This is a genomic window from Reyranella sp. CPCC 100927 (assembly GCF_007859315.1).
GTDB lineage: Bacteria > Pseudomonadota > Alphaproteobacteria > Reyranellales > Reyranellaceae > Vineibacter.
Map to the genome: position 1 here is coordinate 56,138 of NZ_VOHA01000024.1, position 52,984 is coordinate 109,121.

Consider the following 52,984-nt stretch of genomic DNA (forward strand, 5'->3'; position numbering starts at 1 on the left):
CGGCCGGCTTCGAGAAATCTATCGGTATCATCACGGCGCAATACCTGAAGGACCCGTCGGATCCGGCATGGAGCAACGATCCCGAGATGAACGCGTGGCGTGCCTTCATGGACAAGTATTACTCGAACGGCAGCAAGGCTGATTCCTTCAATGTCTATGCCGCCGCCGTGTCGGCGTCGCTGGTCCATGTCCTGGAGCAGAGCGGCGATGATCTGACGCGCGCCAACATCATGCGCCAGGCCGCCAGCCTGAAGGACGTGCGGGTGCCGTTGCTGCTGCCGGGCATCCGCCTGAACACCACACCCGCCGACTTCTCACCCATCAAGCAGGTTCAGCTGGCGAAGTTCAACGGCAGGAACTGGGAGCTGTTCGGCGAACTCATCAGCAGCCCGAAGTGATCCTGGGAGTACGGGCCTCCAGTCCGCTTGTGTCAGGCGAAAGCAGACGCTTTCGCCTTGATGCGGGCGGGATGCCCGCGCTCCGGAGAGCCTTCACCGATCATCGATCGCGCCGATCGGCCGAACTGCGTCTTGATGAAGCGGCTGGCGGCGCTGGGCTCGGAGTAGCCCAGCAGATGACATAGCCTGTCCAGCGACGGCGGTGGTCGCTGGGCAAGGTGGTCCTTGACGACCTGCACCCGTACGAACGCCAGGATCTGGCCGAAGTCGGTGCCCTGTTCCGCCAGCCGTCGCTGCAGGGTGCGGGACGACATGGCGAGCAGGCAGGCGATCCGCTCCAGCGATGCACCACCGCCGGCCAACTGGGCGGCGATCAGGTTCTCGACCTGTTGACGCAGGTCGGTGGGCCACTGCGCCTCCTGCCCCGAAAGGTGCTTCTCGAGAAACACGATGATCTGCGTGTCGCCGCTGGGCAGCCGGCGATTGAAATCGGTCCGGCTCATCAGGATGGCGTCGCGATCGGCCTCGTAATGGATGGGGCAACGGAAGAGACGCTTATGCACTGCGATCGACGGCGGCGGCGCGTGCGCGAACTCGACGCGTACCGGCGCCCAGCCGGCGCCCAGCATGGCACGTGCGTTCTTGATACTCTTGCCGACGATGGTCTCGGTGTACTGCCGCGCGTAGGGGCGTAGCGCCGGGTGCATGCCGCAGATGATGGCGACGTCGTCGCCCTCATACCGGCGCTCGAACGAGCGCGCGTTGTTGTGGGTGTGCACGTAGCGCTGCGCCAGCCGGAAGCGCTCGGCAAACGTGACGCAATGGGCGCCCAGCAGGCTCAGCGGACTGACGCTGCGTGGATCGAGCCATTCGGCGAAGCGCACTCCGATATCGGGCTGCCGCAGCGCCGCCGCGGCAGCCTCCATCAGATCGAGGATCAGCCGGGCGGAGACGGCCATCGGCGCCGCCGATGCGCGCAACGCCGGATCGAGGCCGCCCACCTTCAAGGCGCGTTCGTCGAAACCGACATGATCGAGATAGGCGAGGAATTGCCGTACGGTCGCGGCCTGCGCGATCAGCTCCATCCGCCAATCGTACCGTCGTGGCGCATTCTGTCAAATGATTGGCGGCGATCGTCAAAGGATCCCGGCATGCGCTGACTAAAGTGCCGCCGCCTGCGCGCAGTCCGCGCACCAGGGGGCAGCAGCCGATGAAGACGATCTTCTTCCATATGCAGGGTTATCGCGACCTGCCAGACGACTTTGCGACGCGCTACGAGAGCATCTGGATCACGCCACCCAACAGCGCGCTGTGCGATCCGGCCGCTGTGGCACGGTACATGCGCTGGAACGTGGAGGAACTCGAGCTTGCCGACGAGCTCGGCTTCGATGGCCTGGGCGTCAACGAGCATCACCAGAACGGCTACGGCTTCTGCAATTCGCCGAACCTCATCGCGTCGATCCTGGCGCGGCGGTCGTCGGATGCGGCGATCGTGGTGCTGGGCAACACGCTGCCGCTGTACAACCCGCCGATCCGCGTTGCCGAGGAGTTCGCCATGATCGACTGCCTCAGCGGCGGCCGGCTGGTGGCGGGCTTCCCGGTCGGCTCGCCTCCGGACTCGATCGGCAACTACGGCGTGCCGCCGACACAGATACGGCCGCGCTATTACGAGGCGCATGACCTCATCATGCAGGCGTGGACGCGGCCCGGGCCGTTTCCATTCAACGGCGAATTCACAAAGCTGCGCTATGTCAATCCATGGCCGCAGCCGCTGCAGAAACCGCATCCGCCGGTGTGGTTGGCCGGCGGCGGTTCGGTGGAGACGTGGAAGTTCGCTGCCGACAACAACTATACCTACAGCTATCTCAGTTTTAACGGGCACCAGTCCGCCAAGGGGATGATGGACGGCTATTGGGACCAGATCGACAAGGCCGGCCTGGACGATAATCCTTATCGCGCCGGCTTCGCCCAGCTGGTGGTCGTAGGGGCTACCGATGCCGAGGCGGAGCGGCTGTACCTGAAGCACATCCGGAACTTCTACGCCAAGGCGCTGCATGTGCCGATGCACCAGGCCGCGGTACCGGGTTTCATGACCAAGACGAGTGTCGAATTTGCCCTGCGGCAGGGCGCGGCGCGCGGCGCCTACAAGAACCTGATCGGTGATCCGCGCACGGCGTCGTGGAAGGACTTCACCGAGACCACCCGCATGGTGATCGGCGGTAGCCCGTCGACAGTGGCGCAGCAGCTCGAGGCGGCCATCCGTAACCTGCGCATCGGTCACCTGATGGTCGTGATGCAGATCCAGTCGATGGACCGCGAGCTGACCGAATACAGCATGCGCCTGTTTGCCAACCATGTGCTGCCCAGGATTCGCGGGATCTGGGACAAGGAGGGCTACCAGGACCACTGGTGGCCACAGGGCGCGACGCGACATCGCGCACCGGCCAGGACTGCCGCTGGGGTGGAGATGGCCCGATGACCGCCTCCATCTGCTCCATCGACGTCGCCGACGGTTTTCAGCCCAACCCGGTGCTGGTCAAGGGTGAGGGGGCGCCATTGGTCTATCTCCATGGCCTGCTGGGCCAGGAATGGAACGGCCTGGTCGATGGCCTGTCGGCGACGCGCCGCGTCTATGCGCCGGCGCATGCCGGCGCCGATGAGCCCGACGAACTGCGTCACCTCAACGGCATGCATGACCTCGTCCTTTACTATGACGATGTGCTCGACGCACTCGGGCTAGACGAGATCGATCTGGTCGGTCACTCGTTCGGCGGCATGGTGGCGGCCGAGATCGCCGCTGTCCGTCCCGACCGCGTGCGACGCCTGGTCCTCATCGACGCGCTGGGGCTGTGGCGTGACGATGCGCCGGTGGCGGACTTTCTTCTCGTGCCGCCCGACCGGCAGACGGCGCTGCTGCTGGGCGATCCGGCGACCAGCGCGGTACGCGCCCGGCTGGCGCTGCCCGACGACCCCGAGCAGCGGATTGTGCAAACCCTGCGACGCACCACGTCCATGGCCAGTATCGCGCACTTCCTGTGGCCGATTCCCGAGCGTGGCTTGGCGCGGCGGCTGCGCCGAATCAAGGCGCCGACCCTGATCGTGTGGGGTGGCGAGGACAGGCTGGTGCCGCCCACCTACGCCCAGGATTTCGCCGATGCGATCAGGACAGCCACCGTCGAGGTAATTGCCGGCGCCGGTCATACGCCGCACTTTCCCGACTGCCAGACCGTCCTGGACAAGGTGACCGCTTTCCTTGCGTAGCCTCAGTTCGCCTGCAGCCGCACGCCTTCGGCGTTACGGATGTGGTCGTAGTTCTGACTCTGGTACCATTCCATGAACTTCAAATAGGTCGTCGGCTCGAATTTCGGTGGATTGTCGGGGCCGGCGCAGGACGGCAGGCACGTCATCTCATGCTCGAGCGCACAGTCGAAGAAGAACGGGATCGCATAGCGATCGCTGCCTGACCTGTTGACGACCCGATGCGGCGTGGCGCGGAAACGGCCGTTGCTCCAGCGGTTCAGCATCTGGCCGCTGTTGACCAGGAAGGCACCTTCGATCACCGGCGCATCGATCCAGCGCCCGGATGCGGTACGGAGCGACAAGCCGGGGATCTTGTTTTGCGCCAGCAAGGTCATGAACGAGGTATCGGCATGCGGCGCCAGGCCGTACTCGTTCTGCGCCAGGCTGGGCGTGTAGGGATAGTGTGACATGCGCAGCGTGTACTGCGGATCGGCGAACGCAACCGTGAAGTAGTCTGCAGGCAGGTCGAGCGCGGCGGCGTAGATCGGCAGAATGCCCCGCGCCAGATCCTCCATGGCATCGCAATAGGCGACGATGGTCTGGCGGAAACCCGGCAAGTCCGCCGGCCACAGGTTGGCGCCGCGGAAGCGCTTGTTGGCGCGCACGTCGGGATGGTCCGGCGGCAGGTCGCGCTTGACGAAATAGGCCTCGTTGAGGTTGGGGCGGTTGTTGGTACTGACGTCGGAGTGGCGCGTGGTCGCGGCCTTCATCGGCAAGTAGCCGATATTGTGCTCGTTGATCTTGAGCTTGAGCTTTTCCACGAGCGGTTGGGCGTGGAAGCGCGCGGCTTCGGCGAACACCCGGTCGACGAGAGCCTGCGGCACGCGATGGCCGGCCAGGAACCAGAAGCCGATATCCTCATAGGCGTGCCGCAGCTGCGCGGCGCACGCGGCAACAGCGGCCGCATCACCGCTCAATGCGCCTGCGACGTCAATGATCGGTATCTCCTCGCTGACATCGGAACGGCCGGCGGCAGTGGAAGCATGGGCTGGATCGGGCATGGTGGTTTCCGTGCAACAATCGCCGACACTCTAATACTTTCCGCTGCGGCAGTCCGGCCGGAATCGCAAAGCTTCCCGTCATCTGCAGCAAGGCCCTCGCCATGGCTGTCGTTTCGCTGCCGGGCCGCTATAGTGCCGCGCGAAGGAGATCCGCGGCATGCAGGACGAGAAGCTCTACGGACGACGCGACGGCGCGGTGGGCCACGTCGTCTTCAACAACCCGGCCAAGCTGAACGCCGTCTCGCTCGACATGTGGGACCGGCTGCTCGACATCCTGAAGGATTTCGAGGCCGACAGCACCGTGCGCTGCGTCGTCGTCAGCGGTGCCGGCGGCAAGGCGTTCGTCTCCGGCGCCGACATCTCCAAGTTCGAGAGCGAGCGTGCCAACGCCGAGGCGCAGGAGCGCTACAACGCCATCTCCGGCCGCGGCTACGAGGCGCTGTACGACTTTTCCAAGCCGACCATCGCCAAGATCACCGGCTATTGCATCGGCGGCGGCATGAACCTGGCGGCCTGCTGCGACCTGCGCTTCTGCAACGAGGGTGCCCGTTTCGGCGTGCCAGCGGCACGGCTCGGGCTGGGTTACGGCCTGCTGCGGATCGAGCGCCTGGCTACCATCGTTGGCTTGCCGCGGGCCACGGAGATGTTATTCACAGCGCGCCAGTTCTCGTCTGCTGAGGCGCTGGACATCGGATTGGTGCATCGCGTCGCCGGCGATGCCGAACTGGATGCCGTCGTTGCCGAGGCGACGGGGCAGATCGCCCAGAATGCCCCGCTCACGATCGCGCTCGCCAAGGCGGCGGCGCGCGAGATCGCCAAGCCCGATCAGCACCGCGACCATGCCCGGCTGGAGCGCATGACCCAGGCCTGCTTCGACAGCCAGGATTATGCTGAAGGTCGCCGCGCCTTCATGGAAAAGCGCAAACCGGTATTCCAGGGGAAGTGATCATGTCCGCTCTGCCGCTCGCCCATATCTCCGTGCTCGACCTGACGGCGCACCGCGCCGGCCCGACCGCCGTGCGCCAGCTCGCCGACTGGGGTGCGCAGGTGATCAAGATCGAGCAGCCTGGACCGGAAGTGCCCGACGCCACCGGCAGCCGGCGTGATGGGTTCGACTTCCAGAACCTGCACCGCAACAAGCGCAGCATGACGGTCAACCTCAAGAGCGACGAGGGCCGCGCCATCTTCATGAAGCTCGCCGCCAAGGCCGACGTCGTGGTGGAGAATTACCGTTCCGACGTGAAGTTCCGGCTGGGCGTCGACTACGAGTCGGTGCGCGCAGTCAACCCGCGCATCATCTATGCCAGCATCGCCGGGTTCGGCCAGACCGGTCCCGACGCGACGCGGCCCGGCGTCGACCAGATCGCACAGGGCATGGGCGGGCTGATGTCGATCACCGGTGCGCCGGGGCAGGGGCCGATGCGGGTCGGCATTCCGATCGCCGACCTGACGTCGGGCCTGCTGCTGGCGCAGGCCATCCTGCTCGCCATGCTGCAGCGAGAGCAGACGGGGGTGGGGCAGTGGGTGCACACCTCGCTGATCGAGGCGCAGATCTTCATGCTCGACTTCCAGGCCGCGCGCTGGCTGATCGACGGCGAGGTGGCGAAACAGGCCGGCAACGATCATCCCACGGGCATTCCCACCGGCGTCTTTCCGACGTCCGACGGCCACATCAACATCGCCGCCTCGGGCGATGGCCTGTGGAAGCGTTTCTGCGAGGCGATCGCCGCGCCCGAGCTGCTGGCGCATCCAGACCACGCCACCGGCCAGCTGCGCTCGCGCAACCGCAAAGCGCTCAACGAGCGCATCAGCGCCATCACCCGCACCAAGCCCAGCGGCCATTGGATTGCGGCGCTGAACAAGGCCGGCGTGCCCTGCGGGCCGATCAACACCATCGACCAGACCTTCGCCGAGCCGCAGGTGCAGCACCTCGGCATCGCCCGACCGGTGCGTCATCCCAAGCTCGGCGACATCAAGGTCGTCGGCCAGCCGATCAATATGGGCGCAGCCCCACAGCCGGCCGAACTACGGCCGACCCCGGAGCTGGGCGAGCACACCGACGACGTGCTGCGCAGCCTGGGCTACGATCAGGCGGCGATCGACGGGTTGCGCACGCGCGGAGTGGTCTGAGACTGCATCCGCTGCCATCCACTTACAGCCGCGGATCCGTTTGCGCTTTGCGATTACTTGATATGCCCACGTAATCTCGCGCATTCGGTATCATGCATCACTGGGAAGACAAATGAATCTATCCCTATGGGCGCGATCTTTTCATGCTTCCCCGTTGGATATGTCACGGCGCCGTCGTGCGGGGATCATAGACTGACCTGACTCAACCCTAGATAGAGGGCGTGGTCATGGCTGTTTCCAGCGACATTGCGAAGAAAGTCATTACGGGCACCAACGGCGACGATTATATCGATGGGACCGCCGGGGACGACATCATACGCGGCCTGGACGGTGCCGATTTCGTGTTCGGCGGCGACGGCAATGACGATATCTCCGGCGCCAATGGCGATGACTATCTCGAGGGCGGCAAGGGCAACGACAGGCTTTTCGGCGGTGCCGGAGACGATTTTCTCGACGGCGGTACCGGCAACGACGCGCTCTACGGTGGTAGCGGCAGCGACTATGGCGCCGGCGGTGCGGGCGATGACCGTATCTTCGGCGATCGCGGCAATGATTCCCTGAGCGGCGGCGACGGCAAGGACACGGTGCACGGCGGCACCGGTGACGACCTTCTCGACGGCGATGCGGGTGACGACCTCGTCTATGGCGACGACGGGCATGACTCGCTGAGCGGCGGCGACGGCAAGGACACGCTGTACGGCGGTATCGGCAACGACTTCATCGACGGTGACAAGGGTGATGACCAGCTCCATGGCGAGGCTGGCAATGATGCCCTCGACGGCGGTGCCGGGAATGACCTGCTGAGCGGTGGTGCTGGCAACGACGACCTCGGTGGTGGCATCGGCAATGACCGTCTGTCGGGCGGTGACGGCAGCGACTGGCTGTCCGGCGGTGCCGGCGCGGATGTGCTCGATGGTGGCGCGGGCGCCGGTGACTGGCTCGACTATGGCGGCTCGGCTGCCGGCGTGCGCGTCAACCTGGCGACCAGCAAGGTCTCGGGCGGCGATGCGCAGGGCGATACGATTCGCGGTTTCGAGAATGTCGCCGGCTCCGAGCAGGCCGATGTCCTGATCGGCGATGCGGGTCGCAATGTCCTGCACGGCGGTGACGGCAACGACACGCTCACCGGCGGTGCCGGTGCCGATATCTTTGATTTCGTTCCCATCCTGCAACAGGACGGATTGGACCACGTCACCGATTTCAATTCGGCCAGCGGCGACCGCCTCGCCCTGCACCTGCCGTCGCCGGGTGGCATCTATCAGGTCCAGGCGCAGCAGGTTGGCGACGACGTCCTGGTGACGATTGCGTTCGGCAACGGGAGCGACCCGCTGAACGTCGCCATGCTCGATGATATCCGGGTCTCCGACCTCGGGGATGCCTGGTACATCTAAGCTGTGAAATCCGGCCTTCCTGTCATTTCCGCCGTGGAGCGGCGCCTGTGTTTCGCGCTAAACTTGACCGAACGATCAGGTTTCGCAGCGGACACAGGCCAGGAGGGAAGCATGCCCACGCTCATTCGTGGCGGTACCGTGGTGACCGCCGACCACAGCGTTCGCGCCGACGTGTTGTGCGCCGACGGCAAGATCCAGGCGATCGGCGACAAGATCGACGCGCCGGCCGGCACGCAGGTGGTGGACGCCGGCGGCCAGCTGGTGATGCCCGGCGGCATCGACCCGCACACTCACATGGAACTGCCCTTCATGGGCACGACGGCGTCGGAGGATTTCTACTCCGGCACCGCCGCCGGCTTCGCCGGCGGCACCACCATGATCATCGACTTCGTCATTCCCGACCCGCAGGAGCCGCTGCTGGCCGCCTACAAGAAATGGCGCGGCTGGGCGGAGAAAGCGGCTGGCGACTATTCCTTCCACGTCGCCGTCACATGGTGGGATGACAGCGTGCACCGCGACATGGGTACCCTGACGAAGGCGCACGGCGTCAACAGCTTCAAGCACTTCATGGCCTACAAGGGCGCCATCATGGCCGAGGACGAGGTGCTGGTGAACAGCTTCTCGCGCGCCCGGGAGTTGGGCGCCCTGTGCACGGTGCACGCCGAGAACGGTGAACTGGTGTTCCACCTGCAGCAGCAGCTGCTGAAGGCCGGCATCAACGGTCCGGAAGGCCATCCGCTGTCGCGCCCGCCCGAGGTCGAGGGCGAGGCCGCCAACCGCGCGATCCGCATCGCCGAGGTGCTGGGCGTGCCGCTCTACATCGTGCACAACTCGTGCCGGCAGTCGGTGGAGGCCATCACGCGGGCGCGGCTGGAGGGCCAGCGCGTGTTCGGCGAGGTGTTGGCCGGCCACCTGCTGGTCGACGACAGCGTCTACCGCAACCCGGACTGGGCCACGGCGGCGGCCTACGTCATGAGCCCGCCGTTCCGGTCCAAGGAGCACCAGGAGGTTCTGTGGCGCGGCCTGCAGTCAGGCGTGCTGCAGACCACGGCCACCGATCATTGCTGCTTCTGCGCGCCGCAGAAGGCGGCCGGCCGCACCGACTTCACCAAGATTCCCAACGGCACTGGCGGTGTTGAGGACCGCATGTCGGTGCTGTGGCACCATGGCGTCGGCAAGGGCCGGCTGACACCCAATGAATTCGTGCGCGTCACCTCGACCAACGCGGCACAGATCTTCAACATCTACCCACGCAAGGGCTCGGTGAGCGTCGGTGCCGACGCCGACCTGGTGGTGTGGGACCCGACCGCCAGTCGCACCATCTCGGCCAAGACGCACCACCAGCAGATCGACTTCAACATCTTCGAGGGCATGACGGTGCAGGGCCTCGCCACGCACACGATCTCGCAAGGCAACGTGGTGTGGGCCGACGGCAAGCTGAATGCGGTGAAGGGGGCCGGTCACTACATCAACCGCCCGACTTTCGCGCCGTACTTCGAAGCCGCCAAGCTGCAGGCCGACGCCAAGCGCCCGCACCCGGTGCCGCGCGCAGCGGCGGAGTGATTTCCTCCCCAGCGAAGCTGGAGAGGTGCCCCGATACGACGTTTCGACGCGAAGCGTCGGTGGGCGGAGGGGATCCGACGTGGTCTCAGTAACCTGGACACGTGGGGTCTCCCCCTCCGGCTCAGGTACTTCGACGCAAAGCGTCGAAGTACCGAAACGGCCACCTCCCCCAACTGCGTTGGGGGAGGGAAAATTACTTCTTCATCGAGGCGTCGATGACGCTGTGCGTCCAAGCGCCGGCAGGCTTCTTGGTGATCACCGGGTCGGACTTGCCGCCCAGCAGAATACCCACGGTGCGCTCGAAGTCGGCGGGGTCGAGATAGCCGATGCCCTTGGGCTGGTCGGCGACCAGCTTGGCGACCTCGGCCATCATGCGGGTCTGGTGCGCCGCCTTCTGGGCGCCGGTGGCGTCGTTGGCCAGCACGATCTTCACCGCCTCGGGCTGGTTCTTGACGGCATAGTCCCAGCCCTTGGCTGTGGCGCGCACGAAGCGGGCCAGCTTGGCCACCATCGCCGGGTCCTTGAGCTTGGCCTCGGTGGTGTAGAAGCCGTCCTCCAGGGTGGCGACGCCCTGGTCCTCGTATTTAAAGACTAGCAGCTGCTCGGGCTTGATGCCGGCGTCGATCACCTGCCAGTACTCGTTGTAGGTCATGGTCGAGATGCAGTCGGCCTGCTTCTGCAGCAACGGATCGACGTTGAAGCCCTGCTTCAGCACCTTGATGTCGGCGTTGGCGCCCGAGGTTTTCAGCCCCAGCTTGTCCATCCAGGAGAGGAAGGGATACTCGTTGCCGGAGAACCAGACACCCAAGGTGCGACCCTTGAAGTCGGCCGGCGTCTTGATGCCGCTGTCCTTGCGGCAGGTCAGCATCATGCCGGAGCGCTTGTAGATCTGCGCGATGTTCACCAGCGGCACGCCCTTCTCGCGCGAGGCCAGCGCTGCAGGCATCCAGTCGATGATCACGTCGGCACCGCCGCCGGCGGCGACCTGCGGCGGCGCGATATCAGGGCCGCCGGGCTTGATGGTCACATCAAGCTTCTCGTCCTTGTAAAAGCCCTTGTCCTTGGCGACGTAGTAGCCGGCGAACTGCGCCTGCGTCACCCACTTGAGCTGCAGGGTCAGCTTGTCCTGCGCCTGCACTCCCGTTGCCGCCAGCGTCAGCGCGGCAGCGCCGGCCAGCACTCCGATCACTCTCATGTCTTGCTCCTCTCCCTGGTTGATCGCACGCGTTTGCACTCATTGCCGATAGGATGGATGCCAGAAGGTCAGCGCGCGCTCGGCCAGCGCGAGGGCGCCGTAGAAGAGCGAGCCGGCCAGTGCCGCAACCGCAATCGTGGCCCAGACCATCTCGATGTTCATGCGGCCCACTTCGGTCGAAATGCGGAAGCCCATGCCAACGATGGGCGTGCCGAAGAACTCGGCGACGATAGCGCCGATCAGCGACAGCGTCGAATTGATCTTGAGCGCGTTGAAGATGAACGGCAGCGCCTGCGGCAGGCGCAGGCGCAGCAGGGTCTGCCAGTATCCGGCGGCATAGGAGCGCATCAGATCGCGCTCCATGTCACCGGCAGCGTGCAGGCCGGCCAGCGTGTTCACCAGCATGGGGAAGAACGTCATGGCGACGATGACGGCAGCCTTGGACTGCCAGTCGAAGCCGAACCACATGACCATGATCGGGGCGATGCCGACCACGGGAATGGCGCCGACCAGCGCCCCCAGCGGTAGCAGGCCACGCTGCAGGAAGGGCGAGCGGTCGATCAGGATGGCGGCGAGGAAGCCGCTGCCGCAGCCCAGCGCGAAGCCGATCAGCACCGACTTCAGGAACGTCTGGCGGAAATCCAGTGCCAGCACATCGGCGCTGGCGACGATGACATGGCCGATCTGGCTGGGGCCGGGGAGCAGCACACGGGGGATGGCGAAACCGCCAACCACCACTTCCCACAGATAGAGCAGCCAGAGACCGAACAGGGCGGGCACGAGCACGTTGTGCACGAACCGGTTCGCTGCCGTCCCGGCCAGCAGGTCGAGCGCCCGCCACACGAGGCAACCCAGCCCGACGACGGCAAGCCACAGCCCCGGCGCATCCGTGCCTAGCGTGAAGCCGCCCGCCAGGAGCAAGAGCGGCGCCGTGGCACCGGCGGCGACGGCTGCGGCCAAGGTCAGTCCGGCGGCCAGGCCGCGTGGCCGCAGTGCCGCCGACCAGCCGGCCGCGGCACAGGCGGCGACCAGCCCCACGATCGTGACGCCCTGGCCCGACCAGTACACCGGTCCGGCATCGTCGTTGCCGGCGGGCAGGACCAGAGCCAGCAGCAGCAGGATCAGGGCTGCGATGCACAGCCAGTCGCGCCGCCGGATCATGGGCGCGCGCCCATGCGGCGCAGGACGGCGCGCTCGATCATGCCGACCAGGGCCACCAGCACCATGCCCAGGATAGCCGCCATCGCGAGCGCAGCCCAGATCTGTACGGTCTGGCCGTAATAGGATCCGCTCAGCAGGCGGGCGCCGATGCCGGCCTGGGCCCCCGTCGGCAGCTCGCCGACGATGGCGCCGACCAGGCTGATGCCGATCGCCACCTTCAGCGAGGTGAACAGGAACGGCACCGATGCCGGGCTGCGCAGCTTCCAGAACACCTGCGCCGGCGAGGCCGAGTACGTGCGCATCAAGTCGAGCTGCAGCGGGTCGGGCGAGCGCAGGCCCTTCACCATGCCGATGGCGACCGGGAAGAAGCAGAGATACATCGAGATCACGGCCTTGGGCAGCACGCCGGTGAAGCCCAGATTGCCCAGCACCACGATGATCATCGGCGCGATCGCCAGGATCGGGATTGTCTGCGAAGCGATGATCCAGGGCAGCAGCGAGCGGTCGAGCGTACGCACATGCACGATGCCCACCGCCAGCAGGACGCCCAGCGCGATGCCGAAGAGGAAGCCGACCAGGGTCGCCGACGCGGTGACCATGGCGTGGTAGACCAAGCTTCGGTTCGATGTGATGTCGTAGCCGAATACCGATTCGTAGAACTCGATCGCGACCTGATGCGGCGCCGGCAGCACGGGTCGCTCCATCGACCACGTGGCCTCGAGGAGATCGCTGACTGTCCAGTCCGGTTTGTCGCTGAAGGCGAGGTCGATCACTTGCGGCGCGTTCAGCCAGACCGCGGCGGCATACCAGATCACCAGCAGCGCCAGCAGCACGGCGGTGAGCGGCAGGGCATGGCCCTCGCGCCAGGACCGCAGGAAGGTCATGGCTTGAGCCCTAATCATCGTAGCTGTGCCCTGCCCGCAGCGCGACGCGCACGCGGTGGGCGATCTCCAGAAAGGCCGGCGTCTCGCGCACGTCGAGCGTGCGGTCGGGCGGCAGGTCGCTGTCGATCACCTCCACGATGCGTCCGGGCCGCGGGGACATCACCACGATGCGGTTGGACAGGAACACGGCCTCGGGGATCGAGTGGGTGACGAAGATCACCGTGACCTGGGTGCGCTCCCACAGCCGCAGCAGATGCTCGTTCAGGTGATCGCGCGTGATCTCGTCGAGCGCCCCGAAGGGTTCGTCCATCAGCAGCAGCGCCGGCTCGAAGCCCAGTGCGCGGGCAATCGAGACCCGTTGCTGCATGCCACCCGACAACTGCCAGGGAAACTTGCCTTCAAATCCCTTCAGACCCACCAGTGCCAGGTATTTCTCGACCCGGGCTGCCTGCTCGCTCCTGGACATGCCCATGATCTCGAGCGGCAAGGTGAGGTTGCGCCGCACGGTGCGCCAGGGATAGAGCGCCGGCGCCTGAAAGACGTAGCCGTAGGCGCGCTGCAGCCGCGCCTGCTCGGGGCTCATGCCGTTGACGGTGATGATACCGTCGGTCGGATCGACGAGGTTGGCGATCACCCGCATCAGGGTAGTCTTGCCGCAGCCCGACGGTCCGATGAACGAGACGAACTCGCCTGTTCGGATCTTCAGGTCGATGTCCGACAGTGCGATGACCGGGGCGTCCGCCGTTTGGTAGGTCAGTGACAGCTTGCGGATGTCGATGGCAACCGCGGTGTCCTTGGTCTTGGGCCGTTGGGCCGGTTCAGGTGCTGGCATGCGTCCAGTCTGCACTGCTTGGCGTCTCGTATGAAGCCGGTAGCGCCCCCCTTTCCTGGGAGCGCGGGCGTCCCGTCCGCATATGCCTGGAGCGTAGGCGGAAGGCGACATTTTCATCCCTCAGCGCTGACGCGCCGATGCGGGCGGGACGCCCGCGCTCCCAGGGCGCGCCTCCGTCGATCATTCCGCCGCCTGGCGCATCGGGTTGTTGGGATGCTGCGTCCAGTTGAGCGGCGGCTTGCCGGTCGGCACCTCGACCATGGTGATACAACCGGTCACCGGGCAGGCATGCATGCAGAGATTGCAGCCGACGCACTCGGCGTCGATGACCTCGTAGCGGCGCGTGCCTGAAGTGCGCAGCGCCGCGATCGCTTGGTGCGAGGTGTCCTCGCAGGCGGCGTGGCACAGGCCGCACTTGATGCACAGATCCTGGTCGATGCGGGCCAGGATCTTGTGGTTGAGGTTGAGGTACTGCCAGTCCGTAACGTTGGGCACGGCGCGGCCGACCACCGCCGCGAGATCGGCATGGCGCTTCTCGTCCAGCCAGTTGTTGAGGCCGTCGACCATGTCGTCGATGATCTTGAAGCCGTAATGCATGGCGGCGGTGCAGACCTGAACCGAGCCGGCACCCAGCGCCATGAACTCGGCGGCATCGCGCCAAGTGGAAATACCGCCGATGCCCGAGATCGGCAGGCCGGCACACTCGGGATCGCGCGCGATCTCCGCCACCATGTGCAGCGCGATGGGCTTCACGGCCGGTCCGCAATAGCCGCCATGCGTCCCCTTGCCGTCGACCGTCGGCGTCGGCGCCATCTTGTCGAGGTCGACGGCGATGATCGAGTTCACCGTATTGATCAGCGACACGGCATCAGCGCCGCCTCTCTTGGCGGCACGCGCCGGACCCAGGACATTGGTGACATTGGGCGTCAGTTTCACCAGCACCGGCATGCGGGTGTGCTGCTTGCACCAACGCGTCACCATCTCGATGTATTCCGGCACCTGTCCGACCGCGGCGCCCATGCCGCGCTCGGACATGCCGTGCGGGCAGCCGAAATTCAGCTCGACGCCGTCGCAGGCGGTGTCCTCGACCACGGCGAGGATCTGCTTCCAGCTGTCCTCGACGCACGGCACCATCAGCGACACGATCACGGCACGGTCGGGCCAGTCACGCTTGACCTGCTTGATCTCACGCAGGTTGACCTCGAGCGGCCGGTCGGTGATCAGCTCGATATTGTTAAAGCCCACCATGCGCTGGCCGTTGACTTCCAGCGTGCCGTAGCGCGAGGCGGTGTTCACGACGGGCGGCCCGGCTTCGCCCAGGGTCTTCCATACGACACCGCCCCAGCCGGCCTTGAAGGCGCGCACGACGTTGTATTCCTTGTCGGTGGGCGGCGCCGAGGCGAGCCAGAACGGGTTGGGCGACTTGATCCCGGCGAAGGTGCAGCGCAGGTCGGCCATGGCGGTCCTCCCTCAGGCGTTTCGCAGAAAGTGGTCGATCGCATGCGCGGCGCGCTTGCCATCCTGCACGGCGCTCACCGTCAGGTCCTGGCCGCCGCTGATGCAGTCGCCGCCGGCCCACACGTCGGGCAGCGACGTGCGGTGCGCGTCATCGACGACGATGCGACCCTGCCGCAGGTCCAGCAGCTCCCGGCCGCCATCACGGACGGGCGCCGCCACGAAGGTCTGACCGATGGCCTTGAACAGCATGTCCGCCGGCAGCGCAAAGCGCGTGCCAGCGCCGACCAGCTTGCCATCGGCGTCGAGCGTGGTGGACTCGCATTCGACGCCGGACAGGCGCCCACCGTCGCTCAACAAACGCACCGGGCGTGCCCAGTGCTTGATCTTGACGCCGTTGGTCTGGGCAAATTCCTGCTCATGCGGCGTGGCGCTCATGGCGTCGGCCCCGCGCCGGTAGGCGATGGTGACATCCTCGGCGCCCAGGCGCTTGGCCTGCACGGCAATATCGATCGCGGTGTTGCCGCCGCCGATCACCACCACGCGGCGGCCGATCGGCAGCCGGGACTTGTCCGCTGCCTGGCGCAGCCGCTCGATGTAGGCGACGGCGTCCTCGACGCCAGGCAGCGTTTCGCCGTCGAGCGCCAGCGCGTTCACGCCGCCCAGCCCGGTGCCGATGAAGACCGCGTCATAGTCGCGGCGCAGCTGCACCAGGGACACGTCGCGGCCCAGGGCCTGGCCCGGCCGCAGGTCGATACCGCCCAGCGACAGGATGAAGTCGACTTCGCGCTGCGCGAAATCGTGCGGCACCTTGTAGGCGGCGACGCCATACTCGTTGAGGCCGCCGGCCTTGGGGCGCGCGTCGAAGACGACCGTGTCATGGCCCAGCAGCGCCAGGCGATGGGCGCAGGCCAAGCCGGCCGGGCCGGCGCCCACGATGGCGATGCGTTTGCCCGTGGATGCGGCGCGCGTGAACGGCTGGATATCGTGCTCGAACAGCCAGTCGGTGGCGTAGCGCTGCAAAGCACCGATATCGACCGGCTTGCCTTCCTGGGCGGTGCGCACGCAGGCCTGCTCACACAGAATCTCGGTTGGGCAGACGCGGGCGCAAGCGCCGCCCATGATGTTCTCTTCCAGGATGGTGACCGCCGAGCCTTTGACATTGTCGGTCGCGATCTTGCGAATGAAGCCCGGGATATCGATGCCGGTGGGGCAGGCCTCCAGGCAGGGTGCGTCGTAGCAGAAGTGGCAGCGGCTGGCCTCGACCAGCGCGCGCTTGCGATCGAGCGGCGGTTCGACGTCGTCGAAATGGCGTTGGTACTGCTCGGCCGACAGCCGATTGGCCGCGATATCACCGATGTCAGGCATCGTCGCCCTGGCCTTCCGGATGGCGTTGTCCGCAGGGCCGGTCGATGCCAGCGTGCCATCCATTCGAAAATCACAGTAGCGAGAATCTGACCAAACGGTCAAGATTTCACGAGGTAGAGTCCGGGAAAACGGGTGATGGCCAAGCAGGTGGCAGGGCAGGGCGGCCGTATCCGTGCCCGCAACCAGGCGCGCATCCTGGTCGCGGCCGAGGCGGTATTTGCGGAGGCTGGCTTTCAGGGCGCCACCACCGCCGCGATCGCCGCGCGGGCCAAACTGCCCAAGGCCAACCTGCATTACTACTTCGGCACCAAGCGGGCACTCTACCGCGCCGTGCTGGCCAACATCCTTGATCTGTGGCTGGGCACGCTTGATGCCATCGATCGCGAGCGGCATCCGGCCGAGGCATTGGACGACTACATCCGGGGCAAGATGTACTGGTCGCGCGCCAGGCCCAATGCTTCCAAAGTATTCGCCAATGAGATCCTGCACGGCGCGCCGCAACTGGGCAGCTATCTCGCCGACGATCTGCGGCGACGCGTGGCGCAAAAGGCAGCCGTCTTCAAGCACTGGGCCAGCCGCGGCCTCATGGCGCCGGTCGATCCTGTTCATCTGCTGTTCAATCTCTGGGCCATGACCCAGCACTACGCCGACTTCGACGTGCAGGTGCGCGCCGTGCTCGGACGCAAGCGGATGTCCAACGCCGATTTCGCCGCCGCCACCGACGCGATCGTCAGGATGACGTTGATCGGCTGCGGTGTGGTCGCCTCTGTACCTTTCCCCGGTGGGGAGAGGAGGTCTAAGGCTTAAGCAAATCGCCGTAGGTGTCCGGGCGCCGATCGCGGAAGAACTGCCAGAGGTTGCGCACCTCGCGTACCATCTCCAGGTCCATGTCGGCGGTGACCAGCTCGTCTTTGTCACCGCTGGCCTGGGCGATGATCTTGCCGCGCGGATTGACGAAGTAGCTCGAGCCGTAGAATTTGCCGATGTTCCACGGTGCCTCGGTGCCGACGCGGTTGACCGCACCGATATAGCAGCCGTTAGCGACAGCCGCGGCTGGTTGCTCGAGTTCCCACAGATATTGACTGAGACCGGCGACAGTGGCCGAAGGGTTGACGATGTATTCGGCGCCATTCAGCGCCAGCGCGCGCCAGCCTTCGGGGAAGTGGCGGTCGTAGCAGATGTAGACGCCGAGCTTGCAGTAGGCGGTCTGGAATACGGGGTAGCCGAGATTGCCGGGCCGGAAGAAAAACTTCTCGTAGAAGCCGGCGACTTGCGGGATGTGGTTCTTGCGGTATTTGCCCAGGTATGTGCCGTCGGCATCGATCACAGCGGCAGTGTTGTAGTAGACGCCGGTGATCTCCTCCTCGTAGATCGGTGCCACGATGACCATCGCATGCTTGCGCGCCAGCGCCTGCATGAGCTTCACGGTGGGGCCATCGGGGATGCGCTCCACGGCGGCGTACCATTTGCTGTCCTGGCTGGGACAGAAATAGGGCTGGGTGAATACCTCCTGCATGCAGAGCACCTGCACGCCCTGCTTGGCGGCCGCCTCGATGAGCGGCACGTGCGCCGCGATCATGTGCTCGCGGATGGCGGCTGGCTCCAGGTCCGTGCCGCCCTTGAGTTGCATTTGGATCAGCCCGCCTTTGAGCGTGGTCATGGTGCAGCCTCACCGTCCGCTGTTCCTTGAAGGCTGCATGAATCTACCGGACGACGCGTGTCTCTGCGCCGGCGACGCCATGACTTGGACAAGCAAGTCCGCTTGAGAAGGTCAGTAGTTCTGACTGTTTTGTCCTAAAGGGCCGTTGTTACAGATGAACCGAACAGGAAAGTCGAAACGAGACCCGCAAGAAGGATCCCCAGAATCACGAGGCCTGCCAAAGTCGTGTAATCGAGAACGCGCTGACCGATTTCGCTGCGTTGCCGTTGCCCGTTGATATTCTGAGAGGAATTGACGGTGTGATAAGTGTCCCGCTGCGCCATGGGACTGTCTCCGAGGAAGTGGGAGGGCATGCGGCCGTGCTCATGTCGCGCCGAGCAGATCCATCCTGACCGCTATGGACATAAATGCTGTGGCCCGGGATTGGTTGCCAGACGAGGATGCGTCGCGCCACATGTTTGACACGGCCTTGTGGCGAGGGCGCATAACGCTTTCAATGCATTGCGGCCATGTTCGAGCGGCACAGCGAAACTGTCGGGCCGTTCACGGATGGAGCGACCGACTCATGGCGAGAGACAAGGAGCTTCGTGCACTCAAGCGCACTGCCGAGGATATCGATGACGCGCTTGAGCTATACCGGCCATTCATCGCGCCTGCCGAGTCGGATGCCTGGCGCCAGGTCCACGCCTTGCTGCAGGTGATCGGTCGGTTTGCCCAGGAGGCGAACGCACCGGAAGCGGTCTGGCAGGACGTCGAGGACACGCTGCATGAAGTCCACGAAGCGTTGCTGGCCGCCGTCGCGCGCGGCCGCAAAGGCGGGCGCGAGGCGACCGATCCGGCGCCGCCGCCCGGCTGATCTTCAATGTAGTGCACCTGCCGCGAGGTGAATGTCGGTCGTGACCTCGAGTGAGGTTTCGATGGCGATGCGCATCGCAGCGACGAGCGTGTCGAGGCCCAGGCTGGCGCTACCGGCATTGCGAGCAGCCTGTTCCGGCAGGTAGGGAATATGGATGAATCCAGCCCTTCGCACGGATAGATGCGTCGTCTCCGCCAGGTGTCGCAGCATGTAGAAGGTGTGATTGCAGACGTAGGTGCCGGCCGTGTTGGATACCTGTGCCGGCAATCCGGCTTTGAGCAAGCGCTGCAGAATCGCTTTCACGGGCAATGAGGTGAAATAGGCCGAAGGGCCACCGTCGACGACGGGACGATCGACGGGTTGGGCGCCGTCGTTGTCGGGAATGCGCGCATCGTCGACATTGATCGCGACGCGCTCCAGGGACACGTCGACCCGGCCGCCGGCTTGGCCGACACAGATGACAAGATCGGGCGCAAGAGCCGTGAGTTCGCGTGCGAGCGTCGGACGGATCGCACTGAAGACGCAAGGTAGCCGCCGCGCTGCAACGACGTGCCGGCGGCAGCGCCAACCATCGAGTGCACGCGCGACCTCCCAGGCCGGGTTGACGGCATCACCATCGAACGGCTCGAACCCCGTGACCAGAACCCGCTTCACGTTGTGCATCCTTTCCGCGCGCAGCGGATCGCATCGTAGACCCGCGCCGGTCATGGCTGTTACGATTTTATCGATTGAAGGTCGCCGCTCCAGGCCCATTACCAATGAGAGGAACGCGCAAAGATGATTCAGCGTAAACAGGCGATGATCGTGGCGCCGCAGCCGGAAGCCGTCGAGGCCGGCGCCGATATGCTCAGGGCGGGCGGCAATGCGGTCGACGCCGGGATCGCCTGCGCCCTGGTGCAGGGCGTCGTGGATCCGATGATGTGCGGTATCGCCGGTTTCGGCAGCTGCGGCATCTACATGCCGGCCAAGAAATTCCACGGCTACATCGATGCCCACGCGCCGGCCCCTCTGGCGGCGCGTCCGGACATGTGGGCCAACCTGATCGAGGCCGAAGCACGTGACGGCTATGGCTTCATTCTCAAAGGCCGGGTCAACGATATCGGCTATCGTTCGATCTGCGCGCCCGCCAATTTGCGCATGTATTACGCGGCGCAGCGCGCGCATGGCGCACTGCCCTGGGCGCAGATCGTCGAGCCGGCCATCCACTGGGCGCACAACGGTTGGACAGTGCGACCGCATGTGCATTTCTGGTGGGCCGACGACGGCGCCATGGGGCGCGCGCCCAATCACGAACGGCTGCGCTTCACGCCGGCGGCGCGCCGCCTCTACTGTCGGGACGATGGCTCACCCAAACGTGTCGGTGATACGGTGGTCAACCGCGACTATGCCGAGGTGCTGCGCCGTATCGCCCAGGGTGGCGCCGATGTCTTCTACGAAGGCGAGATCGCACAGGCGATCGCCGCGGATATGAAGCGCCACGATGGCCTCATCACGGCGGACGATCTCAGACAGTGGCAGCCGACGCACAACGCGCCGCTATGGGGCACCTACCGCGACTGGCGTGTCTCCAGCAACCAGCCGCCGGGTGGTGGCGTGATGCTGATCCAGATGCTGAACATCCTGGAGAACTTCAACCTTGCCGGGCTGGAGCACAATACGGTCGAGTACATTCGCGTGGTGTCCGAGGCGATGAAGCGGGCCACCATCGACAAGGATCGCCATGTCGGTGACCCGAAGTTCGTCGATGTGCCGCTCGCCAAGCTGATCTCCAAGGACTACGCGTGCGCGATGGCCGACGAGATCAAGCAGGGCGTGAAGGCGAGCGTGCCGCGCTTCAACAGCGGCACGCCGACCAAGGATACAACCCACATCTCGGCCATCGACAAGGACGGCAACTGCTTCACCATGACCCATTCGCTGGGCATGCCCTCGGGCGTGATCACCGAGGGCCTGGGATTCATGTACAACGGCTGCATGGGCGTGTTCGACCCGCGGCCGGGGCGTGCCGGCAGCATCGCGCCGGGCAAGGCGCGTTTCAGTTCCGTGGTGCCGTCGATCCTCTTCCGCGGTGAAAAGCCCGACCTGATCATCGGTGCGCCGGGTGCGACACAGATCGCCATGGGGGTCCTGCACGTCGTGCTCAACGCGCTCGACCACGGCATGACCATGGTCGAGGCGGTGTCGGCCGCGCGATTCTCGGCAACCAGCGATGCCATCGACGTCAGCAACCGCATCCCCTGGGCCACCGAACGGGCGCTGCAGGGCCAGGGATATGATGTGATGCGCAGCCCCTATACCTTCGGTTTCGCCGCTGTTCACGCCATCCGCGTGCATCCCGAGGGCCTCGACGGTGGCGCCGACCCGGGCCACGACGGCATGGTGCTGGCGGTCTGACGGATCAGCCGGCGCGCCGGCTGATCATCGCGCAAGATAGAGCGCATCCGTGAGCGCACTGTAGGTCCACGGAATCTGGCGGTTACCCGTCGCGTCCGACACATCGCGCCGAACGCGACGGAGCATCTGTCCAGCCTCAAGCCTGGGTGTCAGCAGATGCTTGAGAAGAGCGGTCGTGAGCGGCCTGTGCGGCCCCTCGCTGTCGATGATGGAGCCGCCAGGCTCGGTCGCGAACACGATCAGTGTGTTGCTACCGGCGGAGTCGACAATGTTTGTCGTCGCGCGCGGGCGTTGGCGCTGCCTGGCGAACGGGTCGTCGCGGGGAGCGTCGATGACCATGATCTTGACCTTTGCGCCACGCATCTGGCGCAAGACGCCGTCTACCGACAGGGTGGCGGCATCAAGGTCGGTATCGGCGCCAGGCGCGGCATCGATCGGGACCAGGTAAGCTGCGCCGGAACTTCCCAGGCCATGGCCTGCATAGAAGAAGAGGGCGATATCCGCCGAGGCTGCCTTGTCGGCGAAGTCCTGCAGCGCCGTGCGCATCGGGGCTGTGCCAAGGTCGAAGCCTGAAACAACCTCGAAGCCGAGCTGGCCCAGAGCAGCCGCGATGGCGTGCGCATCACCGACGGATTTGGCCTGTGCGGGTATTTGTTGGTAGGCGCCATTGCCGATCACCAGCGCAACGCGACGCTCGGCAGACGCTGTGCTCGTGATTGTCAGGCAGAGAATGGCAATAACCAAAACCGCGATCCGGCGCATGGCTCCCCCAGAAAACCGGGAACACGAACAACCGACCCAACGCGCTATGAAGTGCGAAACCGTACCTGGAATCGTCGATTGCTGGTACAGCTGCCGTGACGCTCCGTCGGGCAGCGCTCGCCATGAAGTCAACTCATCGCGAAGCGGGACCCTGTGGAGGCAAGGAATTGGTCGCCCGATAGCGGAGCGTACATCGCTGGTGTCGTGCCTACATTCGACCTGCAGCACACCGAAGTGTGCGTTTCGAATGGAGAGGACGATGTCCATGATCAACGACACAGGCCGCGACACCATCCGGTACGCGACCGGTCGGTGCTGGCTGGGCGGCATTCTCGTCGCGTCGAGCGCCAGCGGCGTTTGCGCCATTCTGCTGGGCGACGATACGGATGCGCTGGCGCGCGATCTGCGGCAACGTTTTCTCGACGCCGACGTGATCGAGGATGACGGCGATGCGGTCCGGCATCTCGCCGACGCCATCGATCTTGTCGAGGCGCCGACACGACCCGTCGTGCTGCCGCTTGACCCACGGGGCACGGCATTTCAGCAGCGTGTCTGGGAGGCATTGCGGGAGATCCCCGCCGGCAGCACGGCCAGCTATGGCGATGTCGCCCGGCGGCTGGGGGAGCCCAGGATGGCGCGCGAGGTGGCGGAAGCCTGTGCCGCCAATGCCCTCGCCGTGGCCATTCCATGCCACCGCGTCGTCAAAACCGGCGGCGCGATCTCGGGCTATCGCTGGGGCGTGCGGCGTAAGCGCGCCCTGCTGCAGCGCGAGGCAGCTTAGGTCACGGACACGCGCACGGTGACCTTGAGCTACTTTCCAACGGCGGGAGATGTCGTGCCTGTCAAGGGCGCGGCAGCCCTGCGGGCTGGCGCCGGGGGGCGCCACGGTGTGAACGCCAGCACGGCGCCAGCGAGCAGACCATAGGCGACCATGGCTGTCGCGATGACCCAGCACAGGGTTGCGTAGTCGCCGCCCCAGCGGATCGTGATTGCGGCGCCGGCGAGGACCAGCACCAACCGGGCGGTGGCGGCCAGCACGGGTTCAACGACGCGGCCCGAGCCTTGGGTGGCGAAGTACAGGCAGATGCCGAAGCCGAACAGCGCGAAACTCGGGCCGACCCGCTGCAGGTATGTGGCCGTTGCCGCGCGCAAAGCCGGATCGACCGTATAGAGACCGCTCCACCAGTGCGGCATCACGGCGAAGACGGTGCCGATGATGCCGCAGATCGCCGCCGCGACCAGCGCGCCGATGAACGTGATCTGTCGCGCCCTGGTGATCTGGCCGGCGCCGACATTCATGCCCACCATGGGCACCAGGGCTGCGCCGATGCCGAACACGATCGAGATCTGCAGCATCTCCAGCCGTGCCCCGATGCCGTAGCCGGCGACGATCGCGGCGCCGAAGCCGCCGACGACGCCCGACAGGACCATCACCGCGAAAGCGTTCTGCAGCGAGAAGAAAATCGCCACGCCGCCCACCCGCAGGATATCGCGGAACATCGGCCAGGACGGCCGCACGCCGTCCACGGCGGGCCGGACGCGTGAACGCGACGAGCAGAGGAAGGCGAGGGTGGCCAGCGCCCCGAGGCCATTGGCCAGAATGGTCGACCAGCCGATGCCGGCGATACCGAACGACGGCAGCATGCCGAGCCCCTGCGTCAGGGCGTAGGCGATCGCCATCTGCACCGCGGACGTCGTCAGCAGGATGGCGGTCGGCATCGCCATGTTGCCGGTGCCGCGCACGATGCTGAGCAGGGTGTTGGCCAGCCAGATCGTGGTGACGCCGGCGAACAGCGTATCCGAATAGTACAGCGCCAGGTCGAGCACGATTCCGCGAGCTCCCATCGCGCCATAGATCACCGGGCCGAACCCGCGCATCACCAGCGTGAACAGCAAACCGAAACCAAGTGCGATCAATATCGCGTGCAGAACAAGCGCGCGCGCCCGGGCCAGATCGCCGGCGCCCAGCGCCCGCGCCACCGATGACGACACGCCGCCGCCCATGGCGCCGGTCGACATGGTCTGCATCAGGACGAGAAAGGGAAAGACGTAGGCGTTGGCGGCCAGCGCGTCGGCCCCCAGCGTGCCGACAAACACCGTCTCAACCACGATCACCAGGCTCTGGACGATCACGGTGAGCGCGTTGGGTGCCGCCAACCGCAGGATCGTCGGCAGAATCGGGCCAGTCAGGATCGCCTGTTCGCGGGCGGTACGCGTGGGAAGCGGCGACAACTCTGATCCTCGCGATCGTGTGGTGTGTACCTACACGCATCCGGATGCCGAGGCACCCGAGAATGCCGGTCCATCTGATAATTTTTCCTCATGGATTGCGCGGTCACCCATCCCACCGGCCCGGCCCTTGACAGGGTGGGGAGCGCCCGGAAACTGTGCGCCCCATGAAAATCGACGGCAAACCGTACCGCACGATCTGGCTCGCCGATGATGGCCGCTCGGTCGATGTCATCGACCAGACGCAACTGCCGCACGCCTTCGTTGTTCGCCGCCTGACGTCGATGCCGCAGGTCGCCGATGCGATCCGTACCATGGTGGTGCGCGGCGCGCCGCTGATCGGCGCGGCCGGCGCCTATGGCGTGGCCCTGGCGATGGCGGAGGACCCCGGCGACGGCATGCTCGATCACGCCCACGCGACCCTGCTGCAGACGCGGCCAACGGCGGTCAATCTGCGCTGGGCGCTGGACGATGTACGCGGCCGGCTGCGGCCATTGCCGCCCGGCGCGCGTCGCGATGCCGCGTACGCCCGGGCCGCGGCGATCTGCGATGAGGATGTCGCGATCTGTCGGGCGATCGGCGACAACGGGCTGCGGTTGATTCGCGACATCGCGGCGCGTAAGCAAAGCGGCGAGCGGATCCAGGCGCTGACTCATTGCAATGCCGGATGGCTCGCCACGGTCGATTGGGGCACGGCTCTGGCGCCGATTTATCGCGCCCACGACGAAGGCATTCCCATCCACGTCTGGGTCGACGAGACGCGGCCGCGCAATCAGGGCGCCAGCCTGACGGCCTTCGAGCTGGGGCGGCACGGCGTGCCGCACACCGTGATCGCCGACAATGTCGGCGGACACCTGATGCAGCACGGCATGGTCGATTTCTGCATCGTCGGCACCGACCGTACGACCCGAGGCGGCGATGTGTGCAACAAGATCGGCACCTATCTGAAGGCGCTGGCGGCGCACGACAACAACGTACCGTTCTATGTCGCCTTGCCCTATCCCACGATCGATTGGACTCTGAGCGACGGTGTGCGGGAGATCCCGATCGAGCGCCGCGACGGTCGCGAGGTCTCGCATATTGCGGGCCGCACCGCATCCGGCACACTTGAAGAGGTGTTGCTGGTGCCCGATGGCAGCAACGTTGCGAACTATGCCTTCGACGTGACGCCGGCACGGCTGGTCACCGCCCTGATCACCGAACGCGGCATCTGTCCAGCCAGCGAAGCCGGGCTGTTGTCGCTCTATCCGGAGCAGCGGGAGGTTCGCCGGGCATGACACGACCGCCGGCGGGAAAAACGGCGGAAGCCGGATTGCGTCGTGCCTTGATCGATACCTGCCGGCGGATGAATGCGCTGGGGATCAACCAGGGCACGTCGGGCAACGCCAGTGTCCGACTGGCGGGCGACCGGTTCCTGATCACGCCCAGCGGCGTCGTCTATGACGCGATGACACCGGCCCAGATCCCCACGATGACCTTGAGCGGGCGATGGTATGGCGCACGGCGGCCTTCGTCCGAGTGGCGTTTCCATCGCGATATCCTGGCGGCGCGACCGGATGCCGGTGCCGTGATCCATACGCATGGTCCATTGGTCACGACCTTGGCCGTGCTGCGCCGGGATATCCCAGCCTTCCACTACATGGTGGCGGTGGCCGGCGGTGATTCAATCCGCTGTGCGCCTTATGCCACCTTCGGCACCCAAGCGTTGAGCGACCTGGCGCTCGCCGCGCTGGACGGGCGACGCGCCTGTCTGCTGGCCAATCATGGTCTGATTGCCATCGGCGCCACGCTCGAGAAAGCGTTGGCGCTGGCAGTCGAGGTCGAAGCGTTGGCCGGCATGTACCTGCGCGCCTGTGCCATCGGTACGCCGGCCTTGTTGAACGATGCGCAGATGGCCGAGGCCCTCGACCTGTTTCGCGCCTACGGTACGCCGGCTTTCCCCGACTCCGACCTGGTCCACGCCGGAGCACGTGCGCCGCGCACCTAGCTCGCAGTCTGCCCATGGGGCGCAATCAGCGTCGCCCGATACCGTCATCGAAATAGACCGTGCCGGGATTGGCCTTGAGGTCGGCATAGGTCGGTGAGTTCTGAATGGCGGTGTAGAGAGGTGCGGCATCCGCAGCGGAGACGGTGGCACCCGGCGTCTTCCAGATCTTCTCGGCGACGGTCCACGACGAACCGTCGGGATCGTTCAGGTTCATCGCCCAGTACGGCCGCTTCGGAGTCATGTTGTCGGCTGGCGTCTGTGAGTGGATGTCGTAGAGCGCGTCGGCGATATAGGCGGACGCCTCGTTGCGGATGCCCAGCGACCCGATGGCAGGCCTGATCCGTCCGGAGCGCGGTGGTTTGAAGCCGCGGGCATCGTAGAGGGCGTGGACGCACTCGTGGATGATCGTGGCGCGATCCCCACTATTGCGGCCAAATGTGGCGATCGGTTCAGGAAAGACCAGCGTGTTGATGTCGGGATCGTAGTACGCACCGACATTGGGCGGCATCCTGGCGGCTCCCACCCTGATATGTCCCATACGGCCCGAGTTCGGACTGAGCGCCTGGGCGATGGCGGCAAATGCGAAGCCGTGAAACTCCTGGTTGTCGTGCCGGAAATGGATCTTTTGGGTTTCCTTGCTGATCAGCAGAGACTGCACGAATTCCCGCAGGTCCTTGAGTTCCGCGAACGTTGCCACGCGCCTCTCCTCGCCCAGGTACCAAGGACACGAACGTCGCTCCGGGCGGCCGTGCGGTCCGCTCCATCAACACCACGGCGCTGACCTCATTCCCCGGACAGAGGAGGGAATAATGTCCGAAAACCGCGAGACGACGGCGCGGAAGCGGGCGATGATGCGGCCATGGACCTCGACCATGATGCCTGCTACCGCGCCATCCAGACGCGCGACGCCCGCTTTGACGGACGACTGTTCATCGCCGTCAAAACCACCGGGATCTACTGCCGGCCGATCTGTCCGGCACGCACGCCCAAGCGCGAGAATGTCGTCTTTTTCGCCACGGCCGCGGGTGCCCAGGACGCCGGCTTCCGGCCCTGCCTGCGCTGCCGGCCCGAGACATCGCCCGATCTTGCTGCCTGGCGCGGCACGTCCAACACCGTATCGCGGGCGTTGGCGCTGATCGAAAGCGGGGCGCTGGATGCCGCTGACGTCGACGCGCTGGCCGATCGCCTGGGCGTGGGTGAACGCCAGTTGCGGCGGCTGTTCCGCCAGCACCTCGGTGCCTCGCCGATTGCCGTGGCGCAGACGCGACGCGTGCTGCTGGCCAAGCAGCTGATCCACGACACCCAGCTGTCGATGGCGCAGGTCGCCCTGGCGGCGGGCTTCGGCAGCGTCCGGCGCTTCAACGAAACCTTCCAGCAACTCTTCGCCCGGCCGCCCATCGCCCTGCGGCGCGCCCGGGCGGCGCAGTCCGCGGGCGACAGTGCCGGTGCTGTTTCCCTCACGTTGGCCTACCGGCCGCCCTACGATTGGCCCGCTATGCTCTCGTTCCTGGCGGCGCGCGCGATCCCCGGTGTCGAGGTCGTGGCGGGTGAGCGCTATGCGCGCACGATCGCGATCGGCGGCGGCAAAGGCACGTTGATGGTCGAACCTGCCGCCGGGCCACGCGTCAAGGTCACGGTGCGATTTCCGCACCTGCGGGCATTGCCCACGATCATCGCGCGCGTGCGCCGCGTGTTCGACCTGGCGGCTGACCCCGTCACCATCGGTGCGCACCTCGCGCACGATCCTGCCCTGGCGCCGCTGGTCGCGGCCCGACCGGGTTTGCGGGTGCCCGGCGCCTGGGATGGCTTCGAGTTGGCGGTGCGCGCCATCCTGGGCCAGCAGATCACGGTGGCGGCTGCAACGGGGCTTGCCGGCAAGCTGGTGCGGGCTCATGGCGAGGTGTTGCCGCCATCGGACGGCGCCATGCCCGGATTGACGCATGTGTTTCCCACATCGCAACGTCTGGCCTCTGCCGACGTCGCCGCGCTGGGCATGCCGGGCGCGCGGGCGGCTGCACTGCGATCGATGGCCGCCGCGGTGACTGCCGACCCGATGCTCTTCGGCCCGCGCCGTAGCCTCGATGAAGCGATCACACAGCTGCAATCCCTGAGCGGCATTGGCGAGTGGACGGCGCAGTACATCGCCATGCGCGAGTTGCGCGAGCCCGACGCTTTTCCGGCGTCCGACATCGGCCTGTTGCGCGCCATGGCCGATGCGGCCGGAACGCGGCCATCGCCGGCGCAGCTGCTCGCCCGCGCCGAGGCGTGGCGGCCCTGGCGCGCCTATGCCGCCCTGCATCTGTGGGCGGCCGATGCCTCCAGTACACCCCTTGATCGGGAGATTGCCGATGACCGCCGTGCCGCCTGACCATTTCCGAGTCGACCGCCTGAAGACGCCGATCGGCGAGGCGTTGCTGGTCACCGATGCCGACGGGCACCTGCGCATGCTGGACTGGAGCGACTTCGAGGCGCGCCTGGAGCGCCTGCTGCGTCGCCAATACGGCGCTATCAAGCTCGTGCCGGGTCGCGCACCGGCGGACATGCGCCGTGCGATCGACGACTATTTCGCGGGCGATCTCGCGCAGCTGAGAACCATCGCATGGCGCACTGCCGGCACGCCGTTCCAGCGCAAGGTCTGGAAGGCGTTGTGCAGCATCCCTGCTGGCAAGACGCTGAGTTACGGTGCGCTTGCGGTGAAGCTCGACATGCCGCGTGCCATGCGCGCTGTCGGTCTTGCCAACGGCGCCAACCCCATCAGCGTGGTCGTGCCGTGTCATCGGGTGATCGGTTTCGATGGCTCGCTGACCGGGTATGGCGGCGGCCTCGACCGCAAGCGCTGGCTGCTGACGCATGAGGGTGCTGCGTTCCGCGACAAACCGCTTTCGCGGGCGCTGGCGGCGTAGCGTGCGCATGTTCCGTCCGGAAGCCGCCAGACTGCGGCGGCCATGACCGGTAGCCTCCCTTCACATCGAAGGGAGCGTCCGATGACTGATATCGAGATCCAGGATTTTGTGACCCGGTTTGCTGCTGCCTGGGCAGCGCGCGATGGCGAGGCGTTTCTCGCCTTGTGGCATCCCGACGGGGTCTTGCATTATCCGCTGGTCGACCGGCCGATCGCCGGCAGCGAACTGGGACGTCTCAACGACGTCCAGAAGGAAGCGGCGCCGGATCTCGTCTGGCAGCTGCTCGACTGGACGTCACGCGGCGATGTCGTGATCATCGAATGGCAATCGACGCGCATCGTATCGGGCCGGCGATTCGACTGGCGCGGTGTCGACAAGTTGCGGCTGAAGGACGGCAAGATCATCGAGGAACGCGTGTACATGGACACGGCGCTGCTGCGCGCCGCGCGGACTGGAAGCGCGCCCGAGCCGTTGATCCGTCTGTGACGTCCGGTATTCCGACCTGCGGTCAAGATCGACATCGGAGTCGACGACGCGGACGGGGCACGCTTAAGTCTCCGGCCTGAACTACAGGCTGACGACCGTCGAGGAGACAAGTACCCATGGATCCGTTTCGGGAGAATCTGTTCGCCGGCAAGACGGCGTTCATTGCCGGCGGCACGTCGGGCATCAATCTTGGCATTGCCAAGCGCCTGGCCGGCCTGGGTGCCAAGGTTTCGGTTGCCGGCCGCGATCCGCAGAAGGCGACCAATGCCGCGGCCGAGATCGGCGGCACTGACGTCGCCGTTGGTTTGTCGTGCGACGTGCGCGTTTATGCTTCGGTCGAGGAAGCGCTGGACAAGGCGGTGGCCACCTTCGGCAAGCTCGACATCGTGATCTCGGGAGCGGCCGGCAATTTCGTGGCGCCGGCACTGGGCATGTCGGCCAACGGCTTCCGCACCGTTGTCGACATCGATCTCAACGGCACGTTCAACGTTTTCCGGGCATCCTACGCTCACCTCAACCGTCCTGGCGCATCGCTGATCGCGATCACGGCGGGACAAGCGGTGAACGCCCGCATGCTGCAGGCCCATGTCTGCGCCGCCAAGGCCGGCATCAATCATCTCGTGCGCGTGCTGGCCATGGAGTGGGGGCCGACCGGCGTGCGGGTCAACGGCATCTCGCCCGGGCCCATCGCCGATACCGAAGGCATGGCCCGCCTGACACCGACGCCGGAGTCGGTGAAGGCGCTCACGGACCGCATCCCGCTACGCCGTTACGGCACCAAGGACGAGATCGGCGACGCAACGGCGTTCCTGTGCAGCGCGGCGGCAAAGTATGTGACCGGTACGATCCTGGACTGCGATGGGGGCTCGCAACTCGGTGATGCCAGCACCCGCGACGGTGCGCATGGCCTGATGTAAATGTTGGGTGCCCGAGGGCACCCAACATCGACAGCTCAGAAGCGCACCAGGCCCCAGTCGCCGATGGGCTCGAACCCCAGGGCGCGATAGGCGCGCTGGGCGGCATTGTTGGCGACATCGGTGAACAGCACGGCGCGGCCAGCGCCGGCCTGGCGCGCCCGCAGCAGGCTGCCGGCAACCGCCATCCGGGCAAAGCCGCGGGCGCGCCCGAAAGGTGGTGTATAGACGCCGCCGACCTGCACCACGTCGGGCAATGCCGCGTTGAAGCCAGTGAACGCTACCGGCCGGCCCTGCGCCTCGACCACCCAGGCGCGGCCTTCGGCGTGCAGGGACGCCACGTCTTGGCTCGCTGCGTCCCAGGTCGCGCCGTCGCGCGGCAGGTCGAACATTTCGACAAGGTATTCCAGGCGCCACGCCGCCAGCAGCGGCAGATCGTCATCGTCCGTAGCGCGCACAGTGATGTTGTCGGTCGTCAGTGCCCGCGGCACGACCAGTTCCGTGAGCGGTAAGGCGAAGAGGATCTCGCGCGCGCAGCGCTTGGCAACGCGGCCCTTGAGGGTGCGATGCATCAGGATCGCGGCAACCTGGTCCCAGCTGCCCACAACGCCTACGACATCGCGACCGGATGCCGCGATCGCCGCGTCGAGCAGCGCCCGCGCGGCATCGCCGCCGGCGGGAGCCAGCGGCATCACGTTGCCGTTCCAGTAGTGGGCGACGACACCCACGACCTCGTCGTTGACCAGGGCCGCGGCGTAGGTGCCGCCGTAGCGGCGCCCATCGTCGACCGCGCCGGCGTGGCGAAGGTTCGAGCGTTGGAACAGGGTCAGGTCAGGGCAGCGGGCGAAGAACGCCTCCAGACGCGGCTCGTCCCCGGCACCCAGAATACGGATATCGAACGCACACATAGGATCCCCCTTTGCGAAACCGGTCGCCGGGGGTCGCTTGGGGATGGCGAGTCCCCAAAAAGCGAAACGCCCGGCGCAACAGCCGGGCGTCGATGGCTGAGATTCGGCGACCGTTACTTCTTGGCCGCCAGCCCGATGTTGCCGAATTTTTCCTTGAACCGCGACATGCGGCCGCCGCGATCCACGATCTTGTTGACGCCGGTCCAAGCCGGATGGGTCTTTTGATCGATGTCGAGCCGCAAGGTCGCGCCCGCCTGTCCATAGGTGGAGCGGGTCTTGAACGACGAACCGTCGGTCATGACGACCGTCAGGTCGTGATAGTCAGGATGAATGCCTTGCTTCATGGCGGCTCTCCGCGTGCGAGGGGCGCCTTATATAGGAGGCAGTGCCGGGGGGCAAGCTATTGCTTGCGGTTTGTCGTGGGCGCAAAAGCCGCTGCGATTTGCCTCGACCGGCGCCGCTTGTTGACGTCGTCCTGGCCTGCTATAGGGCGCTGCAAGGCCTTGATTTTCAAGGATTTGCACCCTCCTGCCGTGACTCCGCCCATGACCGCCAGTTTCGACGTGACCGCCACGCGCCTGCTCGACCGTGTCGCCGACCGGCTGGAGGAGGCGCTGGCCGATGTCGCCGAGGTCGACTACGAAGGCGGGGTCTTGAACGTTACCCTCGAGAGCGGCGGCACCTACGTGATCAACAAGCACGCACCCACCCAGCAGGTGTGGCTGTCATCACCGCAATCAGGCGCCTGGCATTTCACGCAGGATGCAGCTTCGGGCGCCTGGCGCGACACCAGGCAGGGGCGGGACCTGTTGGAACTGCTGGCGGGCGAACTCGCGGCGGCCACCAGCATCGCCGTCAGCCTGGATTAGGGTCGGCCTGAAGCATGAGCGTCGATACGGCCGAACCCGGCAAGCAGCGCAACCTGCGGCCGCTGAGGCTGCTGCTGCCCTACCTGCGGCCCTATCTCGGACGCGTGGCGTGGGCTCTGCTGGCCCTGTTTGTCGCCGCGAGCACAGTCCTGGCGTTCGGCGCCTGCCTGCGGGCATTGATCGATCGCGGCTTCGCCGCCGGTCGCACCGATGTGCTGGACTACGCGCTGGCCTCGCTGCTGGTCGCGGTCGGCGTGCTGGCGCTGGCCTCGGCGGGGCGCTTCTATTTCGTGTCCTGGCTGGGCGAGCGGGTCGTGGCCGACCTGCGCCGCGACGCCTTTGCCCATGTGCTGAAGCTCAGTCCGGCCTGGTTCGAGACCGCCCGTACCGGCGATGTGATGAGCCGGCTGACGACGGACACGACCCTGATCGAGCAGGTGGTGGGCTCGTCGGTCTCGGTGGCGGTCCGCAACACGCTGATGTTCCTCGGCGGCGCGGTCATGCTGGTGATCACCAGCCCGCGGTTGACGCTGCTGGCGCTGGCGGTCGTGCCGCTGGCGGTGGTGCCCATCATCGTGCTGGGCCGCCGCGTGCGCCGCCTGTCGCGGTTGTCGCAGGAGCGCATCGCCGACGTCACGGCTTATGCCGGCGAGCGGGTCGATGCGATCCGCACAGTGCAGTCGTTCGGCCACGAAGAGCGCGAAGCGCAGCGTTTCACGGGCCTGGTCGAGGCAGCCTTTGGTACCGCACGCGACCGGATCTTCCAGCGTGCCGTCATGACCGGCATCGTCATCCTGCTGGTCTTCGGCGCCGTCGGCGTGTTGCTGTGGATCGGTGGCCACGACGTGCTGTCGGGGCGCATCACGGCGGGCGATCTCTCGGCCTTCGTGTTCTACGCCGTGGTCTCGGCCGCTTCAGCTGGCGCCATCAGCGAGGTGATCGGCGATCTGCAGCGCGCCGCCGGTGCCGCCGAGCGCATCGCGGAACTGCTGGCGACGCAGTCGCCGGTGGCCGATCCCGCCGCGCCCGTGGTGCTGGCGTCATCGGGCGGCGGCGCCATTGCTTTCGAGGATGTGGGCTTCTGCTATCCGGCGCGGCCCGACGCGCCCGCGCTCGAGCATTTCGGCCTGCAGGTGGCGCCGGGCGAAAGCGTCGCGCTGGTTGGTCCCTCGGGCGCCGGCAAGACCACGGTCTTCAGCCTGTTGTTGCGTTTCTACGACCCGCAGACCGGGACGGTGCGGCTCGACGGTGTCGACATCAGCCAGGTACGGCTCACCGACCTGCGCGCCCGCATGGCGATCGTACCGCAGGAACCGGTGCTGTTTTCCGCAAGCGCACTGGACAACATCCGCTACGGTCGGCCCGAGGCCAACGATGCCGAGGTGCGCGCCGCCGCGGAAACGGCCTATGCCCTGGAGTTCCTCGAGGCCTTGCCGCAGGGCCTCGATACGTTCCTCGGTGAACGCGGCGTGCGGCTGTCGGGCGGCCAGCGCCAGCGCATTGCCATCGCGCGCGCCATCCTGCGTGATCCCGATGTGCTGCTGCTTGACGAAGCCACCAGCGCGCTCGACGCCGAAAGCGAGCTTGCCGTGCAGACGGCGCTGGATCGGTTGACCCGCAACCGCACGACATTGATCGTGGCGCATCGCCTGGCCACGGTGCTGAAGGCCGACCGGATCGTGGTGCTGGACCAGGGCCGCATCGTCGACAGCGGCACGCATCGCGAACTCGCCGCCCGCGGCGGCCTCTACGCCCGCCTCGCCGAACTGCAATTCGACCGCGCCGCGGAGTAGTTTCCGGTTGTCGGCGTATGATGTGGGACCTGCGGTTGGATAGCTACGCACCTCTCTTCGGACCGGCGTCTCCGTTGGCGTTTGGGGCTTCCTTTGCGAGTTCTTGGTACAGATCCGCTATCTGACGCTTAAGACTGGGCAGGTCGACAGTCACGGTATTCCAGACCTTGGATGCATCGACGGACCCAGTACACATGAACAAGGAAGTTCCGCAGGCCTCTGGGTAAGTGCCCCGGTATTTCCGGGTGGGCTGCGGCAATCTCGGGCGCCACCCTCTGAAGGTTGCCCGCGGCTTCCCCGATAATCTCGAAGTTGCGGATCACGGCATCTTGCACAAGCCGGGATGCAAGGAATTCCGCTTCAGTCATCGCAGCGGTGTAAGTTTCGATGCGCTCAATTGCCTGGAGCATATGAGAGGCATAGTCGGGCGCGCGTAGTCCCCTTCATACAGGCTGCGCCTCTCGTTCGATCCGCTCTCGAATTTCAGCGGGCATTCCTCCTGTCGTCTGTACGTCGACCGGAATCTGGAGCAGATCCTCGATTTCACAAAACATTGCCGATAGGTCGAAGAGCGTCATCTGGTGCCCAGGATGCGGGTCAACCAAGAGGTCGAGATCGCTTTCTTCGGTATCGGTTCCGTGCAGAACTGAACCGAATACACGGGGGTTGGTGCCCCGGTGTCGAGCGACGATCGCGCGAATCGCCTCACGGTGATGGTCGAGTTGGATCGACGGACGGACACGTCGGCGTGGCTTGCCGCTGGTCAGTATTGCCAGTGACCCAGAATGCTGCGTGTTGGTCATGGCCATTGATGTCTCCACGGCGTGGCCATCATGGAGTTCCACTGGTACCTTAACACAGAACCGCTATGCCGTGCGCTGCGCGAGTAGCCTGTCGCAGTTTATACCGGCACCAACGCGGCGGCGACACGGCGGCCTTCGGCCAGCAGGACGTTGTAGGTGCGACAGGCGGCGCCGGTGTCCATGACCTCGAGCACCAGTCCGTGGACCTTGAGCGCGTTACGCCTGGCGGGCGGGATGAAGGCGGCCTTGACGCCACAGCCGACCACCAGCACCTCGACCGGCGGCGAGGCCTCGATGATCACGGCGAGATTGTCCGGCGCGATATCGGTCGCCGCGGCGACCGCCCATGCCGTCGTGCGCTGCGGCAGCACCAGCACCGCGCCCTGGTGGTCGACGTCGCTGATGCGGAAATGCCCTGGCCCGTAGGTCTGGATCAGCTGGCGATCGCGCGGGTCGGGCGTCGGCAGGGTCTTGTCGCTGGGCAGGGACATGGTGTCCCTCCATCCGAAGTTAACGGGTCAGCCGGACCCGGGAACGCGGGCCTCTGGCCCGCCAAGCTCCCGGGCGCTAGGGGCGCACCTGAACGTCGGTGGCGCCGCCCTTTTCCTTTTCGTCATCGTCGGCCCGCGCGCGATCGGGCCGGAAGTTCATGTAGACCAGGCTGGCATTGGCGATCCAGATCGACGAATAGGTGCCGACGATCACGCCCCACAGCATGGCGATCGAGAAGCTGTAGAGCACCGGGCCGGCGAACAACACCAGGGCCATCACCGCGAGGAACACGGTGCCCGACGTCATCAGCGTACGGGCCAGCGTCTCGTTGGTGCTGACATTGAGCAATTCGATCAGCGACAGCTTCTTGTAGCGCCGCAGGTTCTCGCGCACCCGGTCGAACACGACGACGGTATCGTTGATCGAGTAGCCGGCGATCGTCAGCAAGGCCGCCAGCGCCGTTAGGTTGAATTCCAGCTGGGTGATGGCGAAGAGGCCAACGGTGGTGAGCACGTCGTGCACCAGGGCGACCAGGGCGGCCACACCGAATTGCCATTCGAAACGCACCCAGACATAGATCGCGATCGCCAGCAGGACCAGCCCGACCGAAATGATGCCGGTGCTGAGCAATTCGCCGCCAACCTTGGGACCGACCGATTCGGTGCGCCGGAACTCGTAGGTGCCGGTCAGCGCGTCTCTGGCCACCAGGATCGCCACCTGTTGGCACCATTCGTCGCGCTGGTCCTGCTCCAGAGCGATAGTGATCGGCGAGGTTCCCGCACGCACCAGGTTCTCGGACAGGCCAACCGCGGCAGCAACTTTCGCGGCCTGGTCATCGCTGACCCGCGCCGGTGCCGCGAGTTCGAGGTTGCCCGATTGCGTGTTGGCTACCGGCTTCACGCTCCAGCCCGCGCCCATCGCCTTGCTCAGCAGGCGGCTGGCATTGGCGACGCAGGCGGCATCGCCTCTCTGGCGCTGGATGCGGATCAGGATCGTGTCCTTGGCGCCAAATTCCTGCAGGGACACCTCGCCCAGGCCCAACTCGCCGGCGACGCGGCGGGTCTCGGCGAGGTCGGCGTCTCCCTTCAGGGTTTTCGCTTCGATGGCGATGCCGCCCTGGAAGTCGATGCCGAAATTGAGGCCGACGACGAACACCAGCACGATCGAGGCGATGTTGATGATCGTCGACAGCACCAGCGCCAGCTTGCGCTTGCCGAGGAAGTCGAAGTTGGTCTTGGTCGGCAGCAGGCGAACGGGTTTGAACATCGATGCCTCAAATCACCAGTTCGCGCGGACGACGCCAGCGCAGCCACAGGCCCAGTACCATGCGGGTGAAGATCGTCGAGCTGAACATCGACGTCAGCAGGCCCAGCGACAGCGTGGTGGCGAAGCCTTTGATCGGTCCCGAGCCGAAGCCGAACATCAGGATGCCGGCGATCAGCGTCGTGAGGTTGGCGTCGATGATGGCCGACATGGCGCGCTCGTAGCCGGCGGTGAGGGCCGAGATCGGCGGCCGGCCCAGACTCTGCTCTTCGCGCACGCGTTCGTAGATCAGCACGTTGGAGTCGACGGCCATGCCCACCGTCAGCACCAGGCCGGCGATGCCGGGCAGGGTGAGCGAGGCGCCCAGCACCGACATGCCGGCGAACACCATGATCAGGTTCACCGCCATGGCAAGGTTGGCGAAACCGCCGAAGATCGGCCCGTAGGACAGGAACATGAAGAACACGACCAGCGCCGTGCCGACGGCGGCGGCAATGGTGCCGGCGCGGATGGCGTCGGCACCGAGATCGGCACCCACCGTACGCCGCTCGATCACGGTCAAGGTCGCGGGCAGGGCGCCGGACCGCAGTTGCAGCGACAGTTCGTTGGTCTGCTGCGTGGTGAAATTGCCGGTGATGATGCCGCTGCCGCCGCAGATCGCCGACTGGATCACCGGCGCGCTGATCACGCGCTCGTCGAGCACGATGGCCAGCGGCTTGCCGATATTGTCGGTCGTCGCGCGGCAGAAGGCGCGGCCGCCCGTGGTCGTGAACCGGAAGCTGACGATCGGCCGGTTGGTCTGCTGGTCAAACGTTGCCTGGGCGTCGGTCAGCTCCTCGCCGCTGACCACGACCCGGCGGCTGACCGGCATGCAGGCGGCGGCCTGGCGACGGCAGATCTCCTCGGCGATCAGCGTCTTGTTGCTTTCCTTCTGCCAGCGCTCGCTCTTGGCGAGGTCGGGCCAGACCTGGTCCCAGCCTTCCTTGGTCGGGCGCAGGATCGTGGCGCCGACACCCTCGAGGCGGAATTCCATCTTCGCCGTTGTACTGATCAGCTTGATCAGATCGTCCGGGTTCTCGACACCCGGCACCTGTACCAGGATGCGCTCGTCGCCCTGGCGCTGGATCGTCGGCTCCTTGGTGCCGGTCTCGTCGACGCGCTTGCGCACCACTTCGATCGACTGATCAAGCACCTGTTGCCGCCGCAGCGTCAGCTCCTGCTGCGTGTAAGCCACGCGCAGGGTTCCAGGCGACGGGCTGGTGACATCAAGCACACCCGCTTCCAGGTTGCGGATCGCCTCGATAGCCTTGGCCTGGTCCGTACCCTCGCGCAGGCTGACCGTGATCGCGGTGCCGTCGCTGCTGATCTCGCGCAGCGCCAGCTGCTGTTTGCGCAATTCGGCACGGATACTGTCCGACAGATCCGTCAGGCGCTGGCGTACAACGCTGCGCACATCGACGTCGAACAGCAGGTGGGCGCCGCCACGCAGGTCGAGGCCCAGGTTGATCACGCTGGTGGCGTACCAGTGCGGCAGGAAGCTCAGGACCGATGCCGGCAGCAGGTTGGGCAGCGCCAGCAACAACGAAACTAGCGTGATCCCGGTGATGGTCCAGGTCTGCCAGCGCGGGAGGGTCAGCATGCGAGGTCTCGCCGTGCGGTCGCTGTCATTCCTTCTTCTTTCCGAAGCCGAACAGGCTACCGAGCAGGCCGCCACCGCCCGAGCTGACCGGGCCGTCGCTGGACTTGCTTTCGAGCAGCGGCTTTTCAGTGGAATCGTCGTCCTTGGCGCCCTTCACCGGCTCGCCCCGGGCCAGGATGTTCGAGATCGTGCTCTTGGCTACGCGCACGCGCACGTTCTCGGCGATCTCGACCTGCACCTCGTTGTCGCCGATCACCTTGGTGACCAGCCCGATGATGCCGCCGCCGGTGACCACCCGGTCGCCGCGCTTGACGCCGCCCAACATCTCGCGGTGCTCGCGCATCTTCTTCTGCTGGGGACGAATCAGCAGGAAATAAAACACCACGAAAATCAGGATCAGCGGCAGGATCTGCTCAAATCCGCCAAACCCCCCACCGCCGCCGCCGGTTGCCTGGGCGTGCGCCTCCGAAATAAACATGCCGCGCTCCTGTCTGTGGGCGGTGATCCCGGCCTTATGGTGGCGGGGGTGCGAAAAGGACGCCGGACTATACCCACGCGTAACCGCTTTGCAACGCGCAAGACGGTCCAGCCGGGAGCCGAATGAACCGGCGAAATCGCTTTCGGCTTCAAGGGTTTATCGTTAGGTTGCCGGCCCTTCGCCGACCCCCATGCACAGGCCTCGACATGACCGAACCGCTGGAACCGCTGCTGCTGCGCATCGCCGAGGCACTTGAACGGCTGGCCCCGCCGGCCAAGCCGCCGCTCGACGTGATGGCCGCCGATGCGTTCGTCTGGCATGCGAGCGGCGTGCTGGAGCCGATCCCCGACGTCAATCGCGTCGATATCGGTCTGCTGCAGGGCATCGAGCGGCAGAAGGATATCCTGCAGGACAATACGCTGCGTTTCGCGCGTGGGTTGCCGGCCAACAACGCCCTCCTGTGGGGGGCTCGTGGCTGCGGCAAAAGCTCCCTGGTCAAGGCTGTGCATGCTGCCGTGAATGCCACGCTGGGCGGCACGCCCGGTCCGTTGGCGCTGGTCGAGATCCATCGTGAGGACATCCCGTCGCTGCCGGCGTTGCTGAGCGTGCTGCGCCCGGCGTCGCGGCGCTTCATCCTGTTCTGCGACGATCTCAGCTTCGACGGCCAGGATGCGGCCTACAAGTCGCTGAAGGCGGTGCTGGAGGGCGGTGTCGAGGGGCGGCCGGACAACGTGCTGTTCTATGCCACGTCCAACCGCCGCCACCTGATGCCGCGCGACATGATCGAGAACGAGCGGTCGACTGCCATCAATCCCAGCGAGGCGGTGGAGGAGAAGGTCTCGCTGTCGGACCGCTTCGGCCTGTGGCTGGGCTTCCACAACGCCGATCAGCCGACCTATTTCGCGATGATCGAGGGCTATGTCCGTCGCTATGGGCTGGACATCGATCCCGAGACCCTGCGCAAGGAAGCGGTCGAATGGTCGGTCACACGCGGCGCCCGCTCCGGCCGCGTCGCCTGGCAGTACATCCAGGATCTCGCCGGTCGGCTGGGGAAGCGGTTGGATTAGGTAAAGGCTTCGAGGCTGAGGCTGATCCTACGACGTCGGGTCGAGGAGTCCATCGGCTCGCTGGGCGCAAAGTGCAGCCTGCTCTGGCGACATATCGGTCCTCCAGGCATCGATCCGTTCCTGTAGCGGCGGGAAACCCGTTCGCCATTGCTGTTGTAACCGCTGTGCATGGCTGACGATGAGGGCGCCGTCCGCTGCGAATCGGTCCCCATGTTCGCTCAGGCGGTCGGCCGACCGTCGATAGTACGACAGCATCTCCCCGGCGTAATCGAGTTCGATAAAGCGACAGATCCGCGCCAACGTCGCTGCCGGTTCTCGAATCAGGTCTTCGTACCGTACTTCCAAGTAAAGAAGCCCGTCCGCTTCAGCGCGTGCGTGGCGGATCATGGCGGCCCAGCGACCAACCAACTCGGGCAGATCCCGGCTGGGAGCAAACCAGGTTTTGCTCCACGACAGGGCGACATCGCGGCCGTCGCGCACGATATGGACGAAGCGCGTTTCGGGCAGCACAGCGGCGACGGTTCGCATGTGCATCACATAGAGTGGTGTCTTGTCGCCGCTGCGCGGCTTTGCGTGTTTCTCCGCGTACAGCCGGTAGAAAAGCCGCAAGATATCGGGCAGGCGAGCTCCGGCGTGAAGGCGTTGTACCGACCTGAGGAAGATGTCGCGTTCGATGCCGAAATCGCGCCAGGCGGATGCTCCAACAGGATAGTCCATCATCAGCCGCGCGATGACGTCCGCTGCGGTGGCGCCCGCAATTTGCGGCTCCATGAGAAACCCCGTTTCCGGGGGAATTGCCAGTTCGGGGTGCGCATCCAGCATGAGGCGCAGCAAGGTCGTGCCGGACCGCGGAACGCCCACAATGACGGGAAAGGGCGGAGCACGGCGTGGGAGTGCATCGCTCATCGGGCCAGCCGGTCCAGTATCGCAACGAGCGTCGAAGCAACGCGTTCCTGCTGCGCCTCTGTCAGAGTTGGGTATATCGGCAGACAGAGCGCGCGTCGGGCCACCAGCTCCGCATTGGCCAGCGTCGTGAAGGACACCCGGTCGCGATAGGCGGGTTGTTGATGCAGGGCTTTGGGGTAGTGCACTGCCACCTGAATGCCGGCCTGCAGCATGTCCTGGATGACGTCCTCTCGGCGTTCGATCTGGACTACGTATTGCGCGCAGGCTGACTCGCCGTCTTCCAGAACGGGCTGAAGCAGCAGCTGTCCGCGTCGGGCAGCCCCTTGGAAGAGGACGTCGTAGCGTCGCGCAATGGCCCGGCGCTGCGCGATTGCTGGCCGTGCAGTATCCAGACGCGCCAGCAGGGCAGCGCATGCGATGGAATCGAGGCGGCCGTTGATCCCCAGGCGGACATGGTTGTATTTGCCGCACTGACCGTGGTCGCGGATCTCACGGCTGCGCTGCGCCACCGCCGAATCATCGGTGAACAACGCGCCGCCATCACCGGCGGCACCGAGTGGCTTGGTCGGAAAGAAGCTCGTGCATCCGATCATGGTGAGTCCGCCGCTCGATTTGCCGTGCAGCGAAGCGCCAAAACTCTGCGCGGCGTCTTCGATGATCGCGATTTCACGGCGCGCGACGAGAGGTTGGAGCGGTGTGAAATCGACTGGTCGTCCGTAAAGCGACACGCCGATCATGGCACGGGTCTTGGGACCGATCAGGGCTGCGACCGCGTCGAGGTCGATGAGGCAGGTATCCGGATCGATATCCGCCAGAACAGGCGTTGCGCCCAGCAACAGAACGCATTCCAACGGCGCGGCGAACGTGAATGCCGGCAGGATCACCTCGTCGCCTGGGCGCACGTCGAGCGCCATGAGGGCGATCTGCAGGGCCGTGGTGCCCGAACTGCATGAGATGGCGTGGCCGACGTTGATCTCCGTGGCCAGGCGATCCTCGAGTTCGGCGACCTCGGGGCCCATGATGAACTGACCGTGATCGAAGATCCGTGCGATACGGCTCAATGCGTCCTGCTTGATCGGGGACCAATCCGCGACAATGTCGGCGAACGGGATAACCGGCGCCGTCATGGGGTTACCCGAGCGTTTCGGCGCCGGCGCATCTTGTGCCCTCGCAGTTGGCTCTGATGCTGTCGCTCAGCGCCATTGCCGAAAGGATCTCCCGGCCGGTGGCGATACCGGATGTCTTGCCGTTGATGGCGGCAAGGAACGCGCGTATCTGCAATGTCAGTGCGTCGGACCCTGTTGGCATGGCATCGAGATTGATGGTGTCGATGGCGCCGTCGTCGAGGTAAAGCAGGGCTTCGCGCAACCGGGCTCTGGCGAGGTGACTGGCTGTCAGGCCCACTCGTCTTCCGCTCGCAAAGTCCAACGTGCAGCTCACGCAGGCCAGTTTCCCTTTGTGCCACTGGGCGTTGCGGATTTTGACGTTCCGTGGAATCTCACCGAGGCCGTGAACGACCCAGTCAAGATCGTGGATCATCAGGTCCTGGACAACGTCCACGCCGACCGCGCTCGCGGCCGACCATGGTGCCATGCGAAAGACCTCCATGTGCCGGACGTTGGTCGCCAGGGCCTTGCGGGCATGGCTGACGCCGACGTTGAAGCGCTCGCTGTGGCCAACCGCCAATACGACCCGGTGCTGGGCGGCGATGGCGACCAGCCGTTTGCTGTCCGCGACGTTCATTGCCAGCGGCTTCTCGACCAGACAATGAATTCGCGCCGCCGCCAGGAACGTGGCGCAGGCGACATGTTCGTTCGCCGGCGTCGCAACGATTGCGGCGTCGACCTGGCCGGGAAGGTCATCGCAAGTCCGGAAGAAAGGCACGCCGCGTGATTGGGCGACGGCTTCTTTCTGTGGATCGCTGTCGACGACGGCGCTGACTGATAGTCCGGGAAGCCGCTGACAAGTATGCAGATGGAGCGTGCCCATCTTGCCCAGGCCGATGATCGCGACGCGAATCGTGTCGCTGGGCATGGTTTCTAGGATCGGCGAAACCATGCCCGTATCTTCCCGTACCGGTTGGCGACTTGCCATGTACTGGAGGAAAGGATCGCCTTGAGCTGCGCATCGAGCGCACTCAGATCGGCTTTTGCTGTGACGGCTTCTTGCTCCTTGGCGCTGAGGCGCTGCAAGAGATCTGCCTGAGCAGCTGCTGCCTCGTGCGCTCGGGCATTCAGTTCGGCATCGCGGACAGCAAGCTGTTGGGCCAATTCGGCAGCCTCATGCGTCCGCGCCGCCAGTTCGGTCTCGCGAGCCGATAGCTGCTGGGCCAGCTGGGTCTGCGCCAGAGTCGCCTGCCACGATCGATATTCAGCGTCGTTTCGCGCCTTGAGCACCGTCGCCAGTGACCGCAGATACCGCGATGCCGCAACGGACTGCTCCTGAAAGTTGGCGGAAAGCGCACAATGGTGCGCGGCCTGCCAGCGCGCCATGACGGTCTCGTAGAGCGACAGCCAGCGCGTTACCGCCGATGACATGTCCGCCTCGGCGCGAATCCAGGCGCTGACTTGGCGTGCATCGCGTGCGTCATAGCGCTTCAACTCATCGAGCACGGTCTCTTCGGTGACAGGCGCTGCTTGCATGGTGCGCACCCCGAAATTGAGGGACCGCATCTGCGCGACATTGGCCATCGTCACCATGCCGCCGAGGCCGGCATGGTCTGCCACGATCACGGCGGCACCGGAGGCCATCGCTTCCAGAGCGCAGCGGGCCTTGGCGAACACGACGTCGTAGTCGCCGAGAATGTGTTCAGGATTGGGTATCGAGTTGCCGGCTCCCGAACCGGCAATATCGACCCGCTCGATTCCGGCCCGAGCGCAGGCCGACTTGATGGCGTGCGTGCGTGGGTTGTCTCCGGCGGTGTTGCCGAAGATCAATGCGGACCGGGGGCTGTCCCGCCAGGTTGCCCGAAGTGCAAAGCGCTCAAGATCGACGAAGTTGTAAATGACGGACAGATCGACAGCGGACAGGCCCATCGTCGTCGCCAACCGTTCGCGGCACAAATCATCGACGCCCACGTAGTGCATGATGCTTGGAAACACTGGCGGCAGCTCTTCCCATGGAATCCAGCCGTGACAGACGAAGATCGCTGGCGTCGTCGGGAAGTGGAGAACGGCGGTCATCGTGTCGAGATGATGTTGCCCATGGATGATATCGGGCGGCTCTCGCAGCGCCGTCAGATCATCGATGACTGGCACCGTCGCCCGCTGCAGCTCCTGCGCGACGTCTCCCAGGATGGAACTGTAGGCAACCGGGAAGTGTCCGCGCTTCATCAGCGCAAGAGCCATATCCCGGACGTACATCTCCGAGCCTGCCCGCCACGCCAATGTGTTGTTGGTCAGTAGGATCCGAAGACGGCGAGACTGAGCGTCGGGCATGAAGCGCACTACTCCGGCCAAGCGTTGGTCTACTCTGATGTCCTTGCCACGGAACGATGTGCTCCGCTGCGGACGATGTGCAGGGGGCTACCCAATACCGTCTTGCCCGCCGGAATGTCGCATCTGACGACACTGCCGGCGCCTACGATGGCTCCCTCTCCGATCGTCACTCCGGGCAGAATGACGGTGCCGCCGCCCACTTTGGCGCCGCGACAGATGCGAGGGTAGGCCATCGGATGATCACCTTTCAGCGTATCGTTCAGGGTGATGACGCCCGGACCCAGAAAAGCCTCATCCTCGACCACCACGCCGCGCGTGATGTGACAGCCCGTTTGGATGGAAACGCGGTCACCGATCCTGCTGGCGCAAATGTTGCAGTGCGACCCGATTGTCGTGGCGGATCCGATGACGACCCCTTGGTGTATCAGAGTGAAGGAACCGACGCGGGTGCCGGCGCCGATCGAAACATCCGCTTGCACCTCTGTCAGAGTCGGGTTGTAGAATCGCACCCCAGGAAAGCGCTTTTCCAGGTCGTTCATTCTGTTGGGCTTTCACAAAGATGTACGCGTGACGCCGCAACGCGCTACAAAGTGATGCTACGCAAGCATATTCAGGCAGTACATGTAGTCTTCGTATATTTTGGAATATTGCAAGGAGTATTGTCGATGAACTTATTCCCGGAATCGGGGGTATGGTGGTGAGCTTCCTAAGTACCGTGGCGTGATTTCATAAGATCTCGAATCTTTGTGGCCGATATACTTTCTATTTTGGCGTCAAGTTCGATCCGCTCAACGACATAGCCCACGTCGCGGCCATAGAAGACATGCGTGATATTGGGCAACGGCGTGATGATGAAGCGCCCTTCATACATCCGCAGAGCATGCTCGATGCGTGCGCGTACCTGTTCGAAGTCGAATGGATTGCTGTCATCCAGACCACCGGTATTCCTGACGGCGACGCACGCCTGGCCGACGCGGTGCAATCCCTCGCGGACAAGCGCCAGATGACCGCCGTGGAAGGGCTGGAATCGCCCAATGAAAAGAGCTGTCGGCTTCCTGGGATCGAACACAGGGCGGACGCGTTCGGCGACCCGCTCGGCCCAGTACTCAGCCGTTCCGCTCGGCGTGACGCGGACGTCGCAATGGTCGGGCGGGACAAAGATCTGGTTCGTATCGCTGAAACGTCCGGCTTCGATGCGATCCACCCATACGATAAAGGCGTCGCCGCCTGCCAGGAACGCGGCCCGCGTCTCCGGCGTGGGGCAGATGAAATCGGCAATCGCGTAGGCACCTGTTGTCGTGACCTGATCGCAAAGCCATCCCATGCGTCGCGCATGCTCGATCCGATCCTCCAGCGAGAACCCGAGATCGCGATTGATGTTCTGACGAATTTCGTCCGCATTGAACAGAACAGCATTCAGCCGGGCCTTGAGGGCCGTTGCCAAGGTTGTCTTGCCGGCTCCCGGCAAGCCCATGATGAGGATTTTCTTGAGGCGATTCACCCGAGTGATGTCTTGATCTGCGGACACGCGATCCCCCAAAACACAAGCTGCCAGTTTGTTTTTGCGAGCACTCCGAAACCGTGGACAAGAAGTACGGCCGGCTCGCTTGGTCGGCATGGTTGATCTTGCGGCCTACGATTGCAAGGAGTGGTGGATAGACGGTGCCGGGGGCAGTCCACTAGCCACAATAAAACGTGATCATCCGCCATGCGCATGGAGCGGATATCGTGCTGATGCGAGTTTCGGAACCGCGGCCGTTGCTGATGTTGCGTCGCGCGGGCATCGTACTCAGGAAGTCCAGGAGGTTTCCGTGCGCCTCACCTATGCCCGCTCCATGTTGGCCTGTGCGCTGGCGGTTCTTGCTGTCGCGCTGGCGCCGGCCGCGTTGGCCAGATGCACAAAAAACGTCGCACAGGGTGCGCCGCTGATCCATCAGGCCGGTCTGGGAAACCTGCTGGTACAGAACGCTGCCGCAAGCGCGGCACGGATCACTTTCGTCGGTCACGCCAGCTTCCTGATCGAGACCCCGCAAGGGGTGCGGGTGATCACCGACTACAACGGCCTGAACGGCTATGGCCGGCGGCCCGATATCGTCACCATGAACAATGCGCACGGCACGCACTTCACCGACGATATCGAACCCGGGGTCACGCACGTGCTGCGCGGCTGGGCCGAGGGTGGCCGGGACCTGATGACGCACGACGTCACGCTGCGCGATGTCCAGGTCTGGAATGTGCCGACCAACGCGCGCGACTATGGCGGCGTGCGGCAGAACGGCAACTCGATCTTTGGTTTCCGCATCGGCGATCTGTGCATCGCCCATCTCGGCCACCTGCATCATCGCCTGGAGAAGGAGCATCTCGAGCAGCTCGGCCGGATCGACGTGCTGATGGTGCCGATCGACGGCTCCTACACCATGGGCGTGCCGCTGATGGCCGAGGTGATCAAGCAGATCCAGCCGCAGGTCGTGCTGCCCATGCACTACTGGGGCAGCCTGCAGGTCGATCGCTTTTTAGGTATCGTGGCCGACAGCTACGCGGCGGTATGGCCCGACGGCCGCACCATCGACGTCAGCAAGGCGACATTGCCGGCCAAGCCGACGGTGATCGTGATCGGCGGCCGTGGCGGCGATTGAGCGCTACAGGAACGGTCCCCTCGGTTCGATGCCCAATAGGATCTGGCCGACCGCCTCGAAATGCGACGGGCGCGACTGGATCTGCTGGGAGAGCGTGTGCATGTCGCGGAAACGGCGCTCGAAGGCGGTGCCGAGGAAGATCGCGTCGGTGCCGGCCGCCTTGTAGGCATGGTTGGCCACCGCTTCGGCGGTCTGGATGGCGTGCGTGCAGGCCAGCCGCACGCGTGCCCGGGCGGGCACGTCGATGGGCGCTTCGGTGCCCGCCGTTGCCCAGATCGACGACAGCGTCTCTGTCAGATAGGCGCGCGCCGCGCCCAACCGGGCCTCCATCCGCGCGACGCCGGATTGCACCGTGGCGCTGTCGGCCAGCCGGCCGAGGTTGCGCGGTGCCTTGCGGGTGGCGAGGTCGACAAAGGCGTCCAGCATGGCGCGCGCGATGCCGAGTCCGACACCGGCGACGCCCACGGCGTAGAGACCCTGCATGGTGAAGGCGTAGAGCCGTCCGGACTCGGACCGCAGCGCCGGATCCTCGCGCGTGCCGCTGAACGCCTCCGGCACGAAGATGTCGCTGATTGTGTAGGAGTTGCTGGCCGTGCCGCGCAGACCGATCACGTTCCAGGTGTCGAGCAGTTCGGCCTGTTCGGCCGGGAAGAGCAGGGTGCGCATCGTCGGCCGCCCGGCCCGGTTCAGGCGCAGCGATCCGTCGGCCTCCTCGACCAGGCAATGCACGCCCATCCAGTTCGCCTGCCGGCAGCCCGAGGCGAAATCCCAGCGGCCGCTGACGCGGTAGCCACCGGGCGCTGCCTGCGCACGGCAGCTGTTGGGCGGCCCCCAGGCGATGATGGTGCGCGGGTCGGCATAGATCGTGTGCGCCGTCGCCAGGGGTACGAAGGGGGCGATCAATGCCGAGCTGTTGCCGACGAAGATATTCCAGGCGACCGAGCCATCGTGGCGCGCGACTTCTTCGACGGCGCCCAGGTAGACCCAAGGCTCGACCTCATCGCCGCCGACCGAGCGCGGCAGCAGCATGCGGAACAGACGCGACTCATGCAGCGCCGACAGCAGCGGTTCGGGGATGCGCTGCGTACGCTCGATCGCGTCGGCGGCGGCTGCCAGCGCGGGCGCCAGCGCTGCGGCCCGTGCGAGAGGGGCCGGACGCTGATCTCTGGATGCGTGTTCATTCATGCGCAGGCCGTGCGATGTTGCCCCGATTAAGGCGCGGCAGGCCAAGACCGGTCAACCGGCAGGGACAGAACGGCAGGCATGCGGAACCGAGGCTCGCCATCTGGCATTGAAGCGTTGGGCACCGGACTTGTGCAACCCGCACTGACGGCACGCCACCGCCGCGTTCCGATCCGAGAGACCGATGATGGCGTTCGACTGGATGGCCGATCCCACGGCCTGGTTCGGCCTTGGCACTCTTGTCGTGCTCGAGATCGTGCTGGGCATCGACAACCTGGTCTTCATTGCGATCCTGACCGACCGCCTGCCGCCGGAACGCCGCCAGAAGGCGCGGCTCTTGGGGCTGGGGTTGGCGCTGTTCATGCGGTTGGCCCTGCTGGCCGGGATCGCCTGGATCGCGTCGCTGACGGCGCCACTCTTTCACGTGCTGGACATCGCATTCTCCGGCCGCGACCTGATTCTGATCGGCGGCGGGCTCTTCCTGCTGTTCAAGGCGACGACGGAGCTGCACCAGCGCCTGGAAGGGGCGGCCGAGAACCGGCCGTCGGGCACGGCACCCGCTGTTTTCTGGCAGGTGATCGTGCAGATCGTCGTCCTCGATGCGATCTTTTCGCTCGATTCGGTGATCACGGCCGTCGGCATGGTCCGGGAGCTTTCGGTGATGATGACGGCCGTGGTCATCGCCGTGCTGGTGATGATGGTGGCGAGCCGCCCCTTGATGGATTTCATCGGTGCGCATCCCACGGTGGTGATCCTTTGCCTGGGCTTTCTGCTGATGATCGGCTTCAGCCTGGCGATCGAGGGCGTCGGTTTTCACATCCCCAAGGGCTATCTCTATGCGGCCATCACCTTCTCGATCCTGATCGAAGCCCTCAACCAGATCGGCCGCCGCAACCGACGACGCCAACTGGCGACGATCCGGCCGCGCGAGCGCGCCGCGGCTGTCGTGCTGCGCCTGTTGGGCAGCCGAAGCCCGGCGCCGGGCATCGACGATGCCGTCGCGCCGCTGGTCGCGGCGTCAGACGCCGCTCAGGTCTTCAAGCCGCAGGAGCGCGCGATGGTGAAGAGCGTGATCATGCTGGCGGACCAGCCGGCGCACAGCATCATGACGCCGCGTGATGAGGTCGTCTGGCTCGACATCGAGGCGCCAGAGGCGGACGTGCGTCGCATCGTGCTGACGGCTGGCCGTTCCCGCTTTCCGGTGGCACGCGGCAGGCTCGATGCGGTGCTCGGGATGGCGCTCACCCGGGACATGCTGGCCGGCCTGATGGAGCGCGGCGCGGTCGATCCCGCTCGCACCCTGCACGAGCCGGTCGTCGTGCCGGATACCGCCAGCGTGCTCGACGTGATGGAACGCCTGCGCCGCGCGTCGGTGCAGATGGCGTTGCTGGTGGATACGGCTGGGACGATCACCGGTCTGGTCACGCCCGACGACATCCTGCGGGCGATTGCCGACTTTCCGGCGGCGCCGACGGCCGGTTGATCAGGATGCGCTGAACCCGCGCAGCGCGGCCATCAAATTGTCGCCCAGCTCGGGCCCGAGGTAGCCGCCTTCCTGCACCAGCACCGTGGGCAGCTTCAGCGCCGCGATCAGCGCTGCCATGCGGCCGAAGCCTGATGTGGTGACCTTCAGGCCCTGCAGCGGATCGTGCTCGGAGGCATCGAGGCCCAGGGCCACGACCAGCGCCGTGGGCGCGAAGGTGCGGATGCGCTCCAGCGCGCGTTCGCCGGCAGCGAGCCAGACGGCATCGCTGCTGCCCAGCGGCAGCGGCAGGTTGAAGTTGCTGCCTTCACCGGCACCTTCGCCGCGCTCGTGCGCATGCCCCCAGAAGAAGGGATAGTAGTCGGCTGGATCAGCGTGGATGGAGACGGTGAGCACGTCGCTGCGGGCATAGAAGATGCCTTGCGTGCCGTTGCCGTGATGCACGTCGATATCGAGGATGGCGACGCGCTGGTGCTCGGTGCGCAGGTGCTGGGCGGCGATCGCGGTGTTGTTCAGGAAGCAGAAGCCGCCGGCCATGTCGGCATAGGCGTGATGGCCCGGCGGCCGACACAGCGCGTAAGCCATCGGCGTGGCGGCACCGGTGCGGGTCTCGTCCATCACGATCTGCGCCGCGGTGACGGCGACCTGAGCGGCTGCCAGCGCGGCCTCCCAGGTGCCGGAACCAATCGGGCAGGCGCCATCGACCTGGTGCCAGCCGGCGCGACCGGCGATCGCGCGCGGGTAGGTGCCGCGATAGCGCACCGGATGCACATTGGGGATCACCTCGGGGCCGGCGCCCTCGAGCGCGCGCCACTCGCGCTGCGCCACCTGGAGGAAATCGACGTATTCGGGCGTATGGATCGCCAGCACCGGCACCAGCCCGGTATAGGCCGGGGCCACGATTTCGTGGCCGTCCTCGCGCGCGGCCTTCAGCAGGATGTCGGCCCGTCCGGGCTTCTCGGCGCTGTCCCGGCGCTCACCACGCACGAGAAAGAACGCCGGATCGTGCAGCGCGTGCTTGTCGGAATAGACAACCTTCATCGACCGCTCCCCCTCGCGACTACCGTAGCGGTGATCTCGCCATCGCTGCAACCAAGCTCTCGGGCCATTTCGCCACACTTCATCACGAAAACACCCCGGAGCCGCCGCGGGATGCCCCCGGTTCGACACAACACCAGTCGTATCTGACATGGGGAACTGGCTCTTTGCGGTGACGTTTTCACGTCGAGGCCGGTCTCCAGGAGGCACCATGCAGCGCTGGTTGCGTGCGGCGTTTGCCGCTTGTTTCGGGCTTGCCGTGCTGGCCATGGCCGGCAACGCCCTGGCCCAGGCCGATCCGCCGGCCCGTGTCGGCCGTATCAGCTATGTCGCCGGCACGGCGTCCTATCACGACGGCGACGAGGCGCGCTGGTCACCCGCGGTGCTGAATTATCCGTTCACCACCGGCGGCGCGTTGTGGACCGAGCCCAACGGCCGCGCCGAAATGGTGGTGGCCGGCATGCGCGTGCGCCTGCAGGGCGCCACTGAGATCGATGCACTGGCACTGGACGATGATCAGTTCCGGCTGCGCCTGCCACAAGGCCGCATCGACGTGCGGATGTCGGGCGTCGCATCGGAGCGGCCTGTCGACATCCTGACGCCGCGCGGCACCGTGCGGTTGATGGCGGATGGCGACTACCTGATCGAGGCCGGCACCACGGACGATCCCACCCGCATCGGCGTGCGCAGCGGCGCGGCGCAGTTCGTCGACGCCAACGGCAGTGTCCTCGCCGTGCAGGCCGGCGAGATCGGGCTGGTGACGGGCACGACGCCCGTCGTGTTTTCGACCCAGCGCCTGGCGCCGCCGCCGATGCCGCCGGAGTGGGCGGCGCGCGACCGCCAGATCATCTATCGCCCGGCGTCGCAATACATTGCCAACACGGTCACGGGTTACGAGGACCTCGATGCCTACGGCCAGTGGGTCCCCGGCGGCGACTACGGCCAGGTCTGGGTGCCGCGTGCGGTGCCGTCGGGTTGGGCGCCCTATCGTCATGGCCATTGGGCGTGGGTGCGCCCCTGGGGCTGGACCTGGATCGACGATGCGCCGTGGGGTTTCGCGCCGTTCCACTATGGCCGCTGGGTGATGTTCAACAACCGCTGGAGCTGGGTGCCGCCGGCACGCACGGCGCGGCCGGTCTACGCCCCGGCGGTCGTGGGCTTCGTTGGTGCGACCATCGCCGAGTTCACCGTCGGCAGCCGCGGTCCGGCGGTCGGCTGGTTCCCGCTGGGGCCGCGCGAAGTCTATGTGCCGCCGTACACGACCAACCGCACGTACATCCGCAACATCAACGTGACCAACGTTACCAACGTCACGGAGATCGAGCGTCGCACCGACTATGTCGCGCGCTGGAAGGATCGTCGTGACGACCGGCGCGATGATGAACGCTGGACGTACGCCAACCAGCGCTACGCCACCGTCGTGCCGACCGAGGTCTTCGAGAAGGCGCGGCCGGTGAACCGCGCCGCGCTGAGAGTGCAGGGTGACCATCTGGTGAAGGCGGATGTGGCGCCCGTGGCGGCGCCGCCGGTGTTGCCAAACCGCACGCCGGACAAGCGCCTGCCCGATGCCAGGGGCCCCGATACCAAGGCGCCGGCGCCTGTCGTAAACCGCACGACGTTGGGCGACATGCCGACCCTGGGCCGTCCCGAGCGGTCCGAGCGTCCGGCCGCACCGGGCCCCAAGAGCGCACGCGTGCCCGATCGTCCGGACAGCCCGCCAGCGTTACCCCCGGCTGCGGGTCCCAGGCCGGGCCAGCCCGACGACAAGCGCTTGCCGCCGACCGGCGCGGTGCCGCCGGCCAAGGGGCCAGGCGTGCCGCCGCGGCCGGAGGAAAAAGTAAGCCCGCCGGGGCGACCCGATCTGCCGCCGCTGCGCGAGCGTGGACCGGGCCCGCAAGCGACACCGAAGGAGCCGGGTACACCCACCGCGCCGCCGAGTGTTGGCCCGAAAGCGCCTGAGCGTGTGGGGCCGCCGCCGACTGCGCCGGCGAAACCACCAGAGAAGGTCGCGCCGCCACCGACGGCTATGCCCAAGGCGCCGGAACGCATGGCGCCGCCGCCGCGGCCGGAGACGCCACCGCCACCCGCCGCCGCACCGCGGCCGGCACCCGAGCGCGTGGC

General features: G+C 65.8%; 53 protein-coding genes (1 of these 53 only partly in view). 23 read left to right on the plus strand and 30 right to left on the minus strand.

Translation table 11 applies throughout. From position 1 onward, the window contains the following. On the plus strand, window positions 1-398 hold the 3' end of the coding sequence (locus FQU96_RS35360) for an ABC transporter substrate-binding protein (protein WP_146546120.1). It extends 814 nt beyond the left edge of the window; only the last 398 of its 1,212 coding nucleotides appear in the window; its start codon lies off the left edge, out of view; it ends in the stop codon at window positions 396-398. A gap of 32 nt (window positions 399-430) precedes the next feature. Here FQU96_RS35360 and FQU96_RS35365 read toward each other — a convergent pair whose 3' ends face one another. Then, window positions 431-1,483, minus strand: coding sequence for an AraC family transcriptional regulator (locus FQU96_RS35365; protein WP_146546121.1), 1,053 nt, complete (start codon window positions 1,481-1,483; stop codon window positions 431-433). Between the two features lie 125 nt (window positions 1,484-1,608). Here FQU96_RS35365 and FQU96_RS35370 point away from each other — a divergent pair, with 125 nt between their 5' ends. Together FQU96_RS35370 and FQU96_RS35375 are read left to right on the plus strand one after the other, a co-directional pair. Beyond that, window positions 1,609-2,877 (plus strand): LLM class flavin-dependent oxidoreductase, encoded by a 1,269-nt coding sequence (locus FQU96_RS35370; RefSeq protein WP_146546122.1) that lies wholly within the window; start codon window positions 1,609-1,611, stop codon window positions 2,875-2,877. After that, window positions 2,874-3,659 carry an alpha/beta fold hydrolase gene (locus tag FQU96_RS35375; protein WP_146546123.1) on the plus strand — a complete coding sequence of 262 codons (786 nt, stop codon included), beginning with the start codon at window positions 2,874-2,876 and terminating at the stop codon, window positions 3,657-3,659. Before FQU96_RS35370 ends, FQU96_RS35375 begins: the two co-directional genes overlap by 4 nt. A 2-nt stretch (window positions 3,660-3,661) precedes the next feature. On the opposite strand, the gene FQU96_RS35380 is transcribed toward FQU96_RS35375, so the two are convergent. Continuing rightward, on the minus strand, window positions 3,662-4,699 hold the full coding sequence (locus FQU96_RS35380) for an isopenicillin N synthase family oxygenase (protein WP_146546124.1): 1,038 nt from the start codon (window positions 4,697-4,699) through the stop codon (window positions 3,662-3,664). 157 nt (window positions 4,700-4,856) lie between these two features. Between FQU96_RS35380 and FQU96_RS35385 the strand changes: the two genes are divergently transcribed. The 4 genes from FQU96_RS35385 (at window position 4,857) to hydA (ending at window position 9,783) form a co-directional block, all read left to right on the plus strand. Then, on the plus strand, window positions 4,857-5,645 hold the full coding sequence (locus FQU96_RS35385) for an enoyl-CoA hydratase (protein WP_146546125.1): 789 nt from the start codon (window positions 4,857-4,859) through the stop codon (window positions 5,643-5,645). Between the two features lie 2 nt (window positions 5,646-5,647). Beyond that, the gene (locus FQU96_RS35390) at window positions 5,648-6,829 is read left to right on the plus strand and encodes a CaiB/BaiF CoA-transferase family protein (RefSeq protein ID WP_146546126.1); all 1,182 of its coding nucleotides are present in this window, start codon (window positions 5,648-5,650) and stop codon (window positions 6,827-6,829) included. A 227-nt stretch (window positions 6,830-7,056) separates the two neighbouring features. Further along, the gene (locus tag FQU96_RS35395; protein WP_146546127.1) at window positions 7,057-8,220 is read left to right on the plus strand and encodes a calcium-binding protein; all 1,164 of its coding nucleotides are present in this window, start codon (window positions 7,057-7,059) and stop codon (window positions 8,218-8,220) included. A 111-nt stretch (window positions 8,221-8,331) separates the two neighbouring features. Continuing rightward, a complete protein-coding gene (hydA, locus tag FQU96_RS35400; protein ID WP_146546128.1) occupies window positions 8,332-9,783 on the plus strand; it encodes a dihydropyrimidinase in 1,452 nt (483 codons plus the stop codon). Between the two features lie 193 nt (window positions 9,784-9,976). Here the strand turns inward: hydA and FQU96_RS35405 are convergent, their stop codons facing one another. The 6 genes from FQU96_RS35405 to FQU96_RS35430 all read right to left on the minus strand — a co-directional run bounded on the left by FQU96_RS35405 (window position 9,977) and on the right by FQU96_RS35430 (window position 16,678). Further along, window positions 9,977-10,978: an ABC transporter substrate-binding protein gene (locus FQU96_RS35405; RefSeq protein ID WP_146546129.1), complete on the minus strand. Its 1,002-nt coding sequence runs from the start codon at window positions 10,976-10,978 to the stop codon at window positions 9,977-9,979. Window positions 10,979-11,017: 39 nt separating this feature from the next. Further along, a complete protein-coding gene (locus FQU96_RS35410) occupies window positions 11,018-12,139 on the minus strand; it encodes an ABC transporter permease (protein WP_146546130.1) in 1,122 nt (373 codons plus the stop codon). Then, complete coding sequence (locus tag FQU96_RS35415; protein ID WP_146546131.1) at window positions 12,136-13,023, minus strand: ABC transporter permease; 888 nt, start codon at window positions 13,021-13,023, stop codon at window positions 12,136-12,138. The genes FQU96_RS35410 and FQU96_RS35415 overlap by 4 nt, the downstream gene beginning before the upstream one ends. 10 nt (window positions 13,024-13,033) lie before the next feature. Further along, window positions 13,034-13,855 (minus strand): ABC transporter ATP-binding protein, encoded by an 822-nt coding sequence (locus FQU96_RS35420; RefSeq protein ID WP_146546132.1) that lies wholly within the window; start codon window positions 13,853-13,855, stop codon window positions 13,034-13,036. Window positions 13,856-14,035: 180 nt separating this feature from the next. Then, window positions 14,036-15,313, minus strand: coding sequence for an NAD-dependent dihydropyrimidine dehydrogenase subunit PreA (preA, locus tag FQU96_RS35425; protein ID WP_146546133.1), 1,278 nt, complete (start codon window positions 15,311-15,313; stop codon window positions 14,036-14,038). 12 nt (window positions 15,314-15,325) lie between these two features. Further along, entirely contained in the window at window positions 15,326-16,678 is a 1,353-nt protein-coding gene (locus FQU96_RS35430) for an NAD(P)-dependent oxidoreductase (RefSeq protein ID WP_146546134.1), read from the minus strand. Window positions 16,679-16,813: 135 nt separating this feature from the next. Here FQU96_RS35430 and FQU96_RS35435 point away from each other — a divergent pair, with 135 nt between their 5' ends. After that, window positions 16,814-17,485 carry a TetR family transcriptional regulator C-terminal domain-containing protein gene (locus FQU96_RS35435; RefSeq protein ID WP_146546135.1) on the plus strand — a complete coding sequence of 224 codons (672 nt, stop codon included), beginning with the start codon at window positions 16,814-16,816 and terminating at the stop codon, window positions 17,483-17,485. On the opposite strand, the gene FQU96_RS35440 is transcribed toward FQU96_RS35435, so the two are convergent. Next, window positions 17,475-18,338 (minus strand): nitrilase-related carbon-nitrogen hydrolase, encoded by an 864-nt coding sequence (locus tag FQU96_RS35440; protein ID WP_146546136.1) that lies wholly within the window; start codon window positions 18,336-18,338, stop codon window positions 17,475-17,477. The two genes, FQU96_RS35435 and FQU96_RS35440, sit on opposite strands and share 11 nt — an antisense overlap. Before the next feature lie 134 nt (window positions 18,339-18,472). After that, entirely contained in the window at window positions 18,473-18,661 is a 189-nt protein-coding gene (locus FQU96_RS35445; protein ID WP_146546137.1) for a hypothetical protein, read from the minus strand. 242 nt (window positions 18,662-18,903) lie between these two features. On the opposite strand from FQU96_RS35445, the gene FQU96_RS35450 reads away from it, so the two are divergent. After that, a complete protein-coding gene (locus FQU96_RS35450) occupies window positions 18,904-19,194 on the plus strand; it encodes a hypothetical protein (protein ID WP_146546138.1) in 291 nt (96 codons plus the stop codon). 3 nt (window positions 19,195-19,197) lie between these two features. Here FQU96_RS35450 and pcp read toward each other — a convergent pair whose 3' ends face one another. Beyond that, the gene (gene pcp / locus FQU96_RS35455; protein WP_218575000.1) at window positions 19,198-19,947 is read right to left on the minus strand and encodes a pyroglutamyl-peptidase I; all 750 of its coding nucleotides are present in this window, start codon (window positions 19,945-19,947) and stop codon (window positions 19,198-19,200) included. A gap of 24 nt (window positions 19,948-19,971) precedes the next feature. On the opposite strand from pcp, the gene FQU96_RS35460 reads away from it, so the two are divergent. Then, window positions 19,972-21,588, plus strand: coding sequence for a gamma-glutamyltransferase family protein (locus FQU96_RS35460; protein WP_218575001.1), 1,617 nt, complete (start codon window positions 19,972-19,974; stop codon window positions 21,586-21,588). A 24-nt stretch (window positions 21,589-21,612) separates the two neighbouring features. Here FQU96_RS35460 and FQU96_RS35465 read toward each other — a convergent pair whose 3' ends face one another. Further along, complete coding sequence (locus FQU96_RS35465; protein ID WP_178130954.1) at window positions 21,613-22,350, minus strand: caspase family protein; 738 nt, start codon at window positions 22,348-22,350, stop codon at window positions 21,613-21,615. A 265-nt stretch (window positions 22,351-22,615) separates the two neighbouring features. Between FQU96_RS35465 and FQU96_RS42905 the strand changes: the two genes are divergently transcribed. Beyond that, window positions 22,616-23,131, plus strand: coding sequence for a methylated-DNA--[protein]-cysteine S-methyltransferase (locus tag FQU96_RS42905; protein ID WP_370461636.1), 516 nt, complete (start codon window positions 22,616-22,618; stop codon window positions 23,129-23,131). 29 nt (window positions 23,132-23,160) lie between these two features. On the opposite strand, the gene FQU96_RS35475 is transcribed toward FQU96_RS42905, so the two are convergent. Continuing rightward, a complete protein-coding gene (locus FQU96_RS35475; RefSeq protein WP_146546140.1) occupies window positions 23,161-24,582 on the minus strand; it encodes an MATE family efflux transporter in 1,422 nt (473 codons plus the stop codon). A gap of 164 nt (window positions 24,583-24,746) precedes the next feature. On the opposite strand from FQU96_RS35475, the gene mtnA reads away from it, so the two are divergent. Both mtnA and FQU96_RS35485 read left to right on the plus strand, forming a co-directional pair. Next, window positions 24,747-25,856 carry an S-methyl-5-thioribose-1-phosphate isomerase gene (gene mtnA, locus FQU96_RS35480; protein ID WP_146546141.1) on the plus strand — a complete coding sequence of 370 codons (1,110 nt, stop codon included), beginning with the start codon at window positions 24,747-24,749 and terminating at the stop codon, window positions 25,854-25,856. Continuing rightward, a complete protein-coding gene (locus FQU96_RS35485) occupies window positions 25,853-26,566 on the plus strand; it encodes a class II aldolase/adducin family protein (protein WP_146546142.1) in 714 nt (237 codons plus the stop codon). The genes mtnA and FQU96_RS35485 overlap by 4 nt, the downstream gene beginning before the upstream one ends. Window positions 26,567-26,591: 25 nt before the next feature. On the opposite strand, the gene FQU96_RS35490 is transcribed toward FQU96_RS35485, so the two are convergent. Continuing rightward, window positions 26,592-27,263: a hypothetical protein gene (locus tag FQU96_RS35490; RefSeq protein ID WP_146546143.1), complete on the minus strand. Its 672-nt coding sequence runs from the start codon at window positions 27,261-27,263 to the stop codon at window positions 26,592-26,594. 162 nt (window positions 27,264-27,425) lie between these two features. Between FQU96_RS35490 and FQU96_RS43220 the strand changes: the two genes are divergently transcribed. From FQU96_RS43220 to FQU96_RS35510, 4 genes are all read left to right on the plus strand, one after another. Further along, window positions 27,426-28,934: an AlkA N-terminal domain-containing protein gene (locus FQU96_RS43220; protein WP_146546144.1), complete on the plus strand. Its 1,509-nt coding sequence runs from the start codon at window positions 27,426-27,428 to the stop codon at window positions 28,932-28,934. After that, a complete protein-coding gene (locus FQU96_RS35500; RefSeq protein ID WP_146546145.1) occupies window positions 28,915-29,469 on the plus strand; it encodes a methylated-DNA--[protein]-cysteine S-methyltransferase in 555 nt (184 codons plus the stop codon). Before FQU96_RS43220 ends, FQU96_RS35500 begins: the two co-directional genes overlap by 20 nt. A gap of 81 nt (window positions 29,470-29,550) precedes the next feature. After that, a complete protein-coding gene (locus FQU96_RS35505; protein ID WP_178130956.1) occupies window positions 29,551-29,955 on the plus strand; it encodes a nuclear transport factor 2 family protein in 405 nt (134 codons plus the stop codon). A 116-nt stretch (window positions 29,956-30,071) separates the two neighbouring features. Continuing rightward, window positions 30,072-30,872, plus strand: coding sequence for an SDR family oxidoreductase (locus FQU96_RS35510; protein WP_146546147.1), 801 nt, complete (start codon window positions 30,072-30,074; stop codon window positions 30,870-30,872). 35 nt (window positions 30,873-30,907) lie between these two features. Here FQU96_RS35510 and FQU96_RS35515 read toward each other — a convergent pair whose 3' ends face one another. Both FQU96_RS35515 and rpmE read right to left on the minus strand, forming a co-directional pair. Further along, window positions 30,908-31,777: a GNAT family N-acetyltransferase gene (locus FQU96_RS35515; RefSeq protein WP_146546148.1), complete on the minus strand. Its 870-nt coding sequence runs from the start codon at window positions 31,775-31,777 to the stop codon at window positions 30,908-30,910. Between the two features lie 113 nt (window positions 31,778-31,890). Then, the gene (gene rpmE, locus FQU96_RS35520) at window positions 31,891-32,121 is read right to left on the minus strand and encodes a 50S ribosomal protein L31 (protein WP_146546149.1); all 231 of its coding nucleotides are present in this window, start codon (window positions 32,119-32,121) and stop codon (window positions 31,891-31,893) included. Window positions 32,122-32,322: 201 nt separating this feature from the next. On the opposite strand from rpmE, the gene cyaY reads away from it, so the two are divergent. Continuing rightward, window positions 32,323-32,646 (plus strand): iron donor protein CyaY, encoded by a 324-nt coding sequence (cyaY, locus tag FQU96_RS42360; RefSeq protein WP_178130957.1) that lies wholly within the window; start codon window positions 32,323-32,325, stop codon window positions 32,644-32,646. Between the two features lie 14 nt (window positions 32,647-32,660). Beyond that, window positions 32,661-34,439 carry an ABC transporter transmembrane domain-containing protein gene (locus FQU96_RS35530; RefSeq protein WP_146546151.1) on the plus strand — a complete coding sequence of 593 codons (1,779 nt, stop codon included), beginning with the start codon at window positions 32,661-32,663 and terminating at the stop codon, window positions 34,437-34,439. Between the two features lie 128 nt (window positions 34,440-34,567). On the opposite strand, the gene FQU96_RS43225 is transcribed toward FQU96_RS35530, so the two are convergent. The 6 genes from FQU96_RS43225 to yajC all read right to left on the minus strand — a co-directional run bounded on the left by FQU96_RS43225 (window position 34,568) and on the right by yajC (window position 39,114). After that, window positions 34,568-34,849, minus strand: a complete 282-nt coding sequence (locus FQU96_RS43225) for a DUF86 domain-containing protein (protein WP_146546152.1) — start codon at window positions 34,847-34,849, stop codon at window positions 34,568-34,570. Window positions 34,850-34,882: 33 nt separating this feature from the next. After that, window positions 34,883-35,242 carry a nucleotidyltransferase family protein gene (locus FQU96_RS35540; RefSeq protein ID WP_146546172.1) on the minus strand — a complete coding sequence of 120 codons (360 nt, stop codon included), beginning with the start codon at window positions 35,240-35,242 and terminating at the stop codon, window positions 34,883-34,885. 98 nt (window positions 35,243-35,340) lie between these two features. Then, window positions 35,341-35,733, minus strand: coding sequence for an Mth938-like domain-containing protein (locus tag FQU96_RS35545; RefSeq protein ID WP_146546153.1), 393 nt, complete (start codon window positions 35,731-35,733; stop codon window positions 35,341-35,343). Window positions 35,734-35,809: 76 nt separating this feature from the next. Beyond that, window positions 35,810-37,000, minus strand: a complete 1,191-nt coding sequence (gene secF / locus FQU96_RS35550) for a protein translocase subunit SecF (RefSeq protein ID WP_146546154.1) — start codon at window positions 36,998-37,000, stop codon at window positions 35,810-35,812. Between the two features lie 7 nt (window positions 37,001-37,007). After that, window positions 37,008-38,636, minus strand: a complete 1,629-nt coding sequence (secD, locus tag FQU96_RS35555; protein WP_146546155.1) for a protein translocase subunit SecD — start codon at window positions 38,634-38,636, stop codon at window positions 37,008-37,010. Between the two features lie 25 nt (window positions 38,637-38,661). Continuing rightward, window positions 38,662-39,114, minus strand: coding sequence for a preprotein translocase subunit YajC (gene yajC, locus FQU96_RS35560; protein WP_146546156.1), 453 nt, complete (start codon window positions 39,112-39,114; stop codon window positions 38,662-38,664). Window positions 39,115-39,320: 206 nt separating this feature from the next. Here yajC and FQU96_RS35565 point away from each other — a divergent pair, with 206 nt between their 5' ends. Beyond that, the gene (locus FQU96_RS35565; RefSeq protein ID WP_146546157.1) at window positions 39,321-40,181 is read left to right on the plus strand and encodes an ATP-binding protein; all 861 of its coding nucleotides are present in this window, start codon (window positions 39,321-39,323) and stop codon (window positions 40,179-40,181) included. Between the two features lie 27 nt (window positions 40,182-40,208). On the opposite strand, the gene FQU96_RS35570 is transcribed toward FQU96_RS35565, so the two are convergent. The 6 genes from FQU96_RS35570 to FQU96_RS35595 all read right to left on the minus strand — a co-directional run bounded on the left by FQU96_RS35570 (window position 40,209) and on the right by FQU96_RS35595 (window position 46,052). Continuing rightward, window positions 40,209-41,087 (minus strand): sulfotransferase, encoded by an 879-nt coding sequence (locus FQU96_RS35570; protein WP_146546158.1) that lies wholly within the window; start codon window positions 41,085-41,087, stop codon window positions 40,209-40,211. Then, window positions 41,084-42,214 carry a DegT/DnrJ/EryC1/StrS aminotransferase family protein gene (locus FQU96_RS35575; RefSeq protein ID WP_146546159.1) on the minus strand — a complete coding sequence of 377 codons (1,131 nt, stop codon included), beginning with the start codon at window positions 42,212-42,214 and terminating at the stop codon, window positions 41,084-41,086. Before FQU96_RS35575 ends, FQU96_RS35570 begins: the two co-directional genes overlap by 4 nt. Before the next feature lie 4 nt (window positions 42,215-42,218). Beyond that, window positions 42,219-43,145 (minus strand): Gfo/Idh/MocA family protein, encoded by a 927-nt coding sequence (locus FQU96_RS35580; protein WP_178130959.1) that lies wholly within the window; start codon window positions 43,143-43,145, stop codon window positions 42,219-42,221. Next, on the minus strand, window positions 43,127-44,524 hold the full coding sequence (locus tag FQU96_RS35585; RefSeq protein WP_146546161.1) for a glycosyltransferase: 1,398 nt from the start codon (window positions 44,522-44,524) through the stop codon (window positions 43,127-43,129). Before FQU96_RS35585 ends, FQU96_RS35580 begins: the two co-directional genes overlap by 19 nt. Window positions 44,525-44,553: 29 nt before the next feature. Beyond that, window positions 44,554-45,063 carry an acyltransferase gene (locus FQU96_RS43075; RefSeq protein WP_146546162.1) on the minus strand — a complete coding sequence of 170 codons (510 nt, stop codon included), beginning with the start codon at window positions 45,061-45,063 and terminating at the stop codon, window positions 44,554-44,556. Between the two features lie 167 nt (window positions 45,064-45,230). Continuing rightward, the gene (locus tag FQU96_RS35595) at window positions 45,231-46,052 is read right to left on the minus strand and encodes an adenylyl-sulfate kinase (protein ID WP_255468756.1); all 822 of its coding nucleotides are present in this window, start codon (window positions 46,050-46,052) and stop codon (window positions 45,231-45,233) included. A 283-nt stretch (window positions 46,053-46,335) separates the two neighbouring features. On the opposite strand from FQU96_RS35595, the gene FQU96_RS35600 reads away from it, so the two are divergent. After that, complete coding sequence (locus FQU96_RS35600; protein ID WP_178130960.1) at window positions 46,336-47,160, plus strand: MBL fold metallo-hydrolase; 825 nt, start codon at window positions 46,336-46,338, stop codon at window positions 47,158-47,160. A gap of 3 nt (window positions 47,161-47,163) precedes the next feature. Here FQU96_RS35600 and FQU96_RS35605 read toward each other — a convergent pair whose 3' ends face one another. Beyond that, on the minus strand, window positions 47,164-48,345 hold the full coding sequence (locus FQU96_RS35605; protein WP_146546165.1) for an acyl-CoA dehydrogenase family protein: 1,182 nt from the start codon (window positions 48,343-48,345) through the stop codon (window positions 47,164-47,166). Window positions 48,346-48,526: 181 nt separating this feature from the next. Here FQU96_RS35605 and FQU96_RS35610 point away from each other — a divergent pair, with 181 nt between their 5' ends. Continuing rightward, a complete protein-coding gene (locus tag FQU96_RS35610; protein WP_218575002.1) occupies window positions 48,527-49,825 on the plus strand; it encodes a CBS domain-containing protein in 1,299 nt (432 codons plus the stop codon). Here FQU96_RS35610 and FQU96_RS35615 read toward each other — a convergent pair whose 3' ends face one another. Further along, window positions 49,826-50,866, minus strand: coding sequence for a histone deacetylase family protein (locus FQU96_RS35615; RefSeq protein WP_146546166.1), 1,041 nt, complete (start codon window positions 50,864-50,866; stop codon window positions 49,826-49,828). A 208-nt stretch (window positions 50,867-51,074) separates the two neighbouring features. On the opposite strand from FQU96_RS35615, the gene FQU96_RS35620 reads away from it, so the two are divergent. Beyond that, on the plus strand, window positions 51,075-52,984 hold a 1,910-nt coding region (locus FQU96_RS35620), incomplete at its 3' end, for a DUF6600 domain-containing protein (RefSeq protein WP_178130962.1).

Excerpts from the sequence above, each read along its gene's own strand:
- FQU96_RS35365 (WP_146546121.1), bottom strand. The coding sequence starts at position 1,483 with ATGGAGCTGATCGCGCAGGCCGCGACCGTACGGCAATTCCTCGCCTAT.
- FQU96_RS35370 (WP_146546122.1), top strand. The coding sequence starts at position 1,609 with ATGAAGACGATCTTCTTCCATATGCAGGGTTATCGCGACCTGCCAGAC.
- FQU96_RS35375 (WP_146546123.1), top strand. The coding sequence starts at position 2,874 with ATGACCGCCTCCATCTGCTCCATCGACGTCGCCGACGGTTTTCAGCCC.
- FQU96_RS35380 (WP_146546124.1), bottom strand. The coding sequence starts at position 4,699 with ATGCCCGATCCAGCCCATGCTTCCACTGCCGCCGGCCGTTCCGATGTC.
- FQU96_RS35385 (WP_146546125.1), top strand. The coding sequence starts at position 4,857 with ATGCAGGACGAGAAGCTCTACGGACGACGCGACGGCGCGGTGGGCCAC.
- FQU96_RS35390 (WP_146546126.1), top strand. The coding sequence starts at position 5,648 with ATGTCCGCTCTGCCGCTCGCCCATATCTCCGTGCTCGACCTGACGGCG.
- FQU96_RS35395 (WP_146546127.1), top strand. The coding sequence starts at position 7,057 with ATGGCTGTTTCCAGCGACATTGCGAAGAAAGTCATTACGGGCACCAAC.
- hydA (WP_146546128.1), top strand. The coding sequence starts at position 8,332 with ATGCCCACGCTCATTCGTGGCGGTACCGTGGTGACCGCCGACCACAGC.
- FQU96_RS35405 (WP_146546129.1), bottom strand. The coding sequence starts at position 10,978 with ATGAGAGTGATCGGAGTGCTGGCCGGCGCTGCCGCGCTGACGCTGGCG.
- FQU96_RS35410 (WP_146546130.1), bottom strand. The coding sequence starts at position 12,139 with ATGATCCGGCGGCGCGACTGGCTGTGCATCGCAGCCCTGATCCTGCTG.
- FQU96_RS35415 (WP_146546131.1), bottom strand. The coding sequence starts at position 13,023 with ATGACCTTCCTGCGGTCCTGGCGCGAGGGCCATGCCCTGCCGCTCACC.
- FQU96_RS35420 (WP_146546132.1), bottom strand. The coding sequence starts at position 13,855 with ATGCCAGCACCTGAACCGGCCCAACGGCCCAAGACCAAGGACACCGCG.
- preA (WP_146546133.1), bottom strand. The coding sequence starts at position 15,313 with ATGGCCGACCTGCGCTGCACCTTCGCCGGGATCAAGTCGCCCAACCCG.
- FQU96_RS35430 (WP_146546134.1), bottom strand. The coding sequence starts at position 16,678 with ATGCCTGACATCGGTGATATCGCGGCCAATCGGCTGTCGGCCGAGCAG.
- FQU96_RS35435 (WP_146546135.1), top strand. The coding sequence starts at position 16,814 with ATGGCCAAGCAGGTGGCAGGGCAGGGCGGCCGTATCCGTGCCCGCAAC.
- FQU96_RS35440 (WP_146546136.1), bottom strand. The coding sequence starts at position 18,338 with ATGACCACGCTCAAAGGCGGGCTGATCCAAATGCAACTCAAGGGCGGC.
- FQU96_RS35445 (WP_146546137.1), bottom strand. The coding sequence starts at position 18,661 with ATGGCGCAGCGGGACACTTATCACACCGTCAATTCCTCTCAGAATATC.
- FQU96_RS35450 (WP_146546138.1), top strand. The coding sequence starts at position 18,904 with ATGGCGAGAGACAAGGAGCTTCGTGCACTCAAGCGCACTGCCGAGGAT.
- pcp (WP_218575000.1), bottom strand. The coding sequence starts at position 19,947 with ATGGGCCTGGAGCGGCGACCTTCAATCGATAAAATCGTAACAGCCATG.
- FQU96_RS35460 (WP_218575001.1), top strand. The coding sequence starts at position 19,972 with ATGATTCAGCGTAAACAGGCGATGATCGTGGCGCCGCAGCCGGAAGCC.
- FQU96_RS35465 (WP_178130954.1), bottom strand. The coding sequence starts at position 22,350 with ATGCGCCGGATCGCGGTTTTGGTTATTGCCATTCTCTGCCTGACAATC.
- FQU96_RS42905 (WP_370461636.1), top strand. The coding sequence starts at position 22,616 with ATGATCAACGACACAGGCCGCGACACCATCCGGTACGCGACCGGTCGG.
- mtnA (WP_146546141.1), top strand. The coding sequence starts at position 24,747 with ATGAAAATCGACGGCAAACCGTACCGCACGATCTGGCTCGCCGATGAT.
- FQU96_RS35485 (WP_146546142.1), top strand. The coding sequence starts at position 25,853 with ATGACACGACCGCCGGCGGGAAAAACGGCGGAAGCCGGATTGCGTCGT.
- FQU96_RS43220 (WP_146546144.1), top strand. The coding sequence starts at position 27,426 with ATGGACCTCGACCATGATGCCTGCTACCGCGCCATCCAGACGCGCGAC.
- FQU96_RS35500 (WP_146546145.1), top strand. The coding sequence starts at position 28,915 with ATGACCGCCGTGCCGCCTGACCATTTCCGAGTCGACCGCCTGAAGACG.
- FQU96_RS35505 (WP_178130956.1), top strand. The coding sequence starts at position 29,551 with ATGACTGATATCGAGATCCAGGATTTTGTGACCCGGTTTGCTGCTGCC.
- FQU96_RS35510 (WP_146546147.1), top strand. The coding sequence starts at position 30,072 with ATGGATCCGTTTCGGGAGAATCTGTTCGCCGGCAAGACGGCGTTCATT.
- FQU96_RS35515 (WP_146546148.1), bottom strand. The coding sequence starts at position 31,777 with ATGTGTGCGTTCGATATCCGTATTCTGGGTGCCGGGGACGAGCCGCGT.
- rpmE (WP_146546149.1), bottom strand. The coding sequence starts at position 32,121 with ATGAAGCAAGGCATTCATCCTGACTATCACGACCTGACGGTCGTCATG.
- cyaY (WP_178130957.1), top strand. The coding sequence starts at position 32,323 with ATGACCGCCAGTTTCGACGTGACCGCCACGCGCCTGCTCGACCGTGTC.
- FQU96_RS35530 (WP_146546151.1), top strand. The coding sequence starts at position 32,661 with ATGAGCGTCGATACGGCCGAACCCGGCAAGCAGCGCAACCTGCGGCCG.
- FQU96_RS43225 (WP_146546152.1), bottom strand. The coding sequence starts at position 34,849 with ATGCTCCAGGCAATTGAGCGCATCGAAACTTACACCGCTGCGATGACT.
- FQU96_RS35540 (WP_146546172.1), bottom strand. The coding sequence starts at position 35,242 with ATGACCAACACGCAGCATTCTGGGTCACTGGCAATACTGACCAGCGGC.
- FQU96_RS35545 (WP_146546153.1), bottom strand. The coding sequence starts at position 35,733 with ATGTCCCTGCCCAGCGACAAGACCCTGCCGACGCCCGACCCGCGCGAT.
- secF (WP_146546154.1), bottom strand. The coding sequence starts at position 37,000 with ATGTTCAAACCCGTTCGCCTGCTGCCGACCAAGACCAACTTCGACTTC.
- secD (WP_146546155.1), bottom strand. The coding sequence starts at position 38,636 with ATGCTGACCCTCCCGCGCTGGCAGACCTGGACCATCACCGGGATCACG.
- yajC (WP_146546156.1), bottom strand. The coding sequence starts at position 39,114 with ATGTTTATTTCGGAGGCGCACGCCCAGGCAACCGGCGGCGGCGGTGGG.
- FQU96_RS35565 (WP_146546157.1), top strand. The coding sequence starts at position 39,321 with ATGACCGAACCGCTGGAACCGCTGCTGCTGCGCATCGCCGAGGCACTT.
- FQU96_RS35570 (WP_146546158.1), bottom strand. The coding sequence starts at position 41,087 with ATGAGCGATGCACTCCCACGCCGTGCTCCGCCCTTTCCCGTCATTGTG.
- FQU96_RS35575 (WP_146546159.1), bottom strand. The coding sequence starts at position 42,214 with ATGACGGCGCCGGTTATCCCGTTCGCCGACATTGTCGCGGATTGGTCC.
- FQU96_RS35580 (WP_178130959.1), bottom strand. The coding sequence starts at position 43,145 with ATGGTTTCGCCGATCCTAGAAACCATGCCCAGCGACACGATTCGCGTC.
- FQU96_RS35585 (WP_146546161.1), bottom strand. The coding sequence starts at position 44,524 with ATGCCCGACGCTCAGTCTCGCCGTCTTCGGATCCTACTGACCAACAAC.
- FQU96_RS43075 (WP_146546162.1), bottom strand. The coding sequence starts at position 45,063 with ATGAACGACCTGGAAAAGCGCTTTCCTGGGGTGCGATTCTACAACCCG.
- FQU96_RS35605 (WP_146546165.1), bottom strand. The coding sequence starts at position 48,345 with ATGAATGAACACGCATCCAGAGATCAGCGTCCGGCCCCTCTCGCACGG.
- FQU96_RS35610 (WP_218575002.1), top strand. The coding sequence starts at position 48,527 with ATGATGGCGTTCGACTGGATGGCCGATCCCACGGCCTGGTTCGGCCTT.
- FQU96_RS35615 (WP_146546166.1), bottom strand. The coding sequence starts at position 50,866 with ATGAAGGTTGTCTATTCCGACAAGCACGCGCTGCACGATCCGGCGTTC.